Below are 56449 nucleotides of genomic sequence, written 5' to 3'. Positions count from 1 at the left end.
GTCAGGCCCGCGGCGGCGCCGTCGACCCCCGCGGTGTGAGCACCGGCGTCGGCACCGGATGCGACCCCGGGCCGTCGCCCGTGATCACCCCGAACAGCGTCCGCGCCGCTTCCGCGCCGAAACCGTGTACATCGTGGCTCATCGCGGAGAGCGTCGGATGGGTGAGCCGGCACAACTGGGAGTCGTCCCAGGCGAGGAGGGAGACGTCGCCCGGCACGCCGAGCCCCATCTCGGCCGCGACCGCCAGCCCGGCCACCGCCATGATGTCGTTGTCGTAAACGATTGCCGTCGGCCGGTCCGGCGGAGCGGCGGTCAGCATCGACCGAGTCGCCCGCGCCCCGGCCTCCCCCGAGTAGTCGGTGGCGACCTGCCACGCCCCGGCCAGCCCCAGACTCCGTGCCGCCGCGTCGAACGCGGCCGTCCGTATCACCGTGTGCCCGAGCGCCGCCGCACCCCCCACCCGCGCGATGCGCCGATGGCCGAGCGCCGCGAGGTAACGCACCGCCTCCGTCACCGCCGTCGCGTCGTCCGTCCAGACGGACGTCAGGCTGCCGGTCAGCGAGGGATGCCCGACCGCGACCACCGGCATCCCGAGCCGCTCGGCCGCCGCCACCCGGGGATCGTCGGCCCGGAAGTCGACCAGGATCGCCCCGCCGATCTGCCGTCCCCGCCACCACGACTCCTGGAGCCCCGCCTCCTCCTCGATGTTGCGCACCAGGCGCAACAGCAGCGAGCAGGAGTGCTCGGTCAGCACGCTCTCCACCCCGGAGACGAACTCCATGTAGAACGGTTCCAGGCCCAGCATCCGCGCCGGCCGGCAGATCGCGAGCCCCACCACGTCCACCCGCGAACTCGACAGCGACCGGGCCGTGAGGTTCGGTTCCCAGCCCAACTCCCGCGCCGCGGCGAAGATCCGGCCCCGGGTCGCCTCCGACAGCCCCGGCTTGTGGTTGAAGGCGAGCGACACCGCCCCCTTGGACACCCCGGCGCGCGCGGCGACGTCCTTGATCGTGACGCGAGGCGACGGGGACGCTGTCATCGAGCGGGCTCCTGGCAGTACAGCGCGGCCCGGGCGGCGGCGGCATCCGGAGTCTCCCAGCCCGCGACCCCGATGGTCACCCGCTCTCCGGGGAGCAAGGTCACGAGCCCCCGGTCGGCCCGCGCCCCCGGGTCCAGCCGATCGGCCTGGAGCAGCAGATCCCGGACGAGGGTGCGCGCCGTGACCGTGACCGCACCCGGCGTCACCGCCACCTCGAACTCGGGCCACGGATAGAGGATTTCACGGTCCGGCACCGGAAAATGCACGGCCCGCAGCCGTCCCCCGCTCTCGGCTTCGCCCGAGCGGGGGGACCCCCGTCCGTCGGCCACCAGGAACTCCTTCGCCCCGGTCGGCTCCAGCTCCGCCGGCACCCGCACCACACCCACCGCCCGTGCGTCGACCGCCAGTTGCACGGTCGTGGCGCCGACCTCGTCCCCCGCCACGGACATGCGCCGAAGCGTCACCGTGCCCGTCCACCGCTCCGCGGACTGGTTGACGGCCGCCAACATCAGGCCCCCGTCCCGCACTTGGAGCGTGAGCAACCGGTCCGCATAGAGCCGCCGCAACTCGTGGTAGAGCGGTTTCTCCCGCCCGTCCCCGTCGATCGCCGACCAGGAGGTCACCGGCCAGCAGTCGTTGAGCTGCCAGACGATCGTGCCCGCGCACACCGGCCAGTGCGACCGCCAGTGCTCGACCCCGGTCGCCACCGCCCGCGCCTGGTTGACCTGTGTGAGGTAGTGCCATCGGTCGAAGTCCCCGTCCGGCACGGCGAAGTGGCGGGCGAGCCCGCGCGCCAGCTTGCCGTTGCCGTCCTCCGCCTTCTGGTGGTGCAGCATGCCGGGGGAGTCCGCCGCGAGCTCCTCGCCCGGCAGCGCCCGCCGCAGCGTCGCGTGGGCCGGCGGCGCCTGCCAGCCGAACTCGGCGACGAACCGCGGCACTGCGCCGCGGTACTCGGCGTAGTCCGCCCGGTTCCACACCTCCCACGAGTGGTGCGTCCCGTGCGCCGGGTCGTTCGGATGCTGTTCCCACGACCCCGACCACGGACTCCCCGCCGTGTACGGCCGCGTCGGATCCAGCTCGCCGACGACCCGCGGCAGCACGCCCAGGTAGTACCCCTCGCCCCAGGAGTCCCCGCCGAGCCGCTCCTCCCACCCCCAGTCCCGGAACCCCCACAGGTTCTCGTTGTTCCCGTTCCACAGCACCAGCGACGGATGAGGCATCAGCCGGACGACGTTCTCGCGGGCCTCCGCCTCCACCTCGCCCCGCAGCGGCTGCTCCTCGGGGTACGCCGCGCACGCGAACGGGAAGTCCTGCCACACCAGCAGCCCCAGCTCGTCACAGGCGTCGTAGAAGTCCTCGCTCTCGTAGATGCCGCCACCCCAGACCCGGACCAGGTCGACCCCGGCGTCGGCCGCCTGTCGTAACCGCTTGCGGTAACGATCCCGGGTCACCCGGGACGGAAACACGTCGTCCGGGATCCAGTTCACGCCCCGCGCGAAGAGCCGCGCCCCGTTGACGACGAGAGTGAAACCGCTTCCACGGGCGTCGGCGGAGGTGTCCAGCTCCACCGTGCGGAAACCGATGCGCCGCCGCCAGACGTCGAGCGGCGCACTCCCGTGATGCAACGTCAACTCGACGTCGTGCAAGGGTTGTTCGCCGTAACCCCGGGGCCACCAGAGCCGCGCGTCCGGCACCTCCACCCTGACCACGCCCGCTGTGCCCGAGACCTCCGCCCGGGCCCGGCGTCCCCCCACCCGGGCCTCCAGCGTGAGCCCGGCCTCCACCCGGGTCCGCTCCACGTCCACCCGTAACTCCACCACCCCGACGCCCTGTTCGACGCTCACCAGCGGGCGCACCCGGGCCAGCCGAGCCGTCGACCAGCGCTCCACCCGCACCGGCCGCCAGATCCCGGCCGTCACCAGGGTGGGCCCCCAGTCCCAGCCGAACGAGCAGGCCATCTTGCGCACGTACTGGTAGGGCTCGGCGTAGGCGGACGGGCGATCGCCGACCTTCCCCCGCACCGCCTCCGCCTCGGCGTACGCGGAGACGAACCGCACGGTCAACGGCCCGTCGAGCCCCGTCGCGTCGAACCGGTGCGAGCGGTGCATATTCCGTACCCGGCCCAGGAGTTGGCCGTTCAACGTGATTTCCGCGACCGTGTCGAGGCCGTCGAACACCAGGTCGGTCTGCTCGTGCCCGGTGGACGCGGCTCGCAGCTCCGTCTCGTACGTCCACTCGCGCCGCCCCACCCATGCGACGTCGGTCTCGTTCTGCCCGAGGAACGGGTCGGGGATCACGCCGGCGGCGAGCAGATCGGTGTGCACACAGCCCGGTACCGACGCCGGGAGCGACTGCGCTCCGTGCCGCAGGATCCATCCCTCGGTGAGTGGTGTTTCCTCCAGCATGCGCACTCCCTAAACCGGTTCAGCGAAAGTTTCGGTTGGTGTCGCGTCATCCTTGGCGGGATTGGGACTTTACCGGTTGAGAATGCGCTGTCAGAGTGCCGAATCAGCCAACCCGCACGTGCTCGTCCGTCCCAGGAACGGAAGTGATGCACATGAACCGCCGTACAGCCGTCGCCATGGTCGCGGGAGCGGCCCTGCTGCTGCCGGGATGCACCGGGACGGGGGGAAGCGCGAAGGGCGCGGACGCCGAGGCGCCCGACGACCCGTCGAAGGTGAGCGGCACGATCACGGTCCTCACCGTGCGGACCGATCTCAAGCAGGACGGCACGCTGGACAGGTACGCCGCCGAGTTCAACAAGACGTACCCCAAGGTGAAGGTCGAGTTCCAGGCCCTCACCAACTACGAGGCCGAGATCAAGATCCGGATGAACACGGACGACTACGGCGATGTCCTGCTGATCCCGGCAGTGATCAAGAAGGGCGACTACCCCAAGTTCTTCGCCTCCCTCGGCACAACGGCCGAACGCGGCAAGAAGTACCGCTTCACCGACTTCACCGCCGTCGACGGCAAGGTCTACGGCCAGAGCCCGGTCGGCGTGATGCCCGGCTTCGTCTACAACAAACGGGTCTGGAAGGAGGCCGGAGTCACCCAATGGCCCACCACCCCGGCCGAGTTCCTCGCCGACCTGAAGGCGATCAAGGCGAAGACCGACGCCGTCCCCTACTACACCAACTTCGCCGCCCAGTGGCCGCTGACCTCGTGGACGTACGTCAACGGCGCGGTCCACTGCGATCCGCAGGCGACCACGAAACTCGCCGAGGGCGATCCCTGGGCCGCGGGCTCCGACCTGCGGGTCGGCGACACGCTGCTGCACGACATCGTCAAGCAGGGCCTCGCCGAGAAGGACCCGACGACCAGCAACTGGGAGGAGTCCAAGCCCCGTACGGCCAAGGGCGAGATCGCCACGCAGTGGCTCGGCACCTGGGCGATCATCCAGTTCCAGGACGCGGCGAAGAAGGCCGGCGTGAATCCTGACGACATCGGTTTCATGCCGTTTCCCGCCCAGACGGACGGCAAGTTCTGCGCGACGGTGGGCCCCGACTACAACCAGGCCGTCAACGTCCACTCCCCGCACAAGGAGGCGGCCCGCGCCTGGATCGACTGGTTCACCGACAAGTCCGGTTACGACAAGGACAATCTGGCCATCTCCCCGCTCAAGGACGCGGCCATGCCCGAGGCGCTGAAGCCGTACGACGAGGCCGGCGTCAAGCTCATCGAGCTGGACGACTCGGCGGGTGCGAAGGTCAAGCTGATCGACAACGAGTCCGAGGTCGGCATCTACAAGCCCGAGTACCGCCAGGACCTCGTCGACCTGGCACGCGGCGCGAAGAAGGGCAGCCTGGACGACTTCCTCGGCGTCCTCGGCAAGAAGTGGACCGAGACACAGGCGAACGTGAGCGACGGATGACGCACGCGGACACGCACACCCCCGGCCGCCCCACCGCGGGGACGACCGCCGCGGAAGCGACCTTCGAGGCCGCCGCGCCGGTCCCGAAGCGCGCCGCACCGGCACCGGCCCCGCGCCGGGCACGCACTCGGCGGCTGCTGACCCCCTGGCTGTTCCTGCTCGCCCCGCTCGCCCTGCTGGTCACCTTCACCTACGCGCCGATCGCCAACATGGTCGCCTACAGCTTCACCGACTGGGACGGCGTGAGCCCGGAACTGCACTACACGGGCGCGGAGAACTACACGGAGATCTTCACCAGGGAGGACCTCTTCCAGGTGTTCTGGGTAAGCGGCTATTACCTGGCCGCCTCGGTGATCCAGATCGTCGCCGCGCTCTACTTCGCCACGATCCTGAGTTTCAGCATCCGTTTCCGGAATTTCTTCAAGGGCGTGCTTTTCTTCCCGTCCCTGGTCAACGGCGTCGCAATCGGTTTCGTCTTCCTCTACTTCTTCCAGGACGGCGGCACCTTCGACACAGTGCTCGGTTTCTTCGGCCACCACACCGACCACGCCTGGTTGGGTACCCCGACCTCGGCGAACGTCTCCCTCGCGGGCGTCTCGATCTGGCGCTACCTCGGCATGAACTTCGTCCTGTTCCTCGGGGCGATCCAGTCCATCCCGGGCGAGCTGTACGAGGCGGCCGAACTCGACGGCGCCGGCCGCTGGCACCAGTTCCGCTACATCATCCTGCCCGGCATCAAGCCGGTGCTGACCCTCACGGTGATCCTTTCCGTCTCGGGTTCCCTGTCGGCCTTCGAGATCCCGTACATCATGACGGGCGGGGCGACCGGCACCGAGACGTTCGTGATCCAGACCGTGAAGCTGGCCTTCCAGTTCAACAAGACGGGGCTCGCCTCCGCGGCGGCCGTCGTGCTGCTGCTGATCATCCTGCTGGTCACCTGGGTGCAGCGACGCCTCGTCCCCGACGACCACGTGGACCTCGTATGACACGCCGAGCCGTTGCCCGCACCCTCGTGTACCTGTCGCTGATCGCCGCGACGCTCATCGTTCTGCTCCCGCTGGGCGTCGTCCTCCTGACGTCACTGAAGACCGAGAAGGAGACGGCGAACGGCAGCGGGCCGCTCACGCTCCCGCACGACCCGCTCAACTTCCACAACTACGTGACGGCGTTCCAGGACGGCGGAATGCTCACGGCGTTCGGCAACACCGCCTTCATCCTCGTCGTCTCGGTGGGCGGCACGGTCCTCATCGGCTCGATGACCGCGTACGCGATCGACCGGTTCACCTTCCGGTTCCGCAAACTCGTGATCGCCCTGTTTCTGCTGGCCGCTCTGGTCCCGGGCGTCACCACCCAGGTGGCCACCTTCCAGATCGTCCACAGCCTCGGCATGTTCGACACCCGCTGGGCCCCGATCGCCCTCTACATGGGCACGGACATCGTCTCGATCTACATTTTCCTGCAGTTCGTGCGCTCGATCCCGATCTCCCTGGACGAGGCAGCCCGGCTCGACGGGGCGAACGCCTTCACGATCTACCGAAAGATCATCTTCCCGTTGCTGAAACCGGCGATCGCGACGGTCGTGATCGTGAAGGGGATCGCCGTCTACAACGATTTCTACATCCCGTTCCTGTACATGCCCTCACAGGATCTTGGCGTGATCTCGACGTCGCTGTTCCGCTTCAAGGGCCCCTATGCCGCCCACTGGGAAACGATCTCGGCAGGAGCCGTCCTGGTCATCCTGCCGACACTGATCGTCTTCCTCGCTCTCCAGAAATACATCTACAACGGTTTCATGAGAGGAGCGACGAAGTAACCGCTTTCTCCTCTGCTTCTGCTCGCGGGGAGCCGGGGAGCCGGGGAGCCGGGGCGCCGCTAGGCGCCCTCGTCGGAGGACAACGCGGCGACGAGCACGGGCGTCACCTGCTCCACCTGCCAGCGCCGAGCCCCGTTCCCCGCGAGCGCACTCGCGACGGCCGTCTCGTCCAGCGGCTTCGGCGGCTCCCAGCAGACTCTGCGCACCGCGTCCGGGGCGATGAGGTTCTCCTGGGGCATGTTCAGCTCCTCGGCCAACGCCGAGACGGCCGTCCTCGCCGCGCTGAGCCGCGCTGCCGCCGCCGGATCCTTGTCGGCCCAGGCCCGCGGCGGCGGCGGTCCCGCCACCGGCTGGCCCGGCTGCGGCAGCTGCGACTCGCTCAACGTCTTCGCCCGGTCGACCGCGGCCTGCCACTGCTCCAGCTGCCGCCGTCCCATCCGATGCCCGAAGCCGTTCAGCGCGGCCAGCGCGCTCACGGTCGTCGGCAGTGCGAGCGCGGCCTCCACGATGGCCGCGTCCGAGAGCACCTTGCCCGGCGACACGTCCCGCCGCTGCGCGATCCGGTCCCGCGTCTGCCACAGCTCCCGCACGACGCCCAGCTGCCGCCGTCGGCGCACCTTGTGCATGCCTGACGTGCGACGCCAGGGGTCCTTGCGGGGCTCCGGCGGCGGGGCGGAGGCGATCGCCTCGAACTCCTGGTGGGCCCACTCCAGCTTGCCCTGCCGGTCCAGTTCCTTCTCCAGCGCGTCGCGCAGGTCGACCAGGAGCTCGACGTCGAGGGCCGCGTAGCGCAGCCACGGTTCGGGCAGTGGCCGGGTCGACCAGTCGACCGCGGAGTGGCCCTTCTCGAGGACGAAGCCCAGCACGCCCTCGACCATCGCGCCGAGGCCGACCCGCGGGAACCCGGCGAGCCGTCCGGCCAGCTCGGTGTCGAACAGCCGCGTCGGCATCATGCCTATCTCGCGCAGACACGGCAGGTCCTGGGTGGCCGCGTGCAGCACCCACTCCACGCCGGACAGCGCTTCGCCGAGCGCGGAGAGGTCGGGACAGGCCACCGGGTCGATCAGCGCGCTGCCCGCGCCCTCGCGGCGCAGCTGCACGAGGTAGGCGCGCTGCCCGTAGCGGTAGCCGGAGGCGCGCTCGGCGTCCACGGCGACCGGGCCGGAGCCGGCGGCGAACGCGGCGATGACCTCGGCGAGGGAGGCCTCGTCGGCGATTACGGGAGGAATGCCCTCGCGCGGTTCGAGGAGAGGTGTCGGCGCCCCGGAAGCAGTTGATCCGCCGTCGTCCGGAGGGGCGCCTCCGGTGGTTCGCAGTGAACTGGCTGCTGCGGTTTCTTGGGCGTCGGTCACCTGTCAAGGGTATCTGTGTATCGACGGCACCCGCCGACGGAACGTTCCGTCGACGGGCGTCAGAGGGTCGTAAACCAGTCAGGTCGGTGAACGACGGGGAAGGGGTCGGGAAGAAAAAGGAAAGGGACGGGCGGGGAGGGACGGGGACGGACGGGGACCGGAGGGGGAGGGGGGGAGGTCAGGGACGGAGCCCGGGAGACCCCCAGGCGGATCCCGGGGGAATCTCAGGGGAATCTCAGGAGTGGGCTGTCAGTGGATGATGCCGGTCCGCAGGGCCACCGCGACCATGCCGGCCCGGTCGCCCGTGCCGAGCTTGCGGGCGATGCGGGCGAGGTGGCTCTTGACGGTCAGCGCGGACAGGCCCATCGAGACGCCGATCGCCTTGTTCGACTGTCCCTCCGCGACCAGTCGCAGCACCTCGACCTCACGGCCGGAGAGCTCGCGGTAGCCGCCCGGGTGACTCGGGGCACCCGGGGGGCGGCGGTGCATACGGGCGGCGGAGCCGATGGGGGCGGCGCCGGGCCGGGTGGGGAGCCCGACGTTGGTGCGGGTGCCGGTGACGACGTAGCCCTTGACGCCGCCCGCGAGGGCGTTGCGCACGGCGCCGATGTCGTCGGCGGCGGAGAGGGCGAGCCCGTTGGGCCAGCCCGCGGCGCGGGTCTCCGACAGCAGGGTGAGGCCGGAGCCGTCGGGCAGGTGGACGTCGGCGACGCAGATGTCGCGGGGGTTGCCGATGCGGGGACGAGCCTCCGCGATGGACGAGGCCTCGATGACGTCGCGCACACCGAGCGCCCACAGGTGGCGGGTGACGGTGGAGCGGACGCGCGGGTCGGCCACGACCACCATGGCGGTGGGCTTGTTCGGGCGGTAGGCGACCAGGCTTGCGGGCTGCTCGAGGAGAACGGACACCAGGCCTCCTGGGTGGGGGACGGGAGCCGGCTCGTGGGGCTTGTGGGGAGGAAGCCGGGACGAACCGTGCTTTCAAGGTCACAGTCGTCTTCGGCAGCGAACCCGGCGTCCTTTAGAGAATGATCACGATCTAGTGAGTAACAATCTGTTCAATTCGGACACTTGATCGATCATCCGAAGATCGAGTCGGTTTAAGTGGGTGCCTTACGGGATCGAAAATGGCCGTATCGACAAAGAGACGGTCAACGGGACTGCGGTCCCCTGCGTTGCGGCAACGTCACCACCGACGCGTCCCCCGGTCCGGCCGGCGGCAGCCCCGCCACCTGCGCCAGCAGATCGCACCAGGAGGCCAGGTGCGCCCCTGTGTCCGGCACCCCGCCCAGGCCCTCGCGCGGCGTCCAGGAGGCCCGGATCTCGATCTGCGAGGCCGCCGGGCGCTCCGCGAGCCCGCCGAAGTAGTGCGAACTCGCGCGCGTGACGGTCCCGCTCGGCTCGCCGTACGTCAGCCCGCGCGCCTGGAGCGCGCCGGTCAGCCATGACCAGCACACGTCCGGCAGCAGCGGGTCCGCGGCCATCTCGGGCTCCAGCTCGGCCCGGACGAGGGTCACCAGGCGGAACGTTCCGCGCCAGGCGTCGTGCCCGTCGGGGTCGTGCAGCAGCACCAGCCGGCCGTCGGCCAGATCCTGATCGCCGTCCACGACGGTCGCCTCCAGCGCGTACGCGAACGGGGCGAGCCGCTTCGGGGCCGGTGTCGGCTCGACCTCGATCTGCGGCCGCAGCCGGGCCGCCCTCAGCGCGTCGACCGCGGCCCGGAAAGGCAATGGTGTCGACGTGCTCCCATCCCGGTCCCCCTCGTTCGCGTCATCCATCCCGCCAGCGCCGTCCGACAGTCGTCCCTGAGCCGCAGCCATGCGGGGAAGATTAAGGGGAACGGGGGCTGCGTGCAGGGCAAGACACCCGTGCGGGGCTCGCGGACAGGTGCGCGCTGGGCGAACAGGCGCACGGACCACACCGCCCGAAAGACCACGGAAGGACGACAGAAGGACAGCAGGAGGACGGCAGAAGGAACGCCGAGGGTGACGGCAAGGCGGAGGAAGGGCGACGGACGGGGGCGGCCTCGTCGCCTCCGGGGCCGTGGGAGACTTGCCGTCGTGAGCGCGAACGAGAGCCCGGCGGGCCGGCAGCCGACAGCGACGTACGACAGTGCCTTCCTGAAGGCGTGCAGGCGTGAGCCCGTGCCGCACACGCCCGTGTGGTTCATGCGGCAGGCGGGGCGCTCGCTGCCGGAGTACCGCAAGGTCCGCGAGGGCATCGCGATGCTCGACTCCTGCATGCGGCCCGAGCTGGTCACCGAGATCACCCTCCAGCCGGTGCGTCGGCACAACGTGGACGCGGCGATCTACTTCAGCGACATCGTCGTCCCGCTCAAGGCCATCGGCATCGACCTCGACATCAAGCCGGGCGTCGGCCCCGTCGTCGAGCGCCCGATCCGCACCCGCGCCGACCTCGCCCAGCTGCGCGACCTCACCCCCGACGACGTCTCCTACGTCACCGAGGCCATCGGCCTGCTGACGGCCGAGCTCGGCGCCACCCCCCTCATCGGCTTCGCGGGCGCGCCTTTCACCCTCGCGAGCTACCTCGTCGAGGGCGGTCCGTCGCGCACGTACGAGAACGCCAAGGCGATGATGTACGGCGACCCCGAGCTCTGGGCCGACCTGCTCGACCGCCTCGCGGAGATCACGGCCGCCTTCCTGAAGGTGCAGATCGAGGCGGGTGCGAGCGCCGTGCAGCTGTTCGACTCCTGGGCCGGCGCGCTCGCCCCCGCCGACTACACCCGCTCGGTGCTGCCCGCCTCCGCGAAGGTCTTCCGCGCGGTCGAGGGCTACGGCGTCCCGCGCATCCACTTCGGCGTCGGCACCGGCGAGCTGCTCAAGCTCATGGGCGACGCGGGCGCGGACGTCGTCGGCGTGGACTGGCGCGTCCCGCTCGACGAGGCCGTGCGCCGGGTCGGTCCCGGCAAGGCGCTCCAGGGCAACCTCGACCCGACCGTGCTGTTCGCCGGCACCGAGGCCGTCGAGGCCAAGACCCGCGAGGTCCTCGACGCGGCCGCCGGCCTGGAGGGCCACGTCTTCAACCTCGGCCACGGCGTCATGCCGTCCACCGACCCGGACGCACTGACCCGGCTGGTCGACCACGTCCACACGCAGACGGCCAGGTAGGCGGCGCTCACCACGTGTGCCGGGGGCGCGCCCGTCTGCCGAACAGCAGGCCGCGCGGCTCCGGCGGCGGGGGAGTGCCCGGCTTGAGCGGCCAGGCGAGCAGCATGCCCGCGAGGAAGCCGACGATGTGCGCCGCGTACGCCACGGTGCCCGCCCCGGAGACGCCCTCGCCTGACGAGTAGACCGCCTGGAGCACGAACCAGAAACCCAGCACCAGCCAGGCGGGCAGGCGCAGCGGCAGAAACACCAGGAACGGGACCAGGACCCACACCCTGGCCTTCGGATACAGCACCAGATAGGCGCCGAGCACTCCCGCGATCGCTCCCGACGCACCGATCAGCGGGTCGGTCGAGTCGGCGTTGAGCAGCGCGAAACCGTACGACGCCGCATAGCCGCAGACGACGTAGAAGAGCGCGAAGCGCACATGCCCCATGCGGTCCTCGATGTTGTTTCCGAAAATCAGCAGAAACAGCATGTTGCCCAGCAGATGCAGCCAGCCGCCGTGCAGGAACATCGCGGTGAGCACGCTCAACGCCGGCGACTTCTCGTAGCCCGGCGGCGCCAGCGCGCACCCCGCGCCGGTCACCTCGCCGGTGGGGACGAGCTGTGGCAGCTGATGGTGGATCAACTCGCGCGGGACGGCCGCGTAGTGCTCCAGGAAGGCGTGCAGATGGCACGTCTGGGCCAGGCCGCTGTCGCCCGCCACCGAGCCGGACAGGCCGGGCATGAACAAGAAGACGAAGACGTTCGCGGCGATGAGCGCGTACGTCACCACGGGCGTACGGCGCACGGGGTTCACGTCATGGACGGGGATGACCACAAGGAAGTACTGCCCCCGATCCGTTCCACGAACCGGTGAACACGCCTCACCACGAGTGCGTATGAACCGGCAACCGCTCGCGGCACGAGGAAGGCGGGTCGCGGGGACGACGTGAGGAACAGACGATGAACGACCGAGTTACTCCCCCCATGCACGCCACACCCGACGGCGAGGCCGAAATCTCGCTGGTGGTCCGGCTGCCCTGGGAGGACGTGGCGCGACTCGGCCAGGAGGCCGGGCGGCTCGCTGCGCAGATGCAGCGGCCGGTGACATTGGACGAAGCCGTCAGTAACCGGTTGCGGTCGCGGCCGGCGGCCGCGGCGCATGCGAAGCCGGTGGAACAGCCCGCGGCTGTTTCCGCCCTGCCGAGGCTGAGCGGAACCGGTTGAGGAACGTCACGGGGCGCGGGCCGGCCACGGTCGGCCCGCGCCCCGGGCAGCTCCTCAGGTGCTCCGCACCCTTGCCGTCGCCTTCCTCGCCGCCACCAGCACCGGATCCCACACCGGGCTGAACGGCGGGGCGTAGCCCAGGTCCAGGGCCGTCATCTGCTCCACCGTCATCCCGGCTGTCAACGCCACCGCCGCGATGTCGACCCGCTTGCCCGCGCCCTCCCTCCCGACGATCTGGACGCCCAGCAGACGGCCCGTCCTGCGCTCGGCGAGCATCTTGACCGTCATGGCGGAGGCGCCGGGGTAGTAGCCCGCGCGGCTGGTGGACTCGACGGTGACCGTCTCGAAGCGGAGACCGACCCGGCGCGCGTCCTTCTCCCGCAGACCCGTGCGGGCGATCTCCAGATCGCAGACCTTGCTGACGGCCGTGCCGACCACGCCGGGGAACGTGGCGTAGCCGCCGCCGACGTTGGCGCCGATGACCTGGCCGTGCTTGTTGGCGTGGGTGCCGAGGGCGATATGACGTTCCTGGCCGGAGACCAGGTCGAGGACCTCGACGCAGTCGCCGCCGGCCCAGATGTCCTCGTGGCCGCGCACCCGCATCGCCAGGTCGGTGAGCAGCCCGCCGTGCCCGCCCAGGGGCAGCCCGGCGGCCTTCGCGAGCGCGGTCTCCGGACGGACGCCGATGCCCAGCACCACCACGTCCGCCGGGTACTCGGCGTCCTTGGTCACCACCGCGCGGACGTGGCCGTCCTCGGCGGTGCGCACCGCGGTGACCTCGGCCTCGTTCACCATGGTGATGCCCAGGCCCTCCATGGCCGTGTGCACCAGTCGGCCCATGTCCGGGTCGAGGGTCGACATCGGCTCGCTGCCCCGGTTGACGACCGTCACCTCGTAGCCGCGGTTGATGAGCGCCTCGGCCATCTCCACGCCGATGTAGCCCGCCCCCACGACGACGGCCCTCCGTCCACGCGCGCGTGCCAGCGTGTCGATCAGCGCCTGCCCGTCGTCCAGGGTCTGCACCCCGTGCACGCCCGCCGCGTCCACACCCGGCAGGTCCGGCCGGATCGGGCGGGCCCCGGTCGCGATCACGAGCTTGTCGTACGACGTCCAGGACTGCGCGCCCGAATCCACGTCACGCGCGCGTACCCGCCGCCCCGCCACGTCGATCTCCGTGACCTCCGTGCGCAGCCGCAGGTCGATCCCCCGCGCGCGGTGCTCCTCGGGCGTGCGGGCGATCAGTTCGTCCCGCCCGACGACGTCACCGCCCACCCAGTACGGGATGCCGCACGCCGAGAAGGAGGTGAAGTGGCCGCGTTCGAAGGCCACGATCTCCAGTTCCCCGGGCCCCTTCAGACGCCGGGCCTGGGACGCCGCGGACATGCCCGCGGCGTCACCGCCGATCACGACCAGTCGCTCGATGCTCATGCGAACACGCTACGGCCGACTCGCACTTCAGTCCTCCGTGCGTTCGCCCTCTGCGCCCTCTGCGCCCTCTGCGCCCTCTGCGGGCGCCGCGCCGCCGTCGCCGGGCGCCGGCGCCGCTGCCGCCCGCCGCCGCACACGCGACAGCCGCAGCCACCCCAGCACGACCAGGACGGCCGCCGCGAGGAACGGCAGCGCCGCGCCGAACGCCACGGCGATCCAGCGCAGCACCGTCACGAACGCCTCCCAGCCGCCCGCCAGCGCGTCCACGAACCCCGGGTCGTCGTCCTTGTCGGCGGCCGGGTCGACCGGCTTCTCCGAGAGAGTCACGGTGATGGTCGCCAGGCTCGTGCGGTCCTTCAGGGACGCCTGTTGGGCGAGCAGCGCCTCCAGATCGGCCTCCCGGGTGCTCAACTCGCCTTCCAGGGTGACGACGTCGCTGAGCTTCGTCGCCCGGTCCATCAGCTCGCGCACCCGGGCGACGCTGGCGCGCTGCGAGGCGATCCGGCTCTCGACGTCGACGACCTGACCGGTGACGTCCTGGGCCTTCGCCGTGCGCTCCAGGAGCTTGCCCGCGCCCTGGAGATCGGTCAGGACGTCGTCGTACTTCTCGACGGGCACCCGGAGCACGACCCGGGTCTGCTCGCCGCCGTCCTCGTCCCGGACGGTCGTCTCGTCGCCGACGTAGCCGCCCGCGTTCTCGGTGGTCGCCCGGGCCTCGTCGAGGGCCTTCGGCACGTCCTTGACCTGCACGGTCAGGGAGGCGGTGCGGATGATGCGGTTGGTGTCGAGCTTCGGTGCCGTGGTGGCCTTCGAGCCGCTCGCGCCCGCGCCCTCCTTCAGGTCCGAGGCGGCGCCCTCCGGGGCGGCCTCGCCGACGGCGGCCTTGTCGGCCGCGCCGCTCGAGCTCGAGTCGTTCGCGCTGCTGCATCCGGTGAGCGCGAGGCCCGCGGCCAGCAGGATCGCGGACAGGGCGTGGGCGGGTCGTACGGGACGTCGTCCCGAGCGTCGTACGGAATGGCGTGTGGGCATCTGCGTGTCCCCCCGAGTGCTGTGGGCCATTGACGCTCCTTCGACGCCGGGGCGGGCCGGGACGTTGGCGATGGTCGGTTCCGAACAGGTCACGGTCGGGACGCGGGGAGGACACCGGGGCGCGGCGGGAGTGTCAGTGGGGTCTGAGAGAGTGGGCGCATGAGCGCAACGGGTACGGGCACGGGGCATCACGTCGTCGTCATCGGAGCCGGGATCGCCGGTCTGGCCGCCGCCCACCGGCTGCTGGGGCGCGGGGCGAGAGTGACCGTGCTGGAGGCGTCCGACCGGGTCGGCGGCAAGCTGTTGCCCGGCGAGATCGCGGGCGTGCGCGTGGACCTCGGCGCCGAGTCGATGCTGGCCCGCCGGCCCGAGGCGGTCGCCCTCGCGCGCGAGGCGGGCCTCGCCGACCTCCTCCGGCCGCCGGCCACCGCCACGGCCTCGATCTGGACCCGAGGCGCGCTGCGCCCCATGCCCAAGGGCCACGTCATGGGCGTCCCGGGCACCGCGGCCGCCCTCTCCGGCGTTCTGTCCGACGAGGGCCTGGCCCGTATCGAACGCGACGCCGACCTGCCCCGCACGGAGACGGGGGACGACGTGGCGGTCGGGGAGTACGTGGCCGCACGCCTGGGCCGCGAGGTCGTCGACCGCCTCATCGAACCCCTGCTGGGCGGCGTCTACGCAGGCGACGCCTACCGGATCTCGATGCGCTCGGCCGTCCCGCAGCTCTTCCAGGCGGCGCAGACACACACCTCGTTGACCGAGGCCGTCCGCGAGATCCAGGCCAAGGCGACCGCCGACCGGCAGACCGGACCCGTGTTCATGGGCATCGAGGGCGGCGTGGGCTCGCTGCCGCTCGCGGTCGCCGAGTCCGTCGAGGCGCGCGGCGGCGAGATCCACACGCGTGTGGCCGTGACGGAGCTGCGCCGCGAGCCGGCCGGCGGCTGGCGCGTCACCGCGGGGGAGCGGGTGCTGCGGGCCGACGCCGTGGTCGTCGCCGTCCCCGCACCGGCCGCCGCCGCACTGCTCGCCGCCGAGTCCCCCGAGGCCGCCGCCGAGCTGCGCACGGTGGAGTACGCCTCCATGGCACTGATCACCCTCGCCTACCGGCGCGCCGAGACGGCCCTGCCCGACGGCAGCGGCTTCCTCGTCCCGCCCGTCGACGGACGCACCATCAAGGCGTCCACCTTCGCCTCCCAGAAGTGGGGCTGGATCGCCGACGAGAACCCGGGGACGGTCGTGCTGCGCACCTCCGTGGGGCGCTACGGCGAGACGGAGATCCTGGGCCGCGAGGACGCCGACCTCGTCGACGTCTCCCGGCACGACCTGCGCGCCGCCACCGGCCTGGACGCCACACCCGTCGAAACCCGCGTCACCCGCTGGACGGACGGTCTGCCCCAGTACCCCGTCGGCCACCACGCGCGCGTGGCCCGCATCCGCGAGCACGTCGCGAAGCTCCCGGGCCTCGCGGTGTGCGGCGCGCAGTACGACGGCGTGGGCATCCCGGCCTGCATCGCGAGCGCGTACGCCGCGGTGGACCAGATCGGCGGCGACCTGAGCGCCGTCCGGGAGCTCACGGCCAACCCGGTGCAGAGTCTGCACGGCGGAGCGGGAGAATGAGCACCATGAGCGACGACGCCCCCACCACCGAGGCCGGCAGGATCCCGAACAAGGGCAAGCTGGCGAAGGACCTTAACGAGGTCATCCGCTACACGCTGTGGTCCGTCTTCAAGCTGAAGGACGTGCTCCCCGACGACCGCGCGGGGTACGCCGACGAGGTCCAGGAGCTGTTCGACCAGCTCGCCGCCAAGGACGTGACGGTCCGCGGCACGTACGACGTGTCCGGTCTGCGCGCCGACGCCGACCTCATGATCTGGTGGCACGCCGAGACCGCCGACCAGCTCCAGGAGGCGTACAACCTGTTCCGCCGCACCCGGCTGGGCCGCGCACTGGAGCCGGTCTGGTCGAACATGGCGCTGCACCGCCCCGCCGAGTTCAACCGCTCGCACATTCCGGCGTTCCTGGCCGACGAGACGCCCCGCGACTACATCAGCGTCTACCCGTTCGTGCGCTCCTACGACTGGTACCTGCTGCCCGACGAGGACCGCCGTCGCATGCTCGCCGACCACGGCAAGATGGCCCGCGGCTACCCGGACGTCCGTGCCAACACGGTCGCCTCGTTCTCGCTCGGCGACTACGAGTGGATCCTGGCCTTCGAGGCCGACGAGCTGTACCGCATCGTCGACCTCATGCGTCATCTGCGGGCCTCGGAGGCCCGGATGCACGTCCGCGAGGAGGTCCCGTTCTACACGGGCCGGCGCAAGGACGTCGCGGAGCTGGTCGCGGGCCTGGCCTGATCAGCGCTTCGGGCGCGCGGCCCGCTCCGCGGAGCGGGCCGCCGGCCCGGGCCCGGCCGGCTTCGGCTCGGCCTGCTTCGGTGCGGTCGGCTTCGGCTGCGCATGCGCTGCGCAGGCCGCGCGCCGCGTGGGAAGCCGGCCCTCCAGCAGGTACGCGTCGAGGTGGCCGTTGACGCACCGGTTCGGGCCGCCCCCGATGCCGTGCGTACCCGAGTCCCGCTCGGTCACCAGCACCGAACCGGTCAGCCGCCGGTGCATCTCAAGGGCCCCGTCGTAGGGCGCGGCGGCGTCCCGCTCCGCGGCCAGGATCAGCGTCGGCGGCAGCTCGCCCGGCCCGGTCCGTACATCGAGCGGCTCCTGCCGGGGCGCCGGCCAGTACGCGCACGGCAGGTTCGCCCACACGTTGTCCCAGGTCTCGAACGGCGCGACCCGCGCGAGCCGCGTGTTGTCGCGGTCCCACACCTTCCAGTCCGTCGGCCACGGCCCGTCGTTGCACTCCACCGCCGTGTACACGGCGTTCGAGTTCTCCGCCTCCTCGGCGGCCTCCTGCACCGGCCCGGCCTGCGCGATGAGCTGCTTCGGGTCGCCCTTCAGGTACTCCGACAGCGCCTGCGCCCGAGCCGGCCAGTAGTCGTCGTAGTAACCGGCCTGCAGGAACGCGCCCTGGAGCTGACCCGGCCCCACCTTCCCGCCGGCCGGCTCCGCGGCCAGCCGCGCCCGCGCCCGCTCATAGCTGTCCAGCACCGCCTGAGCCGTGCCGCCGAGGTCGTACACGTCGTCGTGCCGTGCGATCCACTCCCGGAAGTCCGTCCAGCGGCTCTCGAACGCCGCCGACTGGTCGAGGTTGTTGCGGTACCAGATCTGCGCCGGGTCCGGGTTCACCGCCGCGTCGAACACCATCCGCCGCACGTGCGAGGGGAACAGGGTCGCGTACACCGCCCCGAAGTAGGTGCCGTACGACGCTCCCATGAACGTCAGTCGCTCTTCGCCCAGCGCGGCGCGCAGCACGTCCAGGTCTCGGGCGTTGTTGAGGGAGTTGAAGTGCCGCAGGCCGTTGCCCGACCGTTTGGCGCACCCTTGCGCGTACGCCTTCGCCTGCGCGATGCGCTCCCGCTTGTAGGACTCCGAGGGGTGCGTCGGGGCCGGGGAGGGGCCCTTGAAGAACCGCTTGGGGTCCTGACAGGACAGCGGCGCCGAGCGGCCGACCCCGCGCGGGTCGTAGCCGACGAGGTCGTACGCGGCCCCGATGCGCTTCCACTCCGGCAGCAGCCCGATCAGCGGGAAGTACAGGCCGGAGCCGCCCGGGCCGCCCGGATTGAAGACCAGCGCGCCCTGCCGGGGCACCCGGTGCTTGCTGTTGTGCGGGTCCCGGTGGGTGGCCTGCACCCGGCTGACGGTCAGGTCGATCTGCTTGCCGTTCGGCCGTGCGTAGTCCAGCGGGACGGCGACCGTGCCGCACTGCATGGTGCCGGGCAGGTCCTGTGCGTCGGAGCACTTCCCGAAGTCGACGCCCCTCACCGCGGCCCGCGCGGCGGCGAGCGCGACGCCGGGCGTGACGGACCGCGCGGAGGCGGACAGGACGGGAGCGGACAGGTCGGGGGCGCTCGGGACGCCGCCCGCCGGGACGGCGGAGAGGGCGGTCAGCAGCAGGGCTCCTGCGGCCGAGTGGAGGGCGGCGGCTCTCATCGGGGTCCCTTCGGTGCACGGCGGCGACAAAAGGGAAGTTTGGTTCGGCCTCGGGGGAAGGCAAGCACCGACGGCGGGTGTCGGCGTCAATGCCCCTTGTGCGCCCCCCGGTGGTCCAGCGCGCCCCGCTTGAGTGATCCCTCCCCGGGAGTTTCCGCCCGGGAGCCCTGCCCGAGCGGAGCGCCGTCTCAGTCGCGCCCGTACAGCCCGTAGTACCCGTAGGACCCGTACTGGCCGCGATGTGCGAAGGCCGCCCGCAGGTCCGGTTCGCCGACCGCGCGGATCCCGCGTACGGCCACGGTGGTCAGATACGTACGCTCGTCCGCCGCGCTCCCCGCGTGCCGGGCCAGCGCGCCCAGCAGCCGCTGGCCGGCCGGGGAGGCCCAGCGCGAGTACGGATGCGCCTCCACCCGCGCTGTCGCCAGGCAGCTCAGGGTGAGGGCGAGGGGCAGCGCGAACCAGAGGGCGACGAGGTTGCGGGGCATCTCCGGGGCGGCGGGGAGCAGCAGCGCGGTGGCGCCCAGCGCGAGGACGACCACGGCGGCGACCCGCACCCGCCGCACCCCGGCCGCGACCGTCGTACGGGCCCCGTCGGGCACCGCGAGGCCCGCGTCGACCAGCCGGTCGGCGAGGCCGCCCACCGCGTCCGCGGCCGCCGCCGCGGCCCGCACCGGGGCGATGGGTGACTGCCCCTCGGGCCCTATGGCCCCGATGACCGACCGTTCCATCTCGTCGCGCCCGCGCGGGTCCACGACGGTCGCCCAGCCGGTGTGGGCGAGCAGCAGCCGCCGCTGGCGCGCCATGGAGACCATGGTCAGGTCGGCGACCCGGCCCGGGCCGCCGGACAGGAAGGCCGCCTCGTACAGCGTCAGATCATGTCCGCGGCCCGCGTTCGCGTCCACGCTCGCCGCACGGGCGGCGGCCAGACACAGCCGTGTGCACGCCGCGCCCGCGACGGCCCATGCCAGCAGCAGGAGAAGCACCCAGACCATGCCGCGTTTCTATGCCATCCGCACCGGGAAACGCCATGCCCCGTTCACGATCCGGAACGGGTGTTGTGGGTATGTGACGTTCCGCTTGCCTTCGTCCCGGGCGGCTCAGGAGCCGGGTGGCGGGCTGGCCGCGGCCGGCGGGAGCGTGTACGTGGGTTGCGGCGACGCCGTGAGCGGCACGACCGGTCCGGGATCGGCCGTGGGGCCCGGCGGCCCGGGGGAGTTGGTGAGCGGCGGCGTGCTGTCGGCCGCCAGGTCGCGGGCGAGGGCGTCGTAGTCGACGTACCCGGTGGCCTCGAGGATCTTGATGTGGTCCAGCACGGTGGTGTTGGCGTCGTCGGCGAGCTCACGCACCAGCGAGTTGCGCGTGCTGGCCCGTACCTGCGCGACGACGGAGAACACCCGGCCGTGCGCGAGGCGCAGGATGTTGGCGAACTTCCAGTCGTACTGCTGCCCCTGCGCCGCGTTCAGCTCCGCCAGCCAGCCCTTCTGCTGGTCGTTGGGCTCGTTCGGCAGCGCGAGGCCCAATTGGGAGGCGACGGTGCGCACCCGCTCGTCCAGGAAGGCGTGCCCCTCGACCAGATGCCGGCCCGCCGTCCGTACGGCCTCGGTCGTGCCCTTCGTCTGCGCCTGCTGGCCGGCGGGCAGTTCCCACAGCCCGGCCAGCCGGACCTTGGTGATGAACTCCCGGTCCAGGGCCGACAGCGGCCCGTACTGCGTCGACACGCTCTGCGCGTTCAGTACGTCCACGCCCGTGCCCGAGCGGTCGGAGTACGACCAGACCGGGAAGGCCAGCGCCGCCAGGGTCGCCGCCAGGCACGTGATGATCAGCCCGGTGCCACTGAAGATGCCTCTGCCCTTGATCGGGGGTCGCGGGCGCATGGCGCCTCCTGCTCACGGCACTGCACGCAAGTGCACATCGGTTGCGGGACTGGCATGTTACTGCGCCTGCTCTGCCAACTGCCGTACGGGGGCGAAGAGTTACATCACGGGCATCTCGGATGAAAAGGGAGGGCGAGGAGAGGGTTCAAAGGTGAGAGAACTGGTGGAAAACGTCTGTGGAAACGTTGTTGCGCGCGAAGAGCGCGGTCGGGTGTTAAACCCGGCACATTCGGGGCTGCGCTTCGGCCGGTTCCCGTCACCGCCGGATCAACGACCGTCCCATCCGGCTCACCTGCCCCAACCGAGACTTCTGCCTCGGCGCCGGGCCCGAGCGGTCCAGCCACCAACGGCGTAGTTCGCGGCGGGCGCGGCCTTCCGGCGACCGTCCGTCCAGGAGCATCTGCTCGGCGAAGTCGAGAGCGTCCTGCCGGTATCCGCCGTGCATCGGATGCCGCTGCGCGTACGCGACGAAAGCGGCCCGGTAACCGTTTCCGAGGATCAGCGGCAACTCCGGCGCGACCTTCGCCACCACATCGGCCCGCTTCGCCGCCAGCGCCCGGGCCTGTACGCCGAGTCGCACCCGGTCGAAGCCCTCGGGGACCGGCGTCCCCGCGACCAGCGCCGACAGCAGGGCCGCCTGGGCGAGACCGAGGCGCTGACGGGTCGGCCCGTCGGGGCCGATGGCGCCGGCGCTGGTGCGGGTGGGGGCGACGGCCTCGGCGTCGCAGGTCGCGCCACGCAGCGCCGCACCGCTCTCGACGGCCTCCCGGATCGCGCCCAATTCCCGCTCCAGCTCGGCCGGTTCGGGGAAGTTCTCGTCCCGCTCCAACAGCACGCCCGGCGGCGACACCCTGGAGGCGAGGTCGGTCAGGATGTCGAGGACCGGGCGGGTCACCGGGTGCGCGTGACTGTCGTGCCAGACGCCGTCCCGCTCGAAGCCGCCCGCGACATGGACGTAGGCGATGGCCTCCAGGGGCAGCTCCGCGAGCGCCTTCGCGGGATCCTCGCCGCGGTTGACGTGGTTGGTGTGCAGATTGGCCACGTCGACGAGCAGCCGAACCCCGGTGCGGTCGGCCAGGTCGTACAGGAACTGTCCCTCCGTCATCTCCTCGCCCGGCCAGGCGACGAGCGCGGCGATGTTCTCGACGGCGAGCGGCACGGGCAGCGCGTCCTGCGCGATGCGCACGTTCTCGCACAGCACGTCGAGGGCGTCCCGGGTGCGCGGCACGGGCAGCAGATGCCCGGCCTCCAGCCGTGGGGACGCCGTCAGCGGGCCGCCCGCGCGGACGAACGCGATGTGCTCGGTGACCAGCGGCGCGCCCAGCGCCTCGGCCCGCTCGGCGAGTGCGGTCAGCCGCCCCCGGTCGGGCCGCTCCGCATCGCCGAGCCCGAGCGAGACGCCGTGCGGGATCACGGTGACCCCGCGCTCGCGCAGCCGCAGCAGGGAGTCGGGCAGCTGCCCGGGACACACGTTCTCGGCGACGGCCTCGACCCAGTCGATGCCCGGCATCCGCTCCACGGCGTCCGCGATCTCCGGTCGCCAGCCGATCCCCGTCCCCAGTCGCATCATGGTCCCCGCCTCCTCCGTGCCCCCTGCGTGGTGACGGTGGTATCGCCCCGCCACCGCAACTCGAACCGCCCGCCGCCCTCCTTCAGAGCAACATTTGAGGTTCGCGTCGTCGGGGCGGCGGGCCGACGGCTGCCGGGCAGGCGGGTCGTCCGGCAGACGCGTCAGCGGGCCCTCAGGGCCGGATGGTCGGCGACCACCGTGCAGCTGCCCGGCGCGATCTCGGTGAAGCCGGCATCCCTGACCAGCGGCAGCCCGCTCGCCGTCAGGTCACGCCACCGCTCCGGGGCCGCGGTCCGGACAGCAAGCGGGAAACCGGTTTCACGCCAGGCGGCCCGCTCCTCGTCCGACAGCTCCCACCAGGCGAGCTGCGCGCCGTGTCCGGCCTGCGCCATCCCCTTCCCCGCCGACATCTCCACCTCCGGACTCATCCACAGCACGACGGTGCCCGGCTCGACGTCCGCAGGCGGCTCGGGATCGTCGAGATCGGTTCCGGAAACCTGAAGCTTCGCCAGTTCCTTCGGCCACCCGTCCAACGGCACAGGGGGAAACACCCGCACCTCCGCCGACTTCCCCGTGACGGTGATCCCCGGCAGCTCCCCGGCCCGCCGCCACTCGGCTCCCCGGGCCCGCCGCACCACCTTGCGAATCCGGGCGTCCTGCCAGTCCCGCATGACCTGCGCCCACTCCCCGTCCCCGACGGAGCGCTCGTCGCCGAGCAGGACGAGCACGGCACGGGCAGCCGTCTCGAGAGCGTCGGTACGGGCGGGCGGCGCGGATTTCTCTATCCGCACGACGAGGGGCAACACGAACTGCGGAGCCTGGTCACGAGGGTTCGGCTCGGTCTGAAAGGGACTCTCACTCACAGGCGCAGGCTACTGGACCGGTACGAGAGGATGCCCTTCATGGAACGCGATCTACGTCTGGAGAGTGTGGGCCGCCGCTACGGCTTACGCGGCCCGTGGGTCCTGCGCGAGGTGAACCTGGGACTGACCCCCGCCACCCTCACCCGGATCGAGGGGCCCAACGGCACCGGCAAGTCCACTCTCCTGCGCCTTCTTGCCCGAATCGACGCCCCGACGGAGGGCAGACTCACCGGCCGCCCCCGCACCGCGTACGTCCCCGAACGCTTCCCCGCCGCCCTCCCTTTCACCGCCGTCGGCTACCTCACCCACCTCGGCGCCGTGCACGGTCTGTCCCGTACCTCGGCCGAGCGCGCCGCGGCCGACTGGCTCGACCGCTTCGACGCCACCGCCCACGCCCACACCCCCATGACCCGCCTGTCGAAGGGCAGCAGCCAGAAGGTCGCCGTGGCCCAGGCGCTGCTCGCCGAACCGGAGCTGCTGATCCTGGACGAGGCGTGGACCGGCCTGGACACGGACGCGCGGGCCGAACTCGAGCGGGCGGTCGCCGAGCGGACGGCCGCCGGAGCGGCAGTCGTCTTCGTCGACCACGACCCCCGCCGCCTCGCCGGCGCCACGGACGCCGTGTACACGGTTCGCGACGGCACCCTCCACGGTCGTCGCACCGACGAGGAGCCGGCCGCCGTCCCCGACGGCCCGCACATGACCGTCGAGGTGCACGGCCCGGCCGCCCCGCTCCCCCCGGAAGCCCTTCGCCTGGCCACCGCCGCCGAGGAGACGGCCGACCGCACCCACCGGCTCACCGTCCCCGTCTCCCACTCCGACGTCCTGCTCCGAGCCCTGCTGACCGCCGGCCCGCCGTGGCACGTGGTGAGCGTCCGGCAGGACGAGAGCCGCCGATGACCGCCCTGCTGCGCTACCAGACCGCCCTGCTCGTGCGCTCGCAGCGCTGGCTGCCCCCGTTCCTCCTCTACGCCGTCTTCCTGGGCATCGGGGTGCAGGGCGGCCAGCCGCTGCTGGACTCGCTCGGCTACACCGCCGCGTTCCTGCTCCCCGTGGCCGCCTGGCTGGTGCGGATCTGCGTGTCCAACGAGCCCCCGGCGGCCCGCACCGTCGTCGCGGCGGCGGTCGGGCCCGCACGGGCGCATCTGGCCTGTGTCCTGGTCGCGCTGGCCGGGGCCGCGCTGCTCGGTACGACGGCGACAGCGCTCGTCACGTTCATCAGCGACCCGGTCGGCAGCGACCGCCACAAGCGCGTCCCCGTCCTCGAAGCCGCCGGCGCCGGCCTGCTCGCCGTCCTGACCTGCGCGCTGCTCGGCGTGGCCGTCGGCGCGCTCACCGCCTGGCCCGTACTGCGCTCACCCGGCCGTGCGGTGCCCGCGCTGCTGCTGGCAGCCCTGCTGGCGCTGGTGGCAACCGGTTCCCCGGCCCATGCGGCGGTCAGCGGTCTGGTCGACGGCTCCCACTCGGCGACGGTCCACGTGCCGATCCTGCCGCTGGTCGCCGCCGCCGTGCTGAGCGCTGCCGCCATCGCCGCGGCCTGCGCGCTCACGTCCCGCCGGTCGCCCTGACTCGGGTGAGCACGCAGGGTAACCGGTTACGCACGTTGTCCGGGTAACCGGTCACCCCGAGCAGGCCGTCCGTTGCGCCTCCTGCCACTCGCACACCGGGCACAGCGTGATCCCCTTGTACGACTCCGGATACTCCGTCTGCCTGCGGCACAACACGCAGTCCGCATACGGCGGCCCCTCGGCCCTGGGCGGTGTGGTCGCGTCGATCAGGCAGTACTCCCGATCCCGGTCGTACTCCCGGTCGCCGGCGTCGTCACTCATGCCTCCAGCGTACGAAAGCCTTTCCGGTTCAGGGTGTCGGCGTACCCGGCTCACCGTCGGCGCACGTGACTCACCGCCGTCCGCTCCCCGTTCCGATCAGCTCGGACACCTTCACGAACCGGTATCCCTGCCGGCGCAGCTCCGGCACGATCGTGCGCACCGCCCGCTCGGTCGTCGGGGCCGCGCTGCGGGTGCAGTGCATGACGACCACCGACCCGGGTTTCACACCCTCCAGCACCTGCCGGGCGACCGCGTCCGCGTCCGTCGCGAAGGCGTCCCCGCCGACCACGTCCCACTGGACCGCGGTCACGCCGGTGCCGCTCACCGCGCGCAGCGCTCGCTTGTCGTAACAGCCGCCGGGGAAACGGAAGTAGGGCATCGCGTCGGGCACGCCGGCCGTGCGGAACGCCGTGTACGCCCGCTCCACGTCCGCCCGCATCCGGCTCTCGGGGACGGTCGGCAGGCCGTAGCAGTCGCCGGTGAAGGCGTAGTGACTGTAGGAGTGGTTGGCGACCTCGAACCGGGGATCGCGGCCGATGGAACGGGCCTGGTCCGGGTACTCCTCGGCCCAGCGGCCGGTCATGAACACGGTGGCCGGGACCTTCAGCGCCCGCAGCGCCGCGATCAGCCCCGGGTTGTCGAAGTGCTCGCCCGCCGCCGCCCGGGCCCCCTGGTCGGCGGTCATGTCGGCGTCGAAGGTGAGGGCGACGGTCCGGTCGGCGGTGCGGGGCGCGTGATGGAAGACGGGGGTGAGACCGGCCGGGCCGGGAGCCAGCGTCGGGGGCCGCGAGGGGACGGCGGAGGGGACGGCGGAGGTGTGGGCGGGCGCGGCGGGGCGCGGGGCCTTCGGTTGCCGAGGAGCACCGCAGGCGGTGAGCGTGAGAGCGCCGAGGGCGGCACCGAGGGCACAGAGAGCGGTGAGGCGGCGCACGGGAGGGATCATCGTATGAAGTTATGGGATGCGCCTCATGGCCCATGTGGATGTATGACCGTGCCTCCGTCGGCGTCACCCGCCCGGCTCCCGCGCGCTCGGCCCACCGAAACGCAATCCGGAACCGAAACGCACCTCCGAATCTGCATCGGAACCGGTTTCTGAATCTGCATCCGAACCGGTGTCCGAAACCGAATCCGAAGCGGTATCCGGGACTAACGCCGCCACGGTCCCGTGATCGCGAAGGTCGTTCCGGGGGTGTAGCAGTTGACGTACATGGTCCTGCCGTCGGGGGAGAAGGCGACGCCGGCGAACTCGCCCCACTCGGGGGCCTCGGGCGTCCCGATGTTCTGTCGGCCCCGCGCCATCGCGTACACCTCGCCGGCCCGGGTCACGCCGAAGACGTGCTGGGCGCCGTTGCCGTCCTCGCAGACCATCAGGCCGCCGCCCGCAGCGAGGCAGATGTTGTCCGGGGACTCGCCGGGGAGCCGGACGTCGGTGTCCGGGCCGAAGACGATGACGAGGGCGAGGCGGCGGCGCTGCGGGTCGTAGCGCCAGATCTGGCCGAAGTGGTCGGCCGCCGAGCCGTCCGCGCCGCGCGCGAACGACGAGACGAAGTACACGCACCGCCCGCCCCAGTAACAGCCCTCCAGCTTCTGGGCGTGCGTGATGCCCTTGGGGCCGAAGTCCTGTAGACGGACCGGGGTTTCGGCGGCGAGCGGATCCGGTACGTCCACCCACTCGATGCCCTCGAAGACGGCCCCCGTGTCCTGGATGGAGGACAGGTCCGGCACGCCGGGGACGCGCATCGCCTGGAGCCTGCCGCCCGCGCGCAGCGAGCCCACCCCACCCAGCGGTTTCTCCGGCAGGAAACGGTAGAAAAGGCCGAACGGCTCGAGGAACGCGTCCTCCGTTTCGTAAACGGTTCCGTTGTGCGGATCGACAGCGATCGCCTCGTGCTGGAAACGGCCCATCGCGGTCAGCGGGACGGCCCCGGTGCGGCGCGGGTCGGACGGGTCGACCTCGAAGATGAAACCGTGGTCCTTGCTGTAACCGTTTATGCCGGCTTTGTCCTCGGTCTCCTCGCAGGTCAGCCAGGTGTGCCACGGAGTGGGCCCGCCCGCGCAGTTGACGGCCGTACCGGCGATGGCTACCCGCTCCGAGAGCACCTTGTTCCGGGAGTCCAGGGTCAGGGCCGTACAACCGCCCTTGCCCGCAGGGTCGTAGGTCAGGCCCTTGACCGTGGGGACGGGGAGCGCCGCGGTGGGGCGGTTCTCGTGGTTGCGGACCAGGTGGACCCGACCGCCGCGGCCGGGGAGGGCCGTCATACCGTCGTGGTGGGAGGGCACCGGGCCCTCGCCGGAGCGCAGCGGATCGCCCTCGCGGGAGAGGACCCGGTAGCGGAAGCCCTCGGGGAGGTCGAGCAGACCGTCCGGGTCCGGTACGAGGGGGCCGTAGCCGTCGTGGCCGAGTTTCTGCGGGGTCGCGTTCGCGGTGCCGGTGAAGAGGTCGGAGAGGGCACCGGTGAACGAGATGCCCACCCCTGCTCCGACTCCCATGACACCGGTGCCGGCGAGGATCTGACGTCGTGTCGCAGACATGGGGAAAACCTTCCTGCTGGCGGACAGGAACTGTGATCCCGCTGTGTCTATCACCCGGAGCGCGCCTCAGGAACCACGCATGGCGCACGTGTCACTCGTCGACGGCGTTCGGCGGCGCCTGAGGCGGCGCCTCGGGAAGTGGCTGAGGCGGTGACGGCGCAGACGGGGGAGGTGGTGGCGGGGGCGGCTGCTGCTGAGGGTGCTGTGGGAGCGGTTGCTGGGCCTTTTCCAGGAAGCGCAGCAGTTCCACCGGGAACGGCAGGACGAGCGTGGAGTTCTTCTCGGCGGCGACCGCCACCACCGTCTGGAGCAGCCGCAGCTGGAGGGCGGCGGGCTGCTCGGACATCTCCTTCGCCGCCTCGGCGAGCTTCTTCGACGCCTGGAGCTCGGCGTCGGCGTTGATGATCCGCGCCCGGCGCTCACGGTCCGCCTCGGCCTGGCGGGCCATCGAGCGCTTCATGGTGTCCGGCAGGGACACGTCCTTGATCTCGACCCGGTCGATCTGCACGCCCCAGCCGATGGCCGGACTGTCGATCATCAGCTCCAGGCCCTCGTTGAGCTTCTCCCGGTTCGACAGCAGGTCGTCCAGCTCGCTCTTGCCGATGATCGAACGCAGCGAGGTCTGAGCCATCTGCGAGACGGCGAAACGGTAGTCCTCGACGTTGATCGTCGCGGCCGCCGCGTCCACCACCCGGAAGTACACGACCGCGTCGACCCGCACGGTCACGTTGTCGCGGGTGATGCCCTCCTGGGCGGGAATGGGCATCGTCACGATCTGGAGGTTGACCTTGCGCAGCCGGTCCACGGCCGGGATGACCAGGGTGAACCCGGGCGGGCGGACGTCGCCGTGCAGCCGGCCGAGCCGGAGGACCACCCCGCGCTCGTACTGCTTGACGACCCGGGCGGCCGCCCCGAGATACACGAGGCCTCCGGCGGCGACCGCCGCGGCCGCGCCCAGCAGCTCCTCGAGCATGACGACCTCCTCAGCAAGAGGTCCGTAAAGGCTGTTCTGCCAGTTTCTGTCTATCTCTGTAACGATATGCCCGTCGTCCGGCCCGGGGCCACGCCCCGGGTCCCCCCGGGGCCACGCCCCGGGTCCCGGGCCGGACGACGAGCTGCGCGGCTACACGGTCGTCACCGGTTCCGTGACCTTCACCGGCTCCGTGCCGACCGCGCTGTGCCGTTCCGCCCAGGTCTCCAGGGCCGAGCGGCAGGCGTGGTCGAGGTGGTGCAGGCCCGAGAGGTCCAGTTCGACCGGGCGGTCCTGCGGGAGGGCCTCCAGGCTGTCGAGGATCTTCGGCAGCCGCAGGAAGGTCGCGTTGCCCGACAGATGGGCCTGGACCGGCCCGGCGCCCTTGTCGACGATCTCCATCCTGAGGTGCGAGGCCTCCCAGGCCGTCTTGGCGACGGCCAGCGCGAGACCGATGAGCACGCCCTCGAACATGCTGACCGCGACGATCGACACGGCCGTGGCGACCAGGATCAGCGCCTCGCCGCGGTGCTCACGCCACAGCCCGACGATCGCCCGCACGGGCACGAGCTTGGCGCCCGCGTGGACGAGGATGCCGGCCAGCGCCGGGATGGGGATGTAGGCCAGCGCGTCCGGCAGCAGGGCCGCGAAGAGCAGCAGCCACACGCCGTGCAGCACGCGGGACGCCTTGGTGCGCGCGCCCGCCTGCACGTTGGCCGCGCTGCGCACGATCACCGCGGTCATCGGCAGTGCGCCGAGCATCCCGCAGAGCGCGTTGCCCGCGCCCTGGGCCATCAGTTCCTTGTCGTACTCGGTGCGCGGGCCGTCGTGCAGCCGGTCCACCGCCGCCGCGCTGAACAGCGACTCGGCGGACGCGATCAGGGTGAAGGCGACGATCGTGCCGAGCAGGCCGATATGCGCCAGCTCGCCGAAGGAGCCGAGCGGCGGGGGCTGGACGGCGCCGAGGAGGCCCTGCACCTCGACGGTGGCCACGGGCAGGTCCAGCAGCAGGGCGGCGAGCGTCGCCAGGCCCACCGCGGCGAGCGGGCCGGGCACCGTGCGCACCTTTTTCGGCAACCGTTTCCACAGCACGAGTACCACGACGGTGCCGACGCCGAGCGCGAGCGAGGCCGACGCGGCGGCACGGCCGGTCGCGTCCACGAACGCCTCGGGCAGCCCGGCGATCTTCTCCAGACCGGATGCCGGCGCCTTGGCGCCGACCACCGAGTACAGCTGACCGGCGATCAGCACCAGGCCGATTCCGGCCAGCATGCCCTCGACGACCGAGACCGAGATGGCCCGGAAGTAGCGGCCCAGCTTCAGGGCGCCCATGGCGAGTTGCAGCGCGCCCGTCGCGAGGACGATCACTCCGAGGGCGGGCAGGCCGAACTCCTGCACCGCCTCGAAGACCAGCACGGTCAGTCCGGCCGCGGGACCGGACACCTGGAGGCTGCTGCCCCGCATCAGCCCGGTGACGAGGCCGCCGACGATGCCGGTGACGAGCCCGAGCTCGGCCGGCACGCCGGAGGCCACGGCCACGCCCACGCACAGCGGGAGCGCGACCAGGAAGACGACGAGCGAGGCGGCGAAGTCCTGCTTGAGGTGGGGGAACCCGGACATGCGCGGGGATGTGCGGCGGGATATTCGCCGGGAGGTGTTCTGGTTCATCGGGGCGCTCACAGGGCTTCGAAACCGTCGGTGTCCACGCGGTGTTCGCGTACGGCGCCGGTGTGCACCTCGTAGTACCAGCCGCGTACCCGCAGCCGGCCGTCGGTCAGCCGCTTCTCCACGCAGGGGTAGGACCGCAGCCGCAGCAGCTGGGCGAGCACATGGTTCTGCACCGCCCGCATGACCGTCGGGTCGTCGGGATCGGCGGCCCCCGGTTCGTCCGCGGCGTGGGCGAGCCAGTCGCGTACGGCGGGGACGCCGTCGAGGTCGTCGCCGCGCACCAGCGCGCCGACTGCGCCGCAGTGCGAGTGGCCGCAGACCACGATGTCCTGGACGCCGAGGACCTCCACGGCGTACTCGATGGTGGCCGCCTCGCCGGTGGGGCGGGCGGAGCTGTACGGGGGCACGATGTTGCCCGCGGTGCGCAGCTCGAAGAGCTCGCCGGGGCGGGCGCCCGTGATCAGGGCGGGCACGACCCGCGAGTCGGAGCAGGTGATGAAGAGGACCTGAGGGGACTGGCCTTCGGCGAGCTTGGCGAACTCCTCAGGGCGCTGTCCGAACGTACGGGCGTTGTCGATGAGGGGCTGCATGACGTGGTGACTCCTCCTGGCGCGCAGTGGGGGCGCGTCGGATGTGCAGGACACAGGACGGACGCACAGCGCAGGTGCACAGAAGCACGTGTGCAGGAACAGATGCGCAGGAACAGGTGCGCAGGAACGGCTGTGCAGGGCTGTGCAGGACACAGGACAGGTGGGGGAACTGCTGTTCTGCTCCGCTCTCTCAGCAGCGGAAGACCTGAAGTGCCGCCGGAGAGTGCGCAGTCGGGGGTCTCGACCCGCGGTCGTACGGTTCGGCCGGCCGGGTCGGCTGATGCGCCGCCGCCGGGTCCAGCGCCAGCAGTGCGCGCTCGGGCTCCTGGGGAGCGGGGGCGGCGCAGAGCGCGGCGCGGTGGCGGTCGCGGGAGCGCAGCGGATCGGCGGGACCGCCGGACTGGTCGCAGCCACGGACGGTGACGAACTCGTCGCGTACGGGCTTGCCCGAGGGTTTGAATCCGGGCTGAGCCTTGGCCTCGACCTGACGCACGGTGTGCGCGGATGCGAACGAGGAGGCCGGTGTGAAGAACGGAAGGGCCAGCAGAACGGCGGCGACGAGCGCGAAGGCGGCCGTGGCCGTCCTACCTCGGAACATGCGCCCCCCTCCCGGCACTCTCTCCTCTAGTCCAGACCAACGGTTGGTCAATGACTGGTCAAGAAGCACGGTAGCCCTGCAAAGTTGTTTGCAGGGTTAACTGAGCGTTTCGAAAAGAAGTGCGCCTCAAAAGAGGGGGTGATCTGGCGCGAACCGACTCTTGACCTGAGCTGTGACGATCCGTTAGTGTGGTTCGACGAGCCGTTTGGCGTCGCGGGCCAGCGCGGTGAGCCGGGAGATCGCCCGGAAGTACTTCTTCCGGTAGCCGCCGTTCAGCATCTCCTCGCTGAACAACCGGTCGAAGGGGAGCCCGGAGGCCAGGACCGGGACCTCACGGTCGTAGAGCCGGTCGGCCAGGACCACCAGCCTGAGGGCCGTGGACTGGTCGGGCACCGGCGCCACATCCGTGAGACAGACCGCCTTCAAGCCGTCCGTCAGCGCGCCGTAACGGCTCGGGTGGACCTTGGCGAGGTGTTCCAGCAGGTGCGGGAAGTCGTCGAGCGAGGCGCCCTCGGTGGCGTACGCCGCCTTCGTCACCTCTTCGTCCGAGTGCGGCGCCGGCGCCTCGGGCAGGCCGCGGTGGCGGTAGTCCTCGCCGTCGATGCGCAGCGCGCGGAAGTGCGCCGACAGGCCCTGGATCTCGCGCAGGAAGTCGGCGGACGCGAACCGGCCCTCGCCCAGCTTGCCGGGCAGGGTGTTGGAGGTGGCGGCGAGCGCGACGCCGGCGTCGACCAGCTTGCCGAGCAGCGTCGAGACGAGAACGGTGTCGCCGGGGTCGTCCAGCTCGAACTCGTCGATGCACAGCAGGCGGTGTCCGGAGAGCGTCCGCACCGTCTGCTGGAAGCCGAGGGCGCCGACGAGGTTGGTCAGCTCGACGAAGGTGCCGAACGCCTTCAGGGCCGGCTCGGCCGGGGTGGCGTGCCACAGGGACGCCAGGAGGTGGGTCTTGCCGACGCCGTAGCCACCGTCGAGGTAGACGCCGCGGGGTCCGGCGGGCGCCTTGGGCGCCTTCGCCCTGCCGAAGCCGAGGAACCCCCGTTTGGCGGTGCCCGTGGCGTGCGCCCCGCCCAGTCCGGCCGCGAAGTCGTCCAGGACGCCGACCGCCTCGGTCTGGCTGGGCTGGTTCGGGTCCGGGAGGTAGGTGCTGAAACGGACCGAGTCGAAGCGTGGCGGCGGCACCATCTCGGCGACCAGCCGGTCCGCGGGGACATGCGGCTGACGGGCGCAGAGGGAGACCGGGGCCGCATCGACTATCGGGCTGAGGCCGGGGGCGGGGGAGGAGGACGACACGGTTCCCCATGCTACGGGGCGTGCCAGACTGCCTGGCATGCGACGGCTGTTCCCTGTGACCGACCAGACAGTCCAGACAGTGACGACCGACTCCGGCGGGAGGCCGCCCGGGGGCCCCGGCGCGGGGGGCGGCGAGGGAGGCGGCGAGGGAGGCGGCGCGGGAGGCGGCGAGGCCCAGGACCGTGAGTGGAGCCTCGACGAACTCGCCGAGGCCTACGCCTACCCGGAGCCCGAGTCCGGCGAGCGGCGGGCCTGGCTGCGCGCCAACATGGTGTCCACGCTCGACGGCGGCGCCCAGCACGACGGGCGCTCACAGCCCATCTCCACCGCCGCCGACATGCGGATCTTCGGCACGCTGCGGGGGCTCGCCGACGTGGTGGTCGTCGGCGCGGAAACGGTACGTCTGGAGGGCTACCGCCCCGCACGCGCGCGTGCGGAGTTCGCCGCGCGGCGCGAGGCGGCCGGGCAGGGGCCCGCGCCCGCCGTCGCGGTGGTCACCGCCAGTCTCGACCTGGACTTCTCGTTGCCGCTCTTCACCTCGCCCCTGACGCCCACCCTGCTCCTCACGGGCGCCGCGGCCGCTCCCGACCGGGTCGCGGCCGCGGAGAAGGCGGGGGCCCGGGTGGTGGTCTCCGGAGACGGCACGGGCGTGGAACCGGCCCGGGCCGTGCGGGCTCTGGCCGAGCTCGGGCACACCCGGCTGCTCACCGAGGGCGGGCCCCGGCTGCTGGGGCAGTTCATCGCCGCCGGGGTGCTCGACGAGCTGTGTCTGACCCTCTCCCCGATGCTCGTCGCGGGCGACGCGCAGCGCATCGCGGGCGGACCGTCGGTCGCGGTTCCGCAGCGGTTCGCACTGGCGTCCCTGCTGGAGGAGGAGGGTTTTCTGTTCGGCAGGTACCGGCGACCGTGATGGCGAAATACGTTCGACGATGCCGAAATGAGTTTGATCGATACTGATGGTCCTGAAATCAGCGGAATCAGTGGAATCGACGGAATCGGTCGTTCCGTTTAACTTCCGACGGGCACACTAAATCTCGCAGTCCCCGTGCGAGCACGGGGAAGGATGGTTTCCGCAGGGCCGCGAACGGCCCACGGAGGAGAGAGGGCCACGGGGGTCCTCGAAGGAGAATGGGGCGCTGGTGTTCACAAGCGTTTTGATGATCGAGAAGGCCCTGACGTCCGCCGACGTGGAGTTCGTCAGCACCTTGCACGGGGAGGAGCCGGTCTCCTTCCGCGTGCTGCTCCAGCCGCGGGGCGACCAGGCGGACCGCCTGCTGCGGGCGATCGACGACGTGGCCCTGGGCGAGCTGGACGAGGCGGCGCGCGAGCGTGAGACGCCCGAGGGGGACGACGCCAAGGGGTTCGGCGAGCGGGCCCTGGCGGTGTCCCTGCAGGCGTTGCAGGCGGCGGGCCACGACGCGGCGGGACGGCTCGTCGAGGACCATCCGCTGGACGCGCTGAAGTCCCTGGTGGCGGAGGTCGGGGCGGACGAGGTGATCGTGCTGACCGATCCGCACTACGTGGAGGAGTTCTTCCACCGGGACTGGGCCTCCCGGGCCCGGCACAAGGTGGGGGTGCCGGTGCTCAAGCTGTTCTCGCACAGCAAGGCGTAGGCGGTCACGGGTCGCCGTGCGGTTCCCCGCGCCCCTGGGGAGGTGCGGCGGGCCCGACCCAATAGGCTGGGGCGCGTCCACCGTCGTAGCGCACCCTGGAGACACACGCATGGCACCCGGCCTTCCTACCGCCATGGACCGACCGCACTTCATCGGCATCGGTGGGGCCGGGATGTCGGGGATCGCGAAGATTCTGGCTCAGCGCGGGGCGAAGGTGGCCGGCAGCGACGCCAAGGAGTCGGAGACCGCGGCGGCGCTGCGGGCCCTCGGCGCGACCGTGCACATCGGGCACGCCGCCGAGCACCTGGCCGACGACGCGAGCTGTGTCGTCGTCTCGTCGGCGATCCGCGCGGACAACCCGGAGCTGGCCCGCGCGGCCGAGCTGGGCATCCCGGTGGTCCACCGCTCGGACGCGCTCGCCCGCCTGATGGACGGCCTGCGTCCGATCGCCGTCGCCGGCACGCACGGCAAGACGACCACCACCTCCATGCTGGCCGTGTCGCTGTCCGAGCTCGGTCTGCACCCCTCGTACGCGATCGGCGGCGACCTGGACGCACCCGGTTCCAACGCGCTGCACGGCGAGGGCGAGATCTTCGTCGCCGAGGCGGACGAATCGGACCGCAGCTTCCACAAGTACGCCCCCGAGGTCGCCATCGTCCTCAACGTGGAGCTCGACCACCACGCGAACTACGCCTCGATGGACGAGATCTACGAGTCGTTCGAGACCTTCGCCGGCAAGATCGTGCCCGGCGGCACGCTGGTGATCACCGCCGACCACGAGGGCGCGCGCGAACTGACCCGGCGCGTCCAGGGCGTGCGGGTCGTGACCTACGGAGAGGCCGAGGACGCACGCGTGCGCGTGCTGTCCGTCGTCCCCCAGGGGCTGAAGAGCGAGGTGACCGTCCTGCTGGACGGGCAGGAGCTCACCTTCACCGTCTCGGTGCCCGGCCGCCACTACGCGCACAACGCCGTCGCCGCCCTCGCGGCCGGCGTCGCCCTGGGCGTCCCGGCCGCCGAACTCGCCCCCGCCCTGGCCGCGTACACGGGCGTCAAGCGCCGGCTCCAGCTCAAGGGCGAGGAGGCGGGCGTCCAGGTCATCGACTCCTACGCCCACCACCCGACCGAGATGACGGCCGACCTGGAGGCGATGCGCGCGGCGGTCGGCGACGCCCGCATCCTCGTCGTCTTCCAGCCGCACCTGTTCTCCCGGACGCAGGAGCTCGGCAAGGAGATGGGCGCGTCCCTGGCCCTGGCCGACGCGTCCGTCGTCCTCGACATCTATCCCGCGCGTGAGGACCCGATCCCCGGCGTGACCAGCGAGCTGATCATCGCCGCGGCCCGGGCGGCGGGCGCGGACGTGACGGCCGTCCACGACAAGGACGAGGTGCCGTCCGTGATCGCGGGAATGGCGAAGGCCGGTGATCTCGTTCTCACCATGGGCGCGGGCGACGTGACCGACCTGGGCCCGCGCATTCTGGACCGTCTTTCCCAGTGAGGGGCTGAGGCTCATGCCGTACGACGTCGAAAAGCCGGACGAGAAGTGGCGGGCGGAGCTGACCCCGGCCGAGTACGCCGTCCTGCGCGAGGCCGCGACCGAGCCCGCGTTCACCGGTGAGTACACCGACACCAAGGCCAAGGGCGTCTACTCCTGCCGGGCCTGCGGTGCCGAACTGTTCACCTCCGACGCCAAGTTCGACTCGCACTGCGGCTGGCCGTCGTTCTTCGACCCGAAGGACAGCGACGCCGTCGAACTGATCGAGGACCGCACGCACGGGATGGTGCGCACGGAAGTGCGCTGCGCCCGGTGCGGCTCCCACCTCGGACACGTGTTCGCCGGGGAGGGGTACCCGACCCCGACCGACCAGCGATACTGCATCAACAGCATCTCGCTGCGCCTGGCGGCGGACGGCGAGGGCTGAGGGGCCCCTCAGAGCTGTTTGCGCTGCACCATCGCCGACAGCACCAGCATCCCCGGCGCGAGCGGCACCCAGACCGTCAGCACCCGGTAGCCGATGACCGTCGCCGTGGCCAGGGGCAGCGGGGTGCCGTAGCCGGCCAGGGTCAGCACCAGGGCCGCGTCGACCGGGCCGATGCCGCCCGGCGCGGGCACCGCGCCGGCGGCGGTGCTCGCCGCGAGGAACGCGAAGAGCAGCTGCGCCCAGGACAGCGGCAGGCCGAGCGCCGTCCCCACGGAGGCCACCACGCTGGCCTGGATCAGCGGCGCCGCGACCGCTCCGCCCCACAGGGGGAGGAAGCGGGCGGGACGGGTGTGCAGCTGCTTGACGTCGGTGAGGGCCGTACGGACGAAGTCCAGGGCGGGGCGGCGCAACGGCCGCGCGACGGTGAGCAGCGCCGCGCACGCCGCCGGGGCCAGCAGCAGGCCCACGGCGGCCAGCAGCAGTGTCCGCCCTTGCGGGAGGAGTTCGGAGGGCGGTACGGCGGTGGGGGCGGCGAGCAGGAAGATCAGCACCACGGGTGTCTTCGCCACGGCTCTGACCAGGGAGTACAGCGCGATCGAGGCGGTGGCGCGGGGCAGCGGGATGCCCTGGCACTGCAGGAACCGGACGGTGACCGCGTGGGCGCCGATGCTCGCGGGCAGCACATGGTTCGCGGCGCCCGCGGCGATCTGGGAGGCCACCAGCAGGCCCGGCGGCAGCCGCTCCAGGACCGCGCCCTGACGGACACAGGCCGCGGCGACCGCACCCAGATAGGTGAACAGGAGGCCGACCAGCAGCCACCAGGGGTCGGCGCTGGCCAGTCGGGCGACGCCGTCACGGACCGCGTGCCAGTCGATGGCAGCCCACACCGCGAGCAGCAGGATCGGGAGCAGACCGAGGGCGCGGCGGCCCGCGGAGGAGGTCAGGGGGCGTCTACGGGTGTTGGCGAGCGGGGCCGGGGGCGGGGCCGCCGGTTCGTCGAGGGGCAGCAGGGACACGGCGCACGTCGTCCTTCCGCGTCGTGACCGCGCGCGGCGGCTTGACGGATCGGGGGCGAGCTGGGGAGGGGACGGGGGAGTGGTTCCCCTCCGGTGTGACGGTGCGGTGTCCGGAAGCCGACGGAGTGCGGGCCGAAGGGCGACCGCGATGCGGTGGGGCGGGGGGAGGTGCGGTGTGGCTGTGGGATTTCTGCCCGTACCCCTCGAAGTTCATCCCGCACGGCCCCCGAGGTTCACCCGGCCCGCAGTAGCGTCGACCCTTTCGACGGGTCTCCTGCGGCACGGCGCGCCCCGGCCGCGGCGATAGGGGTCGCCGCCGCCCGGCGGTGGGTTGCGCGGCGGTGAGCGGGGGCTCCGGTGGGTCGCATGGCGACGAGTGCGTCGTCAGGTCCTCGGCGCCGGCCCGGGCGGGCGGACCGAGTGGGCGGCCCGGGTGCGTGCCGTCGCTTTCGGCGCGCCGGCGGGAGGTGGGGCGCGCCGTCGTGGTCGGGGCGGGCGGGCGGCGGCTGTCGTTGCCGGGAGCAGGGGGTGTCGGTGTCCGGCGGTGGGTTGCCTGGTGGCGAGGTGTGTCGGCAGGAGGTGCATGCTCGGCGAGGGCGGGCGGCTCGGGCGCGCGTGCCGCTGCCTCTGGCGTGTTGCCGGGCGGTGGGCGGTGGGGCGGCGTCGTGGTCGGGCGGTGGTCAGGCTGTCGCTGCCGGTGGCGGGTTGCGCGGCGGTGAGCGGTGGGCTGTTTGCCGGGCCGGGTGCGTCGTCAGGTCCTCGGCGCCCGGCCCGGGGGTGTGTCCGACCGGGCCGGGCGCCGCCGCCTTCAGTTCGTCGGCGTGGACGCCTCGCCAGGGGCTGTTCGTTCGTCGCCCGTGACCTTCCGCCGGCCCGCTGACGGGACCAGTGGCAGCGTCACCGTGAAGACCGTGGCCTCCGCCGTGGCGTCGAGCTCCAGCGAGCCGCCGTGTGCCCGGACCAGGGAGCGGGCGACCGACAGGCCGAGGCCGCTGCCGCCGCGGTCGCGGCTGCGGGCCTTGTCGACGCGGTAGAAGCGGTCGAAGACGCGGTCGCGGTCGTCGGACGGGATGCCGGGACCTTTGTCGCAGACCCGCACCCGCGCCGTGTCCGACGAGACGGCGACCTCGACGCGGACCGGCGTGCCGGCCGGGGTGTGCACGGCCGCGTTGGTGAGGAGGTTGTCCAGGACCTGGCGGATGCGGTGCGGGTCCATCCGCAGCGGTACGGCGGCCGGTGCCGGGCCCGGGGACACCGTCAGCGGATGGCCGGGATGGCTCGCGCGAAACGCGTCGGCGGCCTGCTCGACCAGCTCCACCAGGTCGGCGTGCTCCATCCGCAGCGGTGTCTCCACCTCGGCCGCGTCCAGCCGCGCCAGCAGCAGCAGGTCGTCGAGGAGGACGCCCATCCGCGCGGCCTCGGCGCGCAGCCGGGCCAGATGCTTGTCACGCTCCTCGGGCGCGTTGGCGGCCGCGTACTGGAAAAGATCCGCGTAACCGCGTACCGACATCAGCGGCGTGCGCAGCTCGTGCGAGGCGTCGGCGACGAAACGGCGCAGGCGCTGCTCGGCCTGGGCGCGCACGGCGAGGGAGTCGTCGATGTGCTCCAGCATGGTGTTGAAGGCCGTGCGCAACTCCTCCACCTCGGTGCCGCCGCCGGGTGCGTCCGCGCGCAGGTGCAGCCTGGACGCCGACTCGGTCAGATCGTGCGAGGCGATGCCGTGCGCGGTGTGCGCCATGTCGCTGAGCGGTTTCAGACCACGTTTCAGCATCCGTCGGCCGAACACCACGAGCGCCAGCAGGGCGAGGCCGAAGGCCACCACCTGCGTGATGATCAACTGGCGCACGGTGCCGTCGATGTCCCCCGTCGGCGCGGCGCTGACCAGGACCACCCCGGGTGAGACCTCGCAGGCGCGCAGCAGGTAGTCGCCCTCGCCGTCGATCCGTACGGTCCGGGTGACCTCGCTGGTCGAGTTCTCCATGCGCCGGGCGAGGGCGGTCAGCGCCGTGGTGTCCGCGGGCACGTCGGCCGGCTTGCGCAGCACGGCCGAGCCCGCCGAGACGTCGTACACGGCCGTGTACCAGCCGTAGTACGGCTTGCGCTCCACGACGCCGTGCGCCTTGGCGTCCTTGGACTGCACGACCTGCACCAGCTTGATCTGATCGCGCAGCTGGTGGTCCAGATAGTCCCGCATGTACATGGTCAGCGTGGCGCCGAGCGCTGCGAACACGACCAGCGACAGCGCGCCCAGGCCGAGGGCGAGCCGTGTGCCGAGCCGCAGTCTGCGGTACGCCTGCCAGAACCGGCGGATCACTCGGCCGCCTGCCGGAGGACGTATCCGAAACCGCGTACGGTCTGGATCAGCGGATCGTCGCCCGTCGCGTCGAGCTTGCGCCGCAGTCGGCTGACGACCAGCTCGACGACGTTGGAACGGCCGCCGAAACCGTATTCCCACACGTGATCGAGGATCTGCGCCTTGGTCAGCACGGTCGGCGACTTGCGCATCAGATAGCGCAGCACCTCGTACTCGGTGGGCGTCAGCGTGAGGAGTTTTCCGTCGCGCCGGACATCCCGGGTGTCCTCGTCCATGGTCAGATCCGCCACCCGCAGCACGGAACGCTGGAAACCGGGGCCCGAGCTGCGCCGCAGCACGGTCCGCAGCCGGGCCATCAGCTCCTCCACGGCAAACGGTTTCACCAGGTAGTCGTCCCCGCCGCGGGTCAGCCCCGCGACTCGGTCGGCGACCCCGTCGCGTGCGGTGAGGAACACCACGGGCACCATCGTCCCGGTGTGCCGCAGCCGGTCGAGCACACCGAAGCCGTCGATGTCGGGCAGCATCAGGTCGAGCACCACGATGTCGGGATGGAAGTCGGCGGCGCGGCGCAGCGCCTCCTCGCCCGAGTTCGCGGTGACCGCGTCCCAGCCCTCGTAGCGGGCGACCGTCGCCACGAGATCGGCGATCGGCGGGTCGTCGTCCACGACGAGGAGTCGTACTTTTTCCACCCGCCCATAGTGCGCCACCCGCCCCGAAGCGCCGGCCCCGCGTCTCGTGCGCGCGTGGATCGATAAGATCTTGAAAGTTGTACGACAGGAAAACGACAGCAAAGCACGGAGAAGCTCTGTGTTCTGAGGACCCGATCTAGGAGTTTCCGTCCGTGACGACCGTCCAATCGCCTCCCGTGCCCCCCACGGCGATACGTCCCAAAGCAGTGGCCCGCACGGGCCTGTACGCCGTGCTCGCCGCGAACGCGGCCGTCGTGACCCTCTTCGCGGTTCAGGCGGGCTTCGCTTCCAACGCGCTCGTCGTGATCGGCCGGTTCGCCGGCCTGTACGCCGCCCTGCTGATGGCGTTCCAGTTGCTGCTGGTGGCCCGGCTGCCCTGGCTGGACCGCCGCATCGGCATGGACCGGCTGACCAACTGGCACCGCTGGACCGGCTTCGGTCTGCTGTGGACGCTGGTCGGCCATGTGGTGTTCATCACCTTCGGCTACGCCGAGTCCTCGTCGATGAATCCGGTGAGTCAGCTCGTCGACCTCGCCGAGACCGTCGAGGGCGTGCTGCGTGCTGTCGTCGCGCTGGTGCTGATCCTGGTCATCGGCGGCGTCTCCGCCCGCTGGGCCCGCCGTCGCCTCGCCTATGAGACCTGGCACTTCATCCACCTGTACACCTACGTCGCGGTGGTGCTGGCCTTCACCCACCAGGTCGCGGTCGGCACGACCTTCACGGCTTCGTCCGCCGCAACCGCTTACTGGTACGGGGTGTGGGGCGTCGCCCTCGGCTCGGTGGTCCTGGGCCGGTTCGTCCTGCCGCTCTGGCGGAACTGGCGTCACCAGCTGCGCGTCGAGGCGGTCGTGCCGGAGACGGACAACGTCGTATCCGTTTACATCACCGGTCGTGACCTGGACCGGCTGCCCGCCCGGGCCGGCCAGTTCTTCCTGTGGCGGTTCCTGACCAAGGACCGCTGGTGGCAGGCGAACCCCTTCTCCCTGTCGGCCGCGCCCGACGGCACCCGGCTGCGCCTCACCGCGAAGGCGGCCGGCGACGGCTCCGCGGGGCTGCGCCACATCAAGCCCGGCACCCGCGTCTTCGCCGAGGGCCCCTACGGCGCCTTCACCGCGATGCACCGCACCCGCCCGGAGGCCCTGCTCATCGCCGGCGGCGTCGGCGTCACCCCGATCCGGGCGCTCCTGGAGGAGATCCACGGGCACGCGATCGTCATCTACCGGGTGGCGGGCGAGCGGGACGCCGTCCTCTACGACGAGCTGCGCGACCTCGCGCTCGCCAAGGGCGCCGAACTGCACCTGGTCACCGGGCCGCCGGTGCCGGACCGCCTGGCGCCGCGCGAACTCGTCGCGCTCGTGCCGGACATCGCGGAGCGGGACGTCTTCCTGTGCGGTCCGCCGCCGATGATGAACGCGGTCCTGGGCACCCTGCGCGAGCTCGACGTGCCCAAGCCGCAGATCCACTTCGAGCGCTTCAGCCTGGCGGGATGAGAGAGACGACGTGAAGCGAGCCATACCTGTCCTGGTCCTGTCCGTGGCGGGCCTGATCCCGCTCTGGCGCTACGAGCCGTCGACCGGGACGACGTCCACCACCGAGGCCGCCTCGACGCCCTCCGTGTCCTCCTCCACCTCCTCCTCGGGATCGACGACCTTCACCGGTACGACCGTGACCACGGAGAAGGGCGACGTCCAGGTCCAGGTGACCTACGACGGCGACAAGATCACGGCTGTGAAGATGCTGAAGCAGCCGAATCACCCGCAGACGACGGCCGCCGTGCCGAAACTGATTGCGGAAACGCTTACGGCGCAGAGCGCGGACATCGACACCGTTTCCGGCGCGACGCTCACCAGCGACGGCTACAAGGAGTCCCTCCAGGCCGCGATCGACGCGAAGGGCGCCTGACGTGCACCGCGTCGAACACGTCATGGGTTTCCCGGTCTCGCTGCGGGTCGACGACACCGTCGTCCGCGACGAGAGCGGGGACGCCGTGTTCGCCTGGCTGCGCGAGGTCGACGCACGGTTCAGCCCGTTCAAGGCCGACAGCGAGGTGTCCCGGTACGGCCGGGGCGAGCTGTCGGCCGACGAGCTGAGCGCCGACCTCGTGGAGGTCCTCGACATCTGCGAGCGCTACCGGGCGGCCACCGGCGGCGCCTTCGACGTCCGGTTGCCCGGGCGCGGCCTCGACCCCTGCGCGGTGGTCAAGGGCTGGTCCGTGCAACGGGCGGCGGAACTGCTGACCGGCGCCGGGCTCGGCCGGTTCTGCCTCAACGCCGGCGGTGACGTGGTCGTCTCCGGCGGACCCTGGCGGGTCGGCGTACGGCACCCCGAGATCGCCGACCGGCTGTGCACCGTCCTCGATCTCACCGACGGGGCGGTCGCGACCTCGGCGCGCTACGAGCGCGGCGACCACATCCTCGACGGCCGCACCGGCCGTCCGGCCACCGGCCTCGACAGCCTCACCGTCGTGGCCCCGACGCTGACCGAGGCGGACACCGTCGCCACAGCCGCCTTCGCCATGGGCGCGGAGGGCGTCGAGTGGGCGGCGGCGCAGGACGGCTGCGAGGTGTACGCCGTACTGCCCGGCGGGCGGGTGCTGCGCACCGGCGGATTCCCGACGGCGGCGGCAGCGGCCGCGTGAGCGTCGAGGCGGGTGCCCTGGGAGCGGCCGTCTGGCTCCTCGGCTGGGGCGCGACGCTCGTCGCCTGGACATCGGGACGAGGTCACCGACCGACCGCCCGCCGACGACGCTGCCGCTGAACGGCCGTCAGGGTTGCCGGTCGGCGCGTCCTCGCGCACGCGGAAACGGGGGAAGGGCGGGCCGCCGGTGAAGCCGGCGGCCCGCCCTTCGCGTGGGTACGGGCTGTCCCGTACGGGGTTTCTCAGCTGACGTCGGACGCGTCCAGGCGGTAGAGACCGCTGTAGTCGGACACGGCCGTGCCGTTCGCCTTGACCCAGGTCGAGATCTCGGAGTTCGAGGAGCCCTGACCGCTGTCGCTGACGACGATGTAGTGCAGCTTGCCCGCCTTCACGAGGCTCTTGAGCTTGGCGAGCGTCATCGCGTTGTCGCTGCCGGACCAGCCGCCCATCGAGATGACCGGCTCGCCGGACTCCAGGATGATCGAGGAGGCCGTCTGGTCCGTGGCCACCGCGACCAGCCAGAGGGCGCCGTCCTGGTTCTTCTTCAGGTACGTGATCATCGCGGACGACACCTGGGTTCCGCCGCCGCCCATGCCACCGCCGGTGCGGCCCTCGGCGGTGCCGGACTCGGTCGTACCGGACTCCGTAGTACCGGACTCGGTGGTCCCCGACTCCGTTGTGCCCGACTCCGTCGTGCCGGATTCCGTCGAGCTGCCGCTGTCCGTCGAGCTGTCGCTGTTCGTCGAGTCGCCGCTGTTCGACGGCGGCTGACCCGTCTCCTGGCCGTCGCCCGAACCGCTCTGCGCCGTACCGGAGTCGGTGCCCGGACCGCCGCCGGTGCCGCTCGGTCGCTGGCCGCCGCCTCCGCCCATGCCGCCCCCGCCCATCCCGCCGCCGGTGCTCGGACCGGCCGTCGGGTTGGTGCCGTTGGTGCTGGAGGTGGCGGCCGAGGCCGCGTAGGCGGCCGGACCGGCGAGCAGCGCCACGACCGCCGCCAGCGCCGCGACGCCCATCAGCCGCTGCCGCTTTGTGAACCGGCCGACCAGCAGCCCGATCACCGAGACGGCTCCCGCCGCACCGGCCACGACCTCGGCGACCGTGTACAGCGTTCCGGAGCCGGAGACCCGCTGGAGCAGGACGACCGCCCAGACCGAGCTCGCCGCGATCGCGGCCGGCAGCACCCAGCTCCAGCGTGCCGCGGATCCGTTGCGGAAGGCGTTGTAGAGCATCACGCCCCCCGCGCCCGCCAGGGCCGCGATGCCGGGGGCCATGGCGGTGACGTAGTACGGGTGGAAGGTGCCCTCGGCGAGCGCGAAGGTCAGATAGTGGAGGACGAACCAGCCGCCCCACAGCATCAGCGCGGCGCGCCTGGCATCCGTACGGGGCGCCCGGCCGCGCAGGACGAGACCGGCTGCCAGCGCGATCGACGCGAAGGGGATCAGCCAGGAGATCTGGCCGCCCATGATCTCGTTGAACATCCGGTACAGGCCCGCCTCGCCGCCGAAACTCGCGCCGTTGCCCTGCGAGCCCACCGTCGAACTCGCCCCGAGGATACGGCCGAAACCGTTGTAGCCGATGACCAGGTCCCAGACCGTGTTGTCGGTCGAGCCGCCGATGTACGGCCGGGACGAGGCCGGGATCAGGTCGACGACCACCATCCACCAGGCGCTGGAGACGATCAGCGCGACCGTGCCGGCCGCGAGATTGCGGATGCGCCTGCCCAGCGAGCCCTTCGCGGCCCACAGGTAGACCAGGAAGAAAGCGGGCAGCACCACGTACGCCTGCATCATCTTCGTGTTGAACGCGAAACCGATGGCGACACCCGACCACACCAGCGGCATCAGCCGGCCCGTGCGCACGGCCTTCAGCAGCGCGCCCGCGCCCAGCAGCATCAGGAAGACGAGGATCGGGTCCGGGTTGGTGTCCCGGGTGATGGCGACCGTGATGGGGGTGAGCGTCAGCGCCAGCGCGGAGATCGTTCCCGCCGCGGCGCCGAAGTCCCGCTTGACCAGCCGGTAGAGAAGCGCGACGGAACCGGTTCCCACGGCGACCATCGGCAGCATCAGCTGCCAGGTGCCGTATCCGAAGACCCGGGCGGACAGGCCCATCACCCACAGCGCGAACGGCGGTTTGTCGACCGTGATGAAGCTGCCGGCGTCCAGGGCCCCGAAGAAGAACGCCTTCCAGCTCTTGGTGCCGCTGTAGACGGCAGCGTCGTAGAAAGTGTTGCCGGTGATCGAGGAGAGGTTCCAGGCGTAGAGGGCCGTGGCCAGGACGAGGATCGCCCAGAGGGCCGGGCGGGCCCAGCGCGGGTCGTCGGGAGCGCCGGTGAACAGGCGCTTGGCGCGGCAGGCGAGTCCGCCGTCGGCCGGCGGCGCCGCCCGGTGGCGGGCACCGTCCTCCTGGACGGGGACGGGCGGCGGGGCGAGGGTCGTCATGACGCGTACTCCAGGTGGGTGGTCGCCCCGGTGGGCAGGACGGCGGGGAGGGCGGCGCGTGCGGCCGGCACCTGGGGGGTGCCGACGCGGCGGGGCACGGCGGGGATCCGGGCGCGGCCGGTGAGGGTGGAGCGGAGCATCCGCCCCATGCCCTTGAGGTCGTCGACGGCCGTACGGACGATGTCGACCCGGCTGTCGGGGTCGTCCGTCCAGTCGACCGGCACCTCGTGGACGCGAAGCCTGTTGCGCTGGGCCAGGACCAGCAGTTCGGTGTCGAAGAACCAGGAGGTGTCCTCGATGTGCGGGGCGAGCGCGCGGAAGACGTCGGCGCGGACGGCCTTGAAGCCGCACTGCGCGTCCGAGAAGCGGGCGCCGAGGCCGGCCTTCAGCAGCAGGTTGTAGGAGCGGGAGACGAACTCCCGCTTGGCGCCCCGGACCACGGCCGCCTGGCGGTGCAGCCGGCTGCCGACGGCGAGGTCGCTGTGGCCGGACAGCAGCGGGGCGACCAGGGGGAGGAACGCCTCCAGGCCCGTCGACAGGTCCACGTCCATGTAGGCCACGACATCGGCGCTGGAGCGGTTCCACACGTGTTTCAGGGCGCGGCCCCGGCCCTTCTGCTCCAGCCGCACGGCGTGCACGTGCGGGAGACGGAGGGTCAGATCGGTCGCCACGTACCAGGTGCGGTCCGTGCTGGCGTTGTCCGCGATCGTGATGCGGAACGGGAACGGGAAGGACTCTTCGAGGTGTGCGTGGAGACGGCCGATGCTGTCGGCGAGGACGTGTGCCTCGTTGTGGACCGGCACCACGATCTCGACCGACCGCTGCCGGACGCCTCCCGCGTTCGTTTCGTTCATGGCCCTGACGATCGGGGCCCCGTCTGGGGGATCCCTGAGCCGGTCCTGAGGGAAGAGTGAGAATCAGCGGACTCACAGGTTGCGCACAGAACGGATCGCGGGACCGGGAGGGAGCGCGAGGAAACGTAAGGAAAAGGAATGAAGTAGAAGGAAACGGAGGGGAACATAGGGGAACAGAGGGAAACAGAGAGGAACGGAAGGAATCGCTTCGCCCGGGGGCGGGGGCGCGCGCTTCCTGCCCGCCCTGGTGAGCGTGCACGACGGTGACGTCGTCGGCCCGGAGGAGATCCCCGCCTTCCTTGCCGGACTCGCCTTGGTGCGCACTCGTATGGAGCGGACGGCCGCGGAGACCTGCCTGCCCAACGGGTCGGCGGCGGACTGTTGATCTGGTAACCGGTTTAGACTCTCCCCGCAACGGCCCGAACTCGCGTGGTCGAGAGTGGGCAGAACTTGCCAGACCCGAAGGGTATTCGGCGTTTTGATACGCATAGATTCAGTCACCAAGCGATACCCGGACGGCACGGTGGCGGTCGACCGGCTCTCACTCGACATACCCGACCGTGCGATCACCGTCCTCGTCGGCCCCTCGGGCTGCGGCAAGACCACCACCCTGCGGATGATCAACCGGATGGTGGAGCCCAGCGAGGGCACGATCCTCATCGACGGCGTCGACAGCCGTCAGCAACCGGTCAACACCTTGCGCCGGTCCATGGGTTACGTCATCCAGAACGCCGGACTCTTCCAGCACCGCACGATCATCGACAACATCGCCACCGTCCCCCGGCTGCTGGGCTGGAGCAAGGACAAGGCCCGCGAGAGGGCCCGCGAGCTGATGGAACGGGTAGGGCTCGACGCGGCGTTCGCCAAGCGTTACCCCTATCAGCTCTCCGGCGGCCAGCAGCAGCGCGTCGGTGTGGCACGGGCGCTCGCCGCCGATCCGCCGGTCCTGCTGATGGACGAGCCGTTCTCCGCCGTCGACCCTGTCGTCCGCAAGGGCCTCCAGGAGGAACTCCTGCGCATCCAGTCGGAGTTGGGCAAGACGATCGTCTTCGTCACGCACGACATCGACGAGGCCGTCAAGCTCGGCACGATGGTCGCCGTACTGCGTACCGGCGGTCGGCTCGCGCAGTTCGCGCCGCCCGCCGAGCTGCTGTCCGACCCCGCAGACGCGTTCGTCGAGGACTTCCTCGGCGCCGACCGGGGAATCCGACGCCTGTCGTTCTTCTCCTCGGCCGGTCTGGAGCTGCTCACCGCTCCGATCGTCGCGATCGACGCCACTGCCGAGCAGATCGCCGCTCGCGAGGCGGTAGAAACCCCTTACGTCCTCGTGACCGGCCTGGACGGCCGTCCGCTCGGCTGGAGCGAGCCCGGCGAGCTGACGGCCGGACAGGTCGACGCAGGCCGGCTGCTGCCCTACGGGCGGCCGTTCGTCGCCGGGCAGGACTCGCTGCGGGCCGCGCTCGACTGCGCCGTCCTGTCGCCCACCGGCTGGGCGGTCGCCGTGGACGCCGAGGGCCGGGCCGCCGGAGTCGTCTCGCAGGCAGCCATCGGCGAGGCCATCCGCGGCGCCCACGCGGCAGGCCGCGAGGAGCGGCAGGCCGTCGGCGAGACCGCCCAGAAGGCGGTCCGGTGAACCGCTTCTTCGACATCCCCAGCGACCTCCAGCACGACTGGCTCGGCCTCATCGGGCTGCATCTGCGCGAGGCCCTGCTGCCGGTGCTGGGCGGGCTGCTGCTGGCGCTCCCGCTGGCCCAGCTGTGCGTGCGACTGCGCTGGCTGTACCCGCCCGTGCTGTGGGTGACGACCGTGCTCTACGCCATCCCGTCCCTGGCCTTCTTCGTCGTCCTCATCGACTACACGGGGCAGACCGAGCTGACGGTGATGATCCCGCTCACGATCTACACCCTGGTCGTGCTCGTCCCGGCGATCGTCGACGGCGTCCGCTCGGTGCCGCAGGAGACCCTGGCCGCCGCGACCGCCATGGGCTTCGGCCCCGTACGCCGTTACCTCCAGGTGCAGTTGCCGATCGCGGTGCCCGCGATCATCGCCGGTCTGCGGGTGGCCACCGTGTCCAGCATCAGCCTGGTCAGCGTCGGCATGCTGATCGGCAACCAGGGCGCGCTCGGCAACCTGCTGCACGACGCGCAGATCTACAACCGGCCGGAACTCGCCTGGAACTCCGTGATCACCAGCGCCGTTCTGGCGATTCTGGCGGACGCCGCGCTGGTCGGCGTACGCATCCTGCTCACGCCCTGGATGCCGAGCGGGACGGGCGGCAAGGGCGGTAAGCGCGGAAAGGGTGGAGCGGGCGGCGGAGAGTCCAAGACCGCCGGGGGCCGGCGGCCCGCACCGGCCGTGCCCGCCCTGGAGGACGCAGCCCGGTGAACGTACTCAATTTCATAAACGCTTTCTTCAACGACAGCGCGCACTGGCAGGGTTACGACGGAATCCCCACCCGTCTGTGGGAACACGTCCAGTACTCCGTGGAAGCACTCGTCCTCGCGGCTGCGATCGGGCTGCCGATCGGTCTGGTGACGGGTCACTACGGACGTGGTGGAAACGTTCTCTCCCTGGTTGCCACCGCCGGCCGGGCGTTGCCCACCTTCGGCCTGCTGGTCGTGACGACCATCGTGCTCGGGTTCGGCCTGCTGCCGGTGATGATCCCGCTGGTCGTCCTCGCCGTCCCGCCGATCCTGGTCACCACCTACGAGGCGATGCGCTCCGTCGACCCCTCCCCGGTGGACGCCGCTCGCGGTATGGGCATGCGCGAGTCCGACATCCTGCTGCGCGTCGAACTGCCCGTCGCGCTCCCGATCATCCTCGGCGGTCTGCGCTCGGCGGCCATCCAGATCGTCTCCACGGCCACCATCGCCGCGTACGTCAGCCTCGGCGGCCTCGGCCGCTACATCGTCGACGGCCTCTACCAGCACGACTACGAGAAGGTCGTGGGCGGCGCCACCCTGGTCGCCGGTCTGGCCCTCGCCACGCTCGCGCTGTTCTGGGCGGCGACCAAGCTGACCGTGTCGCCGGGGGTGCGCAGGAGCAACTGAGGCCGCACCAGGGGGCATTCACCCTGCTGTCGGCTACTCTGCCGACGTGGCCGACGACGAGGACAGCGGGAACCACCCGGCTCCGCACCGTCCGTGGGACGTGGTGGTGTCCACCGTCGGGATGGAACTCCTCGGCCTCGCGTTCGCCGGGGTCGTCACCCTGGTGACGTGGCCGTTCGGGTGGCTGCCCGACCCCGGTCTCGTCTTCATGATGGCGGCCATGTTCGCCGTCTGGCCCGCGGCGGAGGCCTACCGCGCGGGGCCCCGGCGTCGGTCTGCGGTCGTGGTCGCCCTCCTGGCGCTGGTCACGACGACCCTGCTCGGGGCCGCAGCGGTGAACTGGGCGTTTCCCCCACCGGTCGACGCGGACGTGGGCATCCTCGTCGGCAGCCTTGTCGCGGTACCCGTCGGCGCGGCTGTGCTGGCTTGGTCGCTCGACCGAGGGACGGCGACAGGGCCTGGCTCCGAGGCGTAGGCCGTACGGCGACCGCGTCGAACTCGAACAGCATCCCGGGCAGGGCCGGCGCGGCGACCCCGCTCATGGTCTGCGCCGGCATCCGGTTGCCGAAGCGGGAGTGCAGCGCCCTCCCGAGCGTCTCGAGCTTGCCGGGGTCGTGGTCGACGATGAACGTACCCAGCCGCACGACGTGCTCGAGTCGAAGACCGACGCCGGCCGGCGCCGACTCCAGCCGGTCGAGGGCCAGTTACACCTGGGCGGCGAAATCGCCGGGTATCGGGGCGCCGGACGTGTCCGAGGCGTACTGCCCCGCGAGGAAGACGAGTTCGCCGGGCGCCGACACGGCATGGCTGTAGCCGAAGGGCGTGGGGTCGTGCAGGGCAGGCGGGTCGGTGATCGTACGGCCGCCGCGGCCGTCGTCGTAACGGCTTTCGCCATGGCTCATGACGGGGCGACTCGGGCGCGGGGGAGGCCATTCCCCCTCCACGCCCGAGTGCGCCCGAGCGCACCCCAATGGCCGTTCCGTCAGCCCTCCGAGCGGGCCAGCGCCTGTTCCAGTACGACGAGCAGGGCGTCCCGTACCGAGCCGCGCTCGCGGGCGTCGAAGACCAGGAGCGGGACGCCGTCCGACACGTCGAGAGCCCAGCGGACCTCGTCCAGCGTGTGCGCGACATGACCGTCGAAGGCGTTTACCGCGACGGCGAACGGGATCTGCTTGTGCTCGAAGTAGTCGACGGCGGCGTAGCAGTCGTCGAGCCGGCGGGTGTCGACGATGACGAGCCCGCCGATCGCGCCCTCCACGATGTCGTCCCACATGAAACCGAACCGCTCCTGTCCGGGCGTGCCGAACAGATACAGCTTCAGAGTGGGGTCGATGGTGATGCAGCCGAAGTCCATCGCGACCGTGGTGGTGGTCTTGCGCGGGGTGTGGCTGAGGTCGTCCACCCCCGCCGCGACCTCGGTGATGGCCGCTTCGGTGGTCAGCGGCTCGATCTCGGAGATCGAGCCGACGGCGGTGGTCTTGCCCACGCCGAAGCCGCCCGCGATCACCAGTTTCACCGGCAGCGGCGGCCGTACGGCGGCCTGGCCGGCCGAGGTGCGGACCAGCGGTTCAGTCGGTGTCACGGAGTACCCCCCGGGAGTCGGGGATGGCCCGCAGGCCATCGATAACCCTGCGCAGAACGGATGCGTCGTGGGTGACGCCGGAGTCGGGCACGTGCACCGAGAGCTGCCCCGCCGCCCGCAGGTCCTCGGCGAGAACCCGCACCACGTTCAGGTGCAGCCGCAGCCTGGCCGCGATCTCCGCGATCGACTGCGGCACACGGCAGGCGGCGACGATGTCGTGCTGTTCGAAGGAGAGCCGGCCGAGCGCGCCGAGCCCGTCGGCGGTGGCCACCAACTGGGTCTCCACGGGCATCGTCCGGCCGGACGACGCCTCGCCGGCACCGCCCGCCACCCGGCCGGCGGTGACCAGGAACGGCCGGACCGCGGGCGCGGGGCCGACGGGGGCGACGCCGTCCTCGCCTGCCCCGCGCGGGGTACGGCCGTCCGCCATCGGAAATCGCTTTCTCTACGGTTGCACGCGTCAACGCGTACGCGTGGCGCCGACGCTGTTCTTGAGTTCCAGGACGAGCTGTGGGCTGAGCGCGCTGCCGGCGCGGTTGGCGAACACCGTCATCTCGTAGGCGATGTTGCCCAGCTTGGCCTCCTTGTCGGTGACCACGCCGAGCACGGCGCCGCTGCCGATCGCGGAGACCAGGACATGGCCGCCCTCCAGATCGATGATGACCTTGTTCAGGCCGCCCAGGCCGTAGTTGCCGGAGGCGCCGGCGGCCAGGCTGGTGATGCCCGAGACGATCGCGGCCAGCCGCTCGGAGTCGGCGTGCTCGCGCAGCTCCGACACGGCGATCAGCAGCCCGTCGGAGGACACCGCGATGGCGTCCACGACGCCCGCGGTCTCGGTGGCGAAACGGTTGAGCAGCCAGGTGAAGTCGGCTGCGGCGGCCCGCAGATCGGTCGGCTTGGTGTCTCCGGCGGGAGTCTCACCTGTCGACGTGCTCACTGCTCGGCTCCTTCCGGAAGGTGGTTCTGGTGGTGCGTGGTGTCCCGAACCGTGATCGGATCGGTGATCAGGTCGGACGACGAGTCGGACGGCTCTGTCCGCTCGGCCCGATCGGGGTGATCGTCGGGACGGTGGTCGCGCCGGCGGTCGTTCCGGCGAGCGGTGGGGTCTTCGGAGAGGCCGTCGGCAGGGCCGTAGGTCGGGCGTGGGTGTTCACCGGTGTCGCGGTGGGCGCGGGCCACGGCCGCCTCGAACTCGTCGAGCGAATTGCGGACGGCGTCCGCGTCGGCGATGCGCGGGGCCTGCCGCGCCGCCTGCTGGGCGGCGGCGTCGACGGTCGTCCGCAGGGTGGCCCCGCGTACGCGTCGGCGGAGGGGACGGGGACCGTCGCCGCCCAGCGGTGACGGTTCGGCGGAGGCGGCGCCGCCGTTGACGCGGTCGGTCGCGACCGGTTCCGCCCGGCGGGCGGGGAGCGCGGGTCGGCCTGCCGGGTCGGCCGAGCTGCCGTCGTGGCCGGCCGCCGCGTGGGCGCGGGGTGCCGGCTCGGGCGTACCGGTGTCCGCCTCCATTCCGTCCTGCGCACGGGTGTGGAGCGTCGGCTCGGCTGTGCGGGGTGCCGGGATCCCTGGTTCGGCCGGGTGCGTGCGGGCCACGGGGCTCGCTGCGGCCGCCGGGGCCGCGGCAGGGACGGGGCCGTCAGCCTCGGCCGGGGACTCGGACTTCGCCGTACGGACGGCGGCACCGGAATCCGCCGCGGCGGAGGCGACGGCGGCCGAGTCGGTCGTCGGGCTTTCGGCGGTGGCCGTCGGGGTGAGGGGGGCCTCTGGTTCCCGGTCGGCGGGGGACGGGTCGCGGCGGGGGACCCGGCGCGGGAGCGAGTTCGGGTCGTCCTCGTTCGAGGCCCAGGACGGGACCGAGGAGGACGGGGAGGGGCCGGCCGCGGGAGCCGACGGCGCGGCGAGTGCGGGGACGGCGAGGGAAGAAGGCGGGGCGAGGGGGGCGGGCTTGCCCGCCGGGCCGACCTCGCTCATCGTCAGGAGCAGTGTCGAGGGGATCAGCACCTCGGCCGTCACACCGCCGCCCGGGGTGCGGGACAGGGTGACGTCGACGTCCCAGCGGCGGGCGAGCGCACCGACCACGAACAGGCCGAGCACCTTCGTCGGGACGACGTCGAGGCGTTCGCGGCGCACCAGACGGGCGTTCTCCTCGGCGAGGCGCTCCACGCTCATGCCCAGGCCGTGGTCGGCGACGGTGATCGACGCGCCGTCGGCATCGGTGCCCACGACCACCTCGACGGGGCTGCCCTCGGGCGAGAACGACACGGCGTTCTCGAGGAGTTCGGCGATCATCAGCGTCAGGTCGCCGATGATGTCGGGCTCGACCATGGTCTCGGTCGCGGCCCGCAGCCGTACCCGCTGGAAGCCTTCGATCTGGCCGAGGGCTGCGCGTACGACGTTGGTGAGGGCGGTCGGACCGCCGTCCAGGACGGTCTCGCGGATGCCGGCCAGCAGCATCAGGCTGTCGGCGTTGCGACGCAGCCGGACCGCGATGTGGTCGATGGAGTAGAGGCGTTCGAGCAGGGCAGGGTCGGTCTCGCCGCGTTCCACCGCGTCGATCAAGGCCAACTGACGGGTCGTCAGGTTGCTGACGCGGCGGCCGACGTTGCCGAACATCTCGGCGACGTTGCGCCGGCTGAGCACCTGGCGCTCCAGCAGCGCGGCCGCGGTGGTCTGCACGTTGTTGAAGGCCTCGGCGAGTGCGCCGATCTCGTCGTCCGCGGTGACCGGGAGCTCACGCAGCCGCGGCGGCCCGGACTCCTCGGCGTCGTCGTCGGCGACACGGGCGAGTTCACGGCCCGCGACCTCCGCGACCTCCTGGGCGGCGTCGGTCAGCGCCAGCACCGGGCGGACCACGGAGCGGCGGACCAGGATGGAGAAGGCGATCCAGAGCGCGAAGCCGATCAGAGCCAGGCTCAGCAGCAGGCCGACGCGCCACTGGGCACTGACCGAGGCGTCGTCGGCCCGGTCGGCGATCTGGTCGATGAGCGAGGTGGTGATCTGGAGCCGGGTGCCGGCCTGCGCGCTGTACTCGGGGTAGGAGGCGATGGCCGTCCGGAACGCTCTGCGGATGTCGGCCGTCGACTCCGCCTGCAACGCGCTGGGGTCGACGGCCAGTTCGGCGAAGTGCCGACTGATGGAGGCCTGCGCGGAGTTGTGCTCGATGTCGCCGAGCTTGTCGGACTGAGCGGCGGTGGCGAACCGCTCGAACCGCTCGGCCTGGTAGGTGTACAGCTCGTACGAGCCGACCGCGCCGGTGAACTCGATGAGCGCGTTGCTGTCGCCGGTGCGGGCGGAGAACACGCCGGTCTCGTAGGCGCCGTGGGCGGCGTCGGCACGCAGCAGCGAGTCGAGCAGATTGCCGGTGAAGGTGGTGGCCAGCGCGGAGTTGCGGTCCAGGCCCAGGCCGTCGATGAGGCCGGTGGCCGCGCCGGAGTACGCGGGGTCGATGTTGTCGGCGGGCAGATAACCCTGCTCGATGGTGGAGCGCAGCCCACTCAGACCCTCGACCTCTCGCAGGGCCTGCGCCTCGGTGTCCGGCAGTCGGTCGCCGAAGGTGCTGACGACCTTCTTGACCTGCGCGTCCACGGCGGCCTGCGCCTGCCGGTACGCATCCGTCGAGGGGGTGCCGCCGTCGAGGGACGCCTCGTGCCGCACGGAGAGCAGGATGGCCTGCTGGTGTTCGTTCTGCAGTCGGGAGAGGAGCTGGGCCACCTGAGCGCTGTCCCGCACCAGTTGGGCGGAGTCCTCCGCGCGGTTCGACTCCTGCACCAGGTCGACGATGAGGTACGTCAGCAGGAGGGCGATCACCGCCAGCGGGATACCGACGAGTACGTTCAGCTTGCGCTGGAAGGGCCACCGGTCGGCGAAACTCCGCAGACTCCGACGCACGGACGACGGCGCCAAGGGTGCCGACCGGGCGGGAGCGTCCACCTCTTTCGTGGACACCGGGCCTCCTTCAAAAGGGCGTTGCATGCGTGCAAAGGGGGTGCTGCATGCGTGCTGTTTCCTGTTTGTTCCCTGCACGCAAGTGTCCGAAATTCCACGACACCGGTGTGGCCCCCGTACACCGCCGTGGCCGCCGCCGACTGCTGTGGCGGACGCCAACTCCGGCGACACTATCGTCTATTCGAACGGTCGAGCGCGTCGCCCTACGTCAAGAATCGATTACGAAGCGGCGTAGGAGGGCCTTGCGAGGGCCTCCGGAGGGGTACACAGGTGATCTCCCGATCCGCGCACAAGCGATCGCGGATCGAAGCCAATCGGTAATCCTGCCGCCCTTGACTGACCGAGAAGCGGCTGGATTGGATCAGGCCACAGTGATTGAACTTTCATCTACCCCCCAGCCCGGAACGAGAACCGTGACTTCCAACGCCCACAGCAGCAGGTCCCTCAGGAACCACCCCGGTGCGGCGGCCGTCGCCCTTGCCGCGATGACGGCCCTGCTGGCGGGATGCTCCTCCTCTTCCGACGACACCTCCGACCCGCTGGCCGGCGGCAAGGCGGCCGGCGACACCGTGGTCGTCGGCTCCAACAACTTCGCCGAGAGCATCCTGATCGCCGACATCTACGGCGAGGCCCTGAAGGCCAAGGGCATCAAGGTGTCCTACAAGCCCAACATCGGCAGCCGTGAGACCACGTACGGCCTGCTCAAGAACGGTTCCATCACGGTTCTCCCGGAGTACAACGGCTCGCTGCTGGCGTACCTCGACGCGAAGGCCGAGCAGAAGTCGCTCGAGACGGTGAACGCCGCGGCGAAGGCCAAGCTCGACTCCAAGCTGACGCTGCTGGAGTCGTCCCCCGCCGAGGACAAGGACTCCGTCACGCTCAACGCGGCGACCGCGAAGAAGTACAACCTCACCGCGACGTCCACGCTCGCGGACCTCAAGGACGTCGCGCCGGACCTGGTGCTGGGCGGTTCGCCCGAGTTCCAGACCCGTCAGCAGGGCATGGTCGGCCTGGAGTCGGTCTACGGGCTGAAGTTCAAGTCCTTCAAGGCGCTCGACGCGGGCGGCCCGCTGACCCAGGCCGCGCTGAAGCAGAACACCGTGCAGGCCGCGGACCTCTTCACCACGGACCCGACGATCACCAAGGAGAAGTTCGTCGTTCTCCAGGACCCGCAGAACCTCTTCGGATTCGCGAACGTGACTCCGCTGGTCTACAAGAGCGGGCTCTCCCAGGAGGGCGTCGACGCGCTCAACGCCGTCTCCGCCAAGCTCGACACGAAGACCCTGCTCGACCTGGACTCCCAGGTGCAGTTGGAGAGCAAGGACCCGCTGGACGTCGCCAAGGCCTGGCTGAAGTCGGCCGGCCTGGGCTGAGGTTCCCACCGGGCCACCGGGCCACCGGGCCGGAGGACCGTTGGACCCACAACTGCAAACGGACCGGCCGGCCCGGGTTCCCCCGCACCGAGTGGGCGCCCGGACCGTCCTGAACGGAACCACCCGCACCGTCGGCGAGCCGATCGCGCTCGCCGACGGTGCGGTCGTGCCCGCGTGGACCCACCCCGGGGCCCGCGAGTGCCGTCCCTGTAAGGGTGTCGGGGGGGGGGGGGGGGGGCCGGCCCCGCCCGCGCCGGGGCGCCGCTCTAGGCCCCAGAATGAGATAAATTCCCCCCTATTAAATGGGAGTCCGAGGTTTGTTGGGG

The 56449-nt window shown here is 71.5% G+C and carries 52 protein-coding genes and 1 pseudogene; 22 read left to right on the top strand and 31 right to left on the bottom strand.

Going from position 1 to position 56449, the window contains the following annotated elements; genetic code table 11:
• Window position 1 precedes the first annotated feature (1 nt).
• Both AB0J04_RS19955 and AB0J04_RS19950 read right to left on the bottom strand, forming a co-directional pair.
• Window positions 2-1039 (bottom strand): LacI family DNA-binding transcriptional regulator, encoded by a 1038-nt coding sequence (locus tag AB0J04_RS19955; protein ID WP_363169820.1) that lies wholly within the window; start codon window positions 1037-1039, stop codon window positions 2-4.
• Window positions 1036-3444, bottom strand: coding sequence for a glycoside hydrolase family 2 protein (locus AB0J04_RS19950; protein WP_363169819.1), 2409 nt, complete (start codon window positions 3442-3444; stop codon window positions 1036-1038). The genes AB0J04_RS19955 and AB0J04_RS19950 overlap by 4 nt, the downstream gene beginning before the upstream one ends.
• Window positions 3445-3596: 152 nt before the next feature.
• Here AB0J04_RS19950 and AB0J04_RS19945 point away from each other — a divergent pair, with 152 nt between their 5' ends.
• Genes AB0J04_RS19945 through AB0J04_RS19935 form a run of 3 tightly spaced genes read left to right on the top strand, consistent with a single transcriptional unit; the run spans window position 3597 to window position 6726 of the window.
• Window positions 3597-4913, top strand: a complete 1317-nt coding sequence (locus AB0J04_RS19945) for an ABC transporter substrate-binding protein (RefSeq protein ID WP_363169818.1) — start codon at window positions 3597-3599, stop codon at window positions 4911-4913.
• Window positions 4910-5899: a sugar ABC transporter permease gene (locus AB0J04_RS19940; RefSeq protein WP_363169817.1), complete on the top strand. Its 990-nt coding sequence runs from the start codon at window positions 4910-4912 to the stop codon at window positions 5897-5899. The genes AB0J04_RS19945 and AB0J04_RS19940 overlap by 4 nt, the downstream gene beginning before the upstream one ends.
• Window positions 5896-6726 (top strand): carbohydrate ABC transporter permease, encoded by an 831-nt coding sequence (locus AB0J04_RS19935; RefSeq protein WP_363169816.1) that lies wholly within the window; start codon window positions 5896-5898, stop codon window positions 6724-6726. Before AB0J04_RS19940 ends, AB0J04_RS19935 begins: the two co-directional genes overlap by 4 nt.
• A gap of 59 nt (window positions 6727-6785) precedes the next feature.
• Here the strand turns inward: AB0J04_RS19935 and AB0J04_RS19930 are convergent, their stop codons facing one another.
• The 3 genes from AB0J04_RS19930 to AB0J04_RS19920 form a co-directional block, all read right to left on the bottom strand.
• Window positions 6786-8078: a ribonuclease D gene (locus tag AB0J04_RS19930; protein ID WP_363169814.1), complete on the bottom strand. Its 1293-nt coding sequence runs from the start codon at window positions 8076-8078 to the stop codon at window positions 6786-6788.
• Window positions 8079-8327: 249 nt separating this feature from the next.
• Window positions 8328-8987: a response regulator transcription factor gene (locus AB0J04_RS19925; protein ID WP_351907096.1), complete on the bottom strand. Its 660-nt coding sequence runs from the start codon at window positions 8985-8987 to the stop codon at window positions 8328-8330.
• A gap of 242 nt (window positions 8988-9229) precedes the next feature.
• On the bottom strand, window positions 9230-9856 hold the full coding sequence (locus AB0J04_RS19920; protein ID WP_363169813.1) for a DUF3000 domain-containing protein: 627 nt from the start codon (window positions 9854-9856) through the stop codon (window positions 9230-9232).
• A 282-nt stretch (window positions 9857-10138) separates the two neighbouring features.
• On the opposite strand from AB0J04_RS19920, the gene hemE reads away from it, so the two are divergent.
• Window positions 10139-11206: a uroporphyrinogen decarboxylase gene (gene hemE / locus AB0J04_RS19915; protein ID WP_363169812.1), complete on the top strand. Its 1068-nt coding sequence runs from the start codon at window positions 10139-10141 to the stop codon at window positions 11204-11206.
• A gap of 7 nt (window positions 11207-11213) precedes the next feature.
• Here hemE and AB0J04_RS19910 read toward each other — a convergent pair whose 3' ends face one another.
• Window positions 11214-12026, bottom strand: coding sequence for a rhomboid family intramembrane serine protease (locus AB0J04_RS19910; RefSeq protein WP_363169811.1), 813 nt, complete (start codon window positions 12024-12026; stop codon window positions 11214-11216).
• A 149-nt stretch (window positions 12027-12175) separates the two neighbouring features.
• Here AB0J04_RS19910 and AB0J04_RS19905 point away from each other — a divergent pair, with 149 nt between their 5' ends.
• Entirely contained in the window at window positions 12176-12415 is a 240-nt protein-coding gene (locus AB0J04_RS19905) for a hypothetical protein (RefSeq protein ID WP_363169810.1), read from the top strand.
• A 54-nt stretch (window positions 12416-12469) separates the two neighbouring features.
• Here the strand turns inward: AB0J04_RS19905 and AB0J04_RS19900 are convergent, their stop codons facing one another.
• Together AB0J04_RS19900 and AB0J04_RS19895 are read right to left on the bottom strand one after the other, a co-directional pair.
• Entirely contained in the window at window positions 12470-13843 is a 1374-nt protein-coding gene (locus AB0J04_RS19900; RefSeq protein WP_363169809.1) for an FAD-dependent oxidoreductase, read from the bottom strand.
• Between the two features lie 27 nt (window positions 13844-13870).
• Window positions 13871-14872, bottom strand: coding sequence for a DUF4349 domain-containing protein (locus tag AB0J04_RS19895; protein WP_363169829.1), 1002 nt, complete (start codon window positions 14870-14872; stop codon window positions 13871-13873).
• Between the two features lie 159 nt (window positions 14873-15031).
• On the opposite strand from AB0J04_RS19895, the gene hemG reads away from it, so the two are divergent.
• Both hemG and hemQ read left to right on the top strand, forming a co-directional pair.
• Window positions 15032-16489: a protoporphyrinogen oxidase gene (hemG, locus tag AB0J04_RS19890; protein WP_363169808.1), complete on the top strand. Its 1458-nt coding sequence runs from the start codon at window positions 15032-15034 to the stop codon at window positions 16487-16489.
• Between the two features lie 5 nt (window positions 16490-16494).
• Window positions 16495-17226, top strand: a complete 732-nt coding sequence (hemQ, locus tag AB0J04_RS19885) for a hydrogen peroxide-dependent heme synthase (protein WP_363169828.1) — start codon at window positions 16495-16497, stop codon at window positions 17224-17226.
• Here hemQ and AB0J04_RS19880 read toward each other — a convergent pair whose 3' ends face one another.
• The 5 genes from AB0J04_RS19880 to AB0J04_RS19860 form a co-directional block, all read right to left on the bottom strand.
• Window positions 17227-18912, bottom strand: a complete 1686-nt coding sequence (locus AB0J04_RS19880) for an alpha/beta hydrolase (RefSeq protein ID WP_363169807.1) — start codon at window positions 18910-18912, stop codon at window positions 17227-17229.
• 188 nt (window positions 18913-19100) lie between these two features.
• Window positions 19101-19904: a TIGR04222 domain-containing membrane protein gene (locus AB0J04_RS19875; RefSeq protein ID WP_363169806.1), complete on the bottom strand. Its 804-nt coding sequence runs from the start codon at window positions 19902-19904 to the stop codon at window positions 19101-19103.
• A 105-nt stretch (window positions 19905-20009) separates the two neighbouring features.
• Entirely contained in the window at window positions 20010-20786 is a 777-nt protein-coding gene (locus tag AB0J04_RS19870; protein WP_363169805.1) for a DUF4142 domain-containing protein, read from the bottom strand.
• 256 nt (window positions 20787-21042) lie between these two features.
• Window positions 21043-22356 carry a DUF692 domain-containing protein gene (locus AB0J04_RS19865; RefSeq protein ID WP_363169803.1) on the bottom strand — a complete coding sequence of 438 codons (1314 nt, stop codon included), beginning with the start codon at window positions 22354-22356 and terminating at the stop codon, window positions 21043-21045.
• A 161-nt stretch (window positions 22357-22517) separates the two neighbouring features.
• A complete protein-coding gene (locus AB0J04_RS19860) occupies window positions 22518-23219 on the bottom strand; it encodes a peptidyl-tRNA hydrolase (protein ID WP_363169802.1) in 702 nt (233 codons plus the stop codon).
• 39 nt (window positions 23220-23258) lie between these two features.
• On the opposite strand from AB0J04_RS19860, the gene AB0J04_RS19855 reads away from it, so the two are divergent.
• Together AB0J04_RS19855 and AB0J04_RS19850 are read left to right on the top strand one after the other, a co-directional pair.
• Window positions 23259-24119, top strand: a complete 861-nt coding sequence (locus AB0J04_RS19855) for an ATP-binding cassette domain-containing protein (RefSeq protein ID WP_363169801.1) — start codon at window positions 23259-23261, stop codon at window positions 24117-24119.
• Window positions 24116-24787 (top strand): ABC transporter, encoded by a 672-nt coding sequence (locus tag AB0J04_RS19850; protein WP_363169800.1) that lies wholly within the window; start codon window positions 24116-24118, stop codon window positions 24785-24787. Before AB0J04_RS19855 ends, AB0J04_RS19850 begins: the two co-directional genes overlap by 4 nt.
• Before the next feature lie 51 nt (window positions 24788-24838).
• Here AB0J04_RS19850 and AB0J04_RS19845 read toward each other — a convergent pair whose 3' ends face one another.
• The 8 genes from AB0J04_RS19845 to zapE all read right to left on the bottom strand — a co-directional run bounded on the left by AB0J04_RS19845 (window position 24839) and on the right by zapE (window position 32696).
• The gene (locus tag AB0J04_RS19845; RefSeq protein ID WP_363169799.1) at window positions 24839-25048 is read right to left on the bottom strand and encodes a hypothetical protein; all 210 of its coding nucleotides are present in this window, start codon (window positions 25046-25048) and stop codon (window positions 24839-24841) included.
• A gap of 70 nt (window positions 25049-25118) precedes the next feature.
• A complete protein-coding gene (locus AB0J04_RS19840) occupies window positions 25119-25991 on the bottom strand; it encodes a polysaccharide deacetylase family protein (protein WP_363169798.1) in 873 nt (290 codons plus the stop codon).
• Between the two features lie 203 nt (window positions 25992-26194).
• Window positions 26195-27580, bottom strand: coding sequence for a PhoX family protein (locus AB0J04_RS19835; protein WP_363169796.1), 1386 nt, complete (start codon window positions 27578-27580; stop codon window positions 26195-26197).
• Between the two features lie 91 nt (window positions 27581-27671).
• Window positions 27672-28553: a slipin family protein gene (locus AB0J04_RS19830; RefSeq protein ID WP_363169795.1), complete on the bottom strand. Its 882-nt coding sequence runs from the start codon at window positions 28551-28553 to the stop codon at window positions 27672-27674.
• Between the two features lie 150 nt (window positions 28554-28703).
• A complete protein-coding gene (locus tag AB0J04_RS19825) occupies window positions 28704-30218 on the bottom strand; it encodes a SulP family inorganic anion transporter (RefSeq protein WP_363169793.1) in 1515 nt (504 codons plus the stop codon).
• 8 nt (window positions 30219-30226) lie between these two features.
• On the bottom strand, window positions 30227-30808 hold the full coding sequence (locus AB0J04_RS19820) for a carbonic anhydrase (RefSeq protein ID WP_363169792.1): 582 nt from the start codon (window positions 30806-30808) through the stop codon (window positions 30227-30229).
• 190 nt (window positions 30809-30998) lie between these two features.
• Window positions 30999-31406 carry a hypothetical protein gene (locus tag AB0J04_RS19815; protein ID WP_363169791.1) on the bottom strand — a complete coding sequence of 136 codons (408 nt, stop codon included), beginning with the start codon at window positions 31404-31406 and terminating at the stop codon, window positions 30999-31001.
• A gap of 183 nt (window positions 31407-31589) precedes the next feature.
• Window positions 31590-32696, bottom strand: a complete 1107-nt coding sequence (gene zapE / locus AB0J04_RS19810; RefSeq protein ID WP_363169790.1) for a cell division protein ZapE — start codon at window positions 32694-32696, stop codon at window positions 31590-31592.
• A gap of 37 nt (window positions 32697-32733) precedes the next feature.
• Here zapE and AB0J04_RS19805 point away from each other — a divergent pair, with 37 nt between their 5' ends.
• From AB0J04_RS19805 to msrB, 4 genes are all read left to right on the top strand, one after another.
• The gene (locus AB0J04_RS19805; RefSeq protein WP_363169789.1) at window positions 32734-33606 is read left to right on the top strand and encodes a pyrimidine reductase family protein; all 873 of its coding nucleotides are present in this window, start codon (window positions 32734-32736) and stop codon (window positions 33604-33606) included.
• A 229-nt stretch (window positions 33607-33835) separates the two neighbouring features.
• On the top strand, window positions 33836-34309 hold the full coding sequence (locus AB0J04_RS19800; protein ID WP_363169788.1) for an indole-3-glycerol phosphate synthase: 474 nt from the start codon (window positions 33836-33838) through the stop codon (window positions 34307-34309).
• A gap of 109 nt (window positions 34310-34418) precedes the next feature.
• A complete protein-coding gene (gene murC / locus AB0J04_RS19795) occupies window positions 34419-35804 on the top strand; it encodes a UDP-N-acetylmuramate--L-alanine ligase (protein ID WP_363169787.1) in 1386 nt (461 codons plus the stop codon).
• A gap of 13 nt (window positions 35805-35817) precedes the next feature.
• Entirely contained in the window at window positions 35818-36228 is a 411-nt protein-coding gene (gene msrB / locus AB0J04_RS19790; RefSeq protein WP_363169786.1) for a peptide-methionine (R)-S-oxide reductase MsrB, read from the top strand.
• 8 nt (window positions 36229-36236) lie between these two features.
• Here msrB and AB0J04_RS19785 read toward each other — a convergent pair whose 3' ends face one another.
• From AB0J04_RS19785 to AB0J04_RS19775, 3 genes are all read right to left on the bottom strand, one after another.
• A complete protein-coding gene (locus AB0J04_RS19785) occupies window positions 36237-37244 on the bottom strand; it encodes a lysylphosphatidylglycerol synthase transmembrane domain-containing protein (RefSeq protein WP_363169785.1) in 1008 nt (335 codons plus the stop codon).
• An 808-nt stretch (window positions 37245-38052) separates the two neighbouring features.
• Window positions 38053-39558, bottom strand: coding sequence for a HAMP domain-containing sensor histidine kinase (locus AB0J04_RS19780; protein ID WP_363169784.1), 1506 nt, complete (start codon window positions 39556-39558; stop codon window positions 38053-38055).
• Window positions 39555-40247, bottom strand: a complete 693-nt coding sequence (locus AB0J04_RS19775) for a response regulator transcription factor (RefSeq protein ID WP_363169783.1) — start codon at window positions 40245-40247, stop codon at window positions 39555-39557. Before AB0J04_RS19775 ends, AB0J04_RS19780 begins: the two co-directional genes overlap by 4 nt.
• A 152-nt stretch (window positions 40248-40399) precedes the next feature.
• On the opposite strand from AB0J04_RS19775, the gene AB0J04_RS19770 reads away from it, so the two are divergent.
• Genes AB0J04_RS19770 through AB0J04_RS19760 form a run of 3 tightly spaced genes read left to right on the top strand, consistent with a single transcriptional unit; the run spans window position 40400 to window position 42885 of the window.
• The gene (locus tag AB0J04_RS19770; RefSeq protein ID WP_363169782.1) at window positions 40400-41737 is read left to right on the top strand and encodes a ferredoxin reductase family protein; all 1338 of its coding nucleotides are present in this window, start codon (window positions 40400-40402) and stop codon (window positions 41735-41737) included.
• A 10-nt stretch (window positions 41738-41747) separates the two neighbouring features.
• Window positions 41748-42149, top strand: a complete 402-nt coding sequence (locus AB0J04_RS19765; protein WP_363169781.1) for an FMN-binding protein — start codon at window positions 41748-41750, stop codon at window positions 42147-42149.
• A 22-nt stretch (window positions 42150-42171) separates the two neighbouring features.
• Entirely contained in the window at window positions 42172-42885 is a 714-nt protein-coding gene (locus AB0J04_RS19760; RefSeq protein WP_363169827.1) for an FAD:protein FMN transferase, read from the top strand.
• A 241-nt stretch (window positions 42886-43126) separates the two neighbouring features.
• On the opposite strand, the gene AB0J04_RS19755 is transcribed toward AB0J04_RS19760, so the two are convergent.
• Both AB0J04_RS19755 and AB0J04_RS19750 read right to left on the bottom strand, forming a co-directional pair.
• The gene (locus AB0J04_RS19755) at window positions 43127-45322 is read right to left on the bottom strand and encodes a glycosyltransferase family 39 protein (protein WP_363169780.1); all 2196 of its coding nucleotides are present in this window, start codon (window positions 45320-45322) and stop codon (window positions 43127-43129) included.
• Window positions 45319-46176 carry a dolichyl-phosphate beta-glucosyltransferase gene (locus AB0J04_RS19750; protein WP_363169779.1) on the bottom strand — a complete coding sequence of 286 codons (858 nt, stop codon included), beginning with the start codon at window positions 46174-46176 and terminating at the stop codon, window positions 45319-45321. The genes AB0J04_RS19755 and AB0J04_RS19750 overlap by 4 nt, the downstream gene beginning before the upstream one ends.
• 253 nt (window positions 46177-46429) lie before the next feature.
• Between AB0J04_RS19750 and AB0J04_RS19745 the strand changes: the two genes are divergently transcribed.
• From AB0J04_RS19745 to AB0J04_RS19725, 5 genes are all read left to right on the top strand, one after another.
• The gene (locus AB0J04_RS19745) at window positions 46430-46561 is read left to right on the top strand and encodes a hypothetical protein (RefSeq protein ID WP_363169778.1); all 132 of its coding nucleotides are present in this window, start codon (window positions 46430-46432) and stop codon (window positions 46559-46561) included.
• Window positions 46562-46654: 93 nt separating this feature from the next.
• Entirely contained in the window at window positions 46655-47809 is a 1155-nt protein-coding gene (locus AB0J04_RS19740) for an ABC transporter ATP-binding protein (RefSeq protein WP_363169777.1), read from the top strand.
• Complete coding sequence (locus AB0J04_RS19735; protein ID WP_363169776.1) at window positions 47806-48561, top strand: ABC transporter permease subunit; 756 nt, start codon at window positions 47806-47808, stop codon at window positions 48559-48561. The genes AB0J04_RS19740 and AB0J04_RS19735 overlap by 4 nt, the downstream gene beginning before the upstream one ends.
• Entirely contained in the window at window positions 48558-49226 is a 669-nt protein-coding gene (locus AB0J04_RS19730; RefSeq protein WP_363169775.1) for an ABC transporter permease, read from the top strand. The genes AB0J04_RS19735 and AB0J04_RS19730 overlap by 4 nt, the downstream gene beginning before the upstream one ends.
• 46 nt (window positions 49227-49272) lie before the next feature.
• A complete protein-coding gene (locus tag AB0J04_RS19725; protein WP_363169774.1) occupies window positions 49273-49701 on the top strand; it encodes a hypothetical protein in 429 nt (142 codons plus the stop codon).
• Here the strand turns inward: AB0J04_RS19725 and AB0J04_RS19720 are convergent.
• The 5 genes and pseudogenes from AB0J04_RS19720 to AB0J04_RS19700 form a co-directional block, all read right to left on the bottom strand.
• Window positions 49700-50128: pseudogene (locus AB0J04_RS19720) on the bottom strand (RidA family protein); the annotation flags it as partial. The gene AB0J04_RS19725 and the pseudogene AB0J04_RS19720 overlap by 2 nt on opposite strands.
• 80 nt (window positions 50129-50208) lie before the next feature.
• Window positions 50209-50808, bottom strand: coding sequence for an ATP/GTP-binding protein (locus AB0J04_RS19715; RefSeq protein ID WP_351909395.1), 600 nt, complete (start codon window positions 50806-50808; stop codon window positions 50209-50211).
• The gene (locus AB0J04_RS19710; RefSeq protein WP_363169773.1) at window positions 50795-51238 is read right to left on the bottom strand and encodes a DUF742 domain-containing protein; all 444 of its coding nucleotides are present in this window, start codon (window positions 51236-51238) and stop codon (window positions 50795-50797) included. The genes AB0J04_RS19715 and AB0J04_RS19710 overlap by 14 nt, the downstream gene beginning before the upstream one ends.
• A 30-nt stretch (window positions 51239-51268) precedes the next feature.
• Entirely contained in the window at window positions 51269-51745 is a 477-nt protein-coding gene (locus tag AB0J04_RS19705; protein ID WP_363169771.1) for a roadblock/LC7 domain-containing protein, read from the bottom strand.
• Entirely contained in the window at window positions 51742-54750 is a 3009-nt protein-coding gene (locus tag AB0J04_RS19700) for an ATP-binding protein (protein ID WP_363169770.1), read from the bottom strand. Before AB0J04_RS19700 ends, AB0J04_RS19705 begins: the two co-directional genes overlap by 4 nt.
• Before the next feature lie 413 nt (window positions 54751-55163).
• Between AB0J04_RS19700 and AB0J04_RS19695 the strand changes: the two genes are divergently transcribed.
• Window positions 55164-56123 (top strand): ABC transporter substrate-binding protein, encoded by a 960-nt coding sequence (locus AB0J04_RS19695; protein ID WP_363169769.1) that lies wholly within the window; start codon window positions 55164-55166, stop codon window positions 56121-56123.
• Window positions 56124-56449 lie beyond the last annotated feature (326 nt).

Origin of the sequence: Streptomyces sp. NPDC050263 (genome assembly GCF_040655955.1) — a bacterium.
Taxonomy (GTDB): Bacteria; Actinomycetota; Actinomycetes; order Streptomycetales; family Streptomycetaceae; genus Streptomyces.
This window is presented reverse-complemented; position numbering and strand designations above follow the sequence as displayed.

What these genes read in the sequence shown, in the direction of transcription:
- AB0J04_RS19955 (WP_363169820.1), bottom strand. Translation starts at nt 1,039, where the DNA reads ATGACAGCGTCCCCGTCGCCTCGCGTCACGATCAAGGACGTCGCCGCG.
- AB0J04_RS19950 (WP_363169819.1), bottom strand. Translation starts at nt 3,444, where the DNA reads ATGCTGGAGGAAACACCACTCACCGAGGGATGGATCCTGCGGCACGGA.
- AB0J04_RS19945 (WP_363169818.1), top strand. Translation starts at nt 3,597, where the DNA reads ATGAACCGCCGTACAGCCGTCGCCATGGTCGCGGGAGCGGCCCTGCTG.
- AB0J04_RS19940 (WP_363169817.1), top strand. Translation starts at nt 4,910, where the DNA reads ATGACGCACGCGGACACGCACACCCCCGGCCGCCCCACCGCGGGGACG.
- AB0J04_RS19935 (WP_363169816.1), top strand. Translation starts at nt 5,896, where the DNA reads ATGACACGCCGAGCCGTTGCCCGCACCCTCGTGTACCTGTCGCTGATC.
- AB0J04_RS19920 (WP_363169813.1), bottom strand. Translation starts at nt 9,856, where the DNA reads ATGGATGACGCGAACGAGGGGGACCGGGATGGGAGCACGTCGACACCA.
- AB0J04_RS19905 (WP_363169810.1), top strand. Translation starts at nt 12,176, where the DNA reads ATGCACGCCACACCCGACGGCGAGGCCGAAATCTCGCTGGTGGTCCGG.
- AB0J04_RS19900 (WP_363169809.1), bottom strand. Translation starts at nt 13,843, where the DNA reads ATGAGCATCGAGCGACTGGTCGTGATCGGCGGTGACGCCGCGGGCATG.
- AB0J04_RS19895 (WP_363169829.1), bottom strand. Translation starts at nt 14,872, where the DNA reads ATGCCCACACGCCATTCCGTACGACGCTCGGGACGACGTCCCGTACGA.
- hemG (WP_363169808.1), top strand. Translation starts at nt 15,032, where the DNA reads ATGAGCGCAACGGGTACGGGCACGGGGCATCACGTCGTCGTCATCGGA.
- hemQ (WP_363169828.1), top strand. Translation starts at nt 16,495, where the DNA reads ATGAGCGACGACGCCCCCACCACCGAGGCCGGCAGGATCCCGAACAAG.
- AB0J04_RS19880 (WP_363169807.1), bottom strand. Translation starts at nt 18,912, where the DNA reads ATGAGAGCCGCCGCCCTCCACTCGGCCGCAGGAGCCCTGCTGCTGACC.
- AB0J04_RS19875 (WP_363169806.1), bottom strand. Translation starts at nt 19,904, where the DNA reads ATGGTCTGGGTGCTTCTCCTGCTGCTGGCATGGGCCGTCGCGGGCGCG.
- AB0J04_RS19870 (WP_363169805.1), bottom strand. Translation starts at nt 20,786, where the DNA reads ATGCGCCCGCGACCCCCGATCAAGGGCAGAGGCATCTTCAGTGGCACC.
- AB0J04_RS19865 (WP_363169803.1), bottom strand. Translation starts at nt 22,356, where the DNA reads ATGATGCGACTGGGGACGGGGATCGGCTGGCGACCGGAGATCGCGGAC.
- AB0J04_RS19855 (WP_363169801.1), top strand. Translation starts at nt 23,259, where the DNA reads ATGGAACGCGATCTACGTCTGGAGAGTGTGGGCCGCCGCTACGGCTTA.
- AB0J04_RS19850 (WP_363169800.1), top strand. Translation starts at nt 24,116, where the DNA reads ATGACCGCCCTGCTGCGCTACCAGACCGCCCTGCTCGTGCGCTCGCAG.
- AB0J04_RS19845 (WP_363169799.1), bottom strand. Translation starts at nt 25,048, where the DNA reads ATGAGTGACGACGCCGGCGACCGGGAGTACGACCGGGATCGGGAGTAC.
- AB0J04_RS19840 (WP_363169798.1), bottom strand. Translation starts at nt 25,991, where the DNA reads ATGATCCCTCCCGTGCGCCGCCTCACCGCTCTCTGTGCCCTCGGTGCC.
- AB0J04_RS19835 (WP_363169796.1), bottom strand. Translation starts at nt 27,580, where the DNA reads ATGTCTGCGACACGACGTCAGATCCTCGCCGGCACCGGTGTCATGGGA.
- AB0J04_RS19830 (WP_363169795.1), bottom strand. Translation starts at nt 28,553, where the DNA reads ATGCTCGAGGAGCTGCTGGGCGCGGCCGCGGCGGTCGCCGCCGGAGGC.
- AB0J04_RS19825 (WP_363169793.1), bottom strand. Translation starts at nt 30,218, where the DNA reads ATGAACCAGAACACCTCCCGGCGAATATCCCGCCGCACATCCCCGCGC.
- AB0J04_RS19820 (WP_363169792.1), bottom strand. Translation starts at nt 30,808, where the DNA reads ATGCAGCCCCTCATCGACAACGCCCGTACGTTCGGACAGCGCCCTGAG.
- AB0J04_RS19815 (WP_363169791.1), bottom strand. Translation starts at nt 31,406, where the DNA reads ATGTTCCGAGGTAGGACGGCCACGGCCGCCTTCGCGCTCGTCGCCGCC.
- AB0J04_RS19805 (WP_363169789.1), top strand. Translation starts at nt 32,734, where the DNA reads ATGCGACGGCTGTTCCCTGTGACCGACCAGACAGTCCAGACAGTGACG.
- murC (WP_363169787.1), top strand. Translation starts at nt 34,419, where the DNA reads ATGGCACCCGGCCTTCCTACCGCCATGGACCGACCGCACTTCATCGGC.
- msrB (WP_363169786.1), top strand. Translation starts at nt 35,818, where the DNA reads ATGCCGTACGACGTCGAAAAGCCGGACGAGAAGTGGCGGGCGGAGCTG.
- AB0J04_RS19760 (WP_363169827.1), top strand. Translation starts at nt 42,172, where the DNA reads ATGGGTTTCCCGGTCTCGCTGCGGGTCGACGACACCGTCGTCCGCGAC.
- AB0J04_RS19755 (WP_363169780.1), bottom strand. Translation starts at nt 45,322, where the DNA reads ATGACGACCCTCGCCCCGCCGCCCGTCCCCGTCCAGGAGGACGGTGCC.
- AB0J04_RS19750 (WP_363169779.1), bottom strand. Translation starts at nt 46,176, where the DNA reads ATGAACGAAACGAACGCGGGAGGCGTCCGGCAGCGGTCGGTCGAGATC.
- AB0J04_RS19710 (WP_363169773.1), bottom strand. Translation starts at nt 51,238, where the DNA reads ATGGCGGACGGCCGTACCCCGCGCGGGGCAGGCGAGGACGGCGTCGCC.